The organism is Corallococcus sp. NCSPR001 (assembly GCF_017309135.1).
Taxonomy (GTDB): Bacteria; Myxococcota; Myxococcia; order Myxococcales; family Myxococcaceae; genus Corallococcus.
Genome location: NZ_JAFIMS010000002.1, coordinates 9,250,099 through 9,304,665 on the forward strand (window position 1 = coordinate 9,250,099; position 54,567 = coordinate 9,304,665).

The window sequence follows — 54,567 nt, forward strand, 5'->3', positions numbered from 1 at the left end:
CCACCGGGGCGCGGTGGCGCCCCGGGACGAAGCACGCCTATTCGCCCGTGGAGCACTTCCGCGGGCAGCTGGCGCCGATCAACTCACACCGGTCGATCTGCGCCTGCGTGGTGGCGTTCTGCAGGCACCGGCTCAGGTTCACGCTGCAGGCCTCCAGGCACGCCTCGACGGGATCCAGCGCCTGCTCCGTCTGCTGGAGGTCCGCGCCTTCCTCCGCGGCCGGGCCACCACAGCCCATCAGCAGCCCCACCGCCCACAGTCCGGCAACAATCGCAGCTCGCATGCGTCTCTCCTGGTTTGGGGGTTCAACAGCCCTTCCAGGATATCGCCGCCTTGAGCGCGAAGGGGACCGGCCTCACGCGGACGCGGGCGCCTGCTCCTCGTTGCGCATCCGGTTGGGACGGCGCTCGGGGACGGGGGCGACTCCGCCCACCCACTCCCAGTCCATGCCGTTCCATGACTGTTCACACCAGCGCAGGTCCGTGGCCAGCTCGCGCGCCTTGGTCCCGTGGGCGATGAGCGCCCAGCCCAGCCGGGACTGCTTGCACTCGCCGCTCTTGAACTTCAGCAGCCGGCGCTGGCCCTGGGCCTCGGCGCGCTCCGCCTCCCAGAGCGCCTGGTTGCGCAGGCCGTCGCCCTGCGCATCCACTCCGTTCCACTCACACCACGCCTGCACGTCCTTCAGTCGGACCAGCTTCGATCCCCGGGAGAGTTCCGTCACGGCCGCGACGAGAAGGTCGGGGGTGATGACACGCATGCGTTGGGGCCTCCGTTACAGAGCAGCGAAGGACTCCAACGTACAGCGTAGGAAATGGCGGAAGGCCTCAGCTCCTCCATGCGTTTGTCATGGTTCTGTCATGAAGCCGGACCATGACGCAGGCAGGCATGCGTCAGGGCTTCGGCGCGGGCCTGGCTGCCGGGGCGGGCGGTGTGGCTGCCTTGTTCTTGGAGTACGTGGTGATGCGGTTCGTCACCTCGCCCATCAGGTCGTTGGGGATGGGGACGGAGAGGTTGTACTGGGCGATCTTCCAGCCGGCCGCGTCCTTCACCAGCACGCCGCTGCCGCGCGCGGGGCCCAGGTTGGGCGTGTCCAGCGCCTCGTCGAACCAGGCGACCTGGCCATCCTTCGAGAAGAAGACATTGCGGGACACCGACTTGAAGGACCAGGCCTTGCCCTTGGAGAAGTAGGGCTTCGCCCACGCGCGGAACTGATCCACCGTCCAGCGCTCCTCACCGTCCGTGCCCATGAAGACCGCGTCCGGCGCGAAGAAGGAGAAGTAGCGCGGCTCGTTGGCCACCGCCGCCGCGCGGTGCCAGTCGTCCAGCACCGTGGCCACCGCGACCTTGGGGTCGGCCGGAGCCTGGGCCGCGGCCGGCGCCGCGACGGGGTTGGCGCCGAGCGCCAGCAACAACCAGGAGACGGATGCCATCGGGTTCACCTCGACGAAAGGGGGGTTCGCGGTATGAAGCGGCAGGCGTGCCCCCAGGTCAAGGCATGCGACACAAGGCGGTGGTGGCGTGGTGCTCGAAAGTTTCCAGGTGGGCACGGGGGATGTGCCCACGGTGATGTTGCACGGCTTCCTCGGGACGGGCCGCAACCTGCGCTCGCTGGCCGTCGCGTGGACGAAGGCAGACCCGCGCCGCCGCATCCTCCTGCCCGACCTCACCGGCCACGGCACGTCCCCGGCGCTGCATCCGGAAGCGGACCTGACCACGCTCGCGCGCGACGTGGTGGACACGCTCGACGCGCAGGGCTTCAAAGGCGCCGTGGACTGGGTGGGCCATTCGCTGGGCGGCCGCGTGTCCCTGGCCGCGAGCCTGGAGTCCTCCGAGCGCGTGCGCAGCGTGGCGATGCTCGACATCGCGCCCGGCCCCGTGCCGCTGAACCTGTCGGACAGCGGCTATGTCCTGGACATCCTCCTGAAGGCCCCGCCGCGCGCGGACAGCCGCAAGGACCTGCGCGCGAACCTCATGGGCAATGGCCTGTCGGAGGCGCTGTCGGACTGGCTCCTCATGAACCTCACGCCCGACGGTGACGGCGTGCGCTGGCGCTTCGACCGCGACGCGCTCCTCCAGCTCCACCGCCGCGTCAACGGCCAGGACCTGTGGCCCGCGGTGGAGCGCCCCGTGCACCCGCCCCTGCGCTGCATCCGCGGCGGGCGCAGCCGCTACGTGTCCGAGGAGAGCGCCCAACGCCTGGAGGACGCGGGCTGCCCCGTGGCCCTCCTCCCGGACGCCGGCCACTTCGTGCACGTGGATGGTCCCCAAGAAGTGCTCGCGTGGCTGATGGCCCCCTGATGGATACCCAGACCGTCCTGCTCGTCTTCATCGCGGTGGGGCTGGACGGCCTGGCGGGGCTCGCGGGCGGTGTGCTGTCCGAGCCCTGGCTGCAACGGCGGCTGCCCGCGCTGGTGGCCTTCGCCGCCGGCACGCTCTTGAGCGCGGTGTTCCTGGAGGTGCTGCCGGAGGCGGTGAAGTCCCAGGGCGACGCCGCCTTCGCGTGGGCCTTCGCCAGCTTCGTCGCGCTGGCGCTCCTGGAGTGGGGCCTGGGCCATCACCACCATGACGCGGAGGCCGCCGCGGGACATGCGCACGGCCAGCATTCGCACCGGGGCGCGCCCACGCTGCCGGGCGCGCTGCTCGTGTCGGATGCGCTGCACAACGTGGGGGATGGCGCGGCGGTCGCGGCGGCGTTCCTCGTGTCGCCGCAAGCGGGCTTCGCGACCGCGTTCGCCGTCATCGTCCACGAGCTGCCGCAGGAGGTGGGCGACTACGCGCTGCTGCGCGCCGCGGGGTGGACTCGCGCACGGTCGCTGCTCGCGCTGGGCGCGGTGCAGCTCACCGCCGCGGTGGGCGCGGCCGGCGTGCTCTTCGGCACGCGGTATCTGCCCTCGCTCCAGGGCACGGTGCTGGCCATCGCCGGGGGCTCTTTCCTCTACATCGGCGCGGTGGACCTGCTGCCGGAGCTGCACCGGGGCCCGGACTCGCGCCAGCGCGTGGTGGGCTTCCTGTGCGGGCTGCTGCTCATTGGCGGACTGCACTTCGCGGAAGCCTTCGCGGGAGGCCATGGCTGAAGGGCCGCCCCCCTGAGAGGATGGGGCCATGCAAGCAAAGACCGTGATTGTCACCGGTGCCTCCGCGGGCATCGGCGAGGCGCTGGCGGTGGCCCTGGCCGGCCGGGGCGCGAACGTGGCGCTGGCGGCGCGGGATGCCCAGGCGCTGGAACGCGTGAAGGCGAAGTGCGAGGCCGCGGGCGGCAAGGCGCTGGCGGTGCCCACCGACGTGGGCGACCCGGAGGCGTGCCGCCTGCTGGTGGAGCGCACGGTGGAGGCGTTCGGCGGCGTGGACGTGCTCGTCAACAACGCGGGCATCACCATGCACTCGCGCTTCGAGGACGTGAAGGACCTGGGCCTCTACGAGCGCCTCATGCGCATCAACTACCTGGGCGCGGTGCACTGCACCTTCCACGCGCTGCCGCATGTGAAGGCGCGCAAGGGACTGCTCGTCGCCGTGTCGTCGCTCACGGGCAAGACGGGCGTGCCCATGCGCACCGGCTACGCCGGCAGCAAGCACGCCATGCAGGGCTTCTTCGATTCGCTGCGCATCGAACTGTTGGGCACCGGCACGGACGTGCTCGTGGTGTCGCCGGGCTTCGTGGCCACGGACATCCGCGCGCACGCGCTGGGGCCGGAGGGCCGGCCCCTGGGGCAGAGCCCTCGCGACGAGGCGGGCCCCACCATGGACGTGGACACCTGCGTGGCCCTCATCCTGCGCGCCATGGAGCGCCGCGACCGGGAGCTGGTGATGACGCTCACCGGTCGCGTGGGCCAGGTGCTCAAGCTGGTGGCGCCCGCGCTGGTGGACAGGCTGGCCGCGCGCGCCATCCGCGGCAGGAAGGCCTGACGCTACTTCTCCAGCCGCGACACCATGCCCCACAGGCCGTCGAAGGTGGCGTTGCCCACCTGGTGCAGGCCGAAGCCCCAGAGGAAGGCGGTCATCCACGCGCCGGAGCCGCCCCACGTGGGCGCGAAGACGTCCAGCACCTGGAGCCCCAGCAGCACCGCGATGATGGACATCATCCCCAGCACCGCGAGCTCCACCTTCCACAGGTCTCGCGAGCGAGGCAGGGGAATCCAGTCCAGGTTCACCAGCACGTCGGTGCTCGCCTTCGTGGACGACGGCGGCAGCGGGGAGAGGTTCCCGGTGGCGGGCCCGCCGGGCAGCGGTGATGGCGGCGGCGGTGGCGACTCCACGGCCGGCTGCGAGAAGGGATCCAGCGTCACGGCGGAGGGAACCGACTCCAGGGCCAGCCGGCCGCCCATGGACACCGGGGGCGGCGGGAGCGTGACGTGGCGCGCGAAGTCCTCGCGGGCGGCGCGGTACTCCGCCGCGGCCAGGTTCGCTTCGCCCTTGTCCAGGTGCTCTCGCGCCGCCGCCAGCCGCGCGTCCGCCGCCGTGCGCCAGTCCGCCAGGGTGTTCAGGCCGCCACCGGACTGGGCCTGGAGCTGGGTCAACGCCTCCTCCAGGTTGTCCACCAGCTCGCGCAGGTACAGCGCGTGCGCGGACTGGTAGTAGAGGTAGGCCTCGTCCACGCTGGCGGACATGCGGGCTCGCGCCCGGGCCAGCTGTTCGCCCACGCGCAGGCGCAGCGCCGCCCACTCCTCCTGCGTGAAGCCGCCGGGCAGCTCCTTCCCGGTGAGGGCGTCCTCCAGGTCCGTCAGGAGGATTTCGAGGAACGCCTCGCGCGCGGTCTCCACCAGCCGGCGTGACGCCTCCAGGTCGGGCCCTGGCAGCTGCTGGCGCGCGCGCAGGACGTAGAGGGGCAGCTCGCCCTGGAGCCGGCGGCTCACGGGGTCATCCCCGCGCTGGGAGGACAGCGTCCGCGACTGCTGCTCCAGCTCCGTCAGCCGCGCCTCCAGCACCGCGCGGGCCACCGCCTCCAGATCGAGCGTGCGCAAGAGCTGCGCCTGTTCGCTGAAGTCCGCGGACGTGGCCTGATCATTCTGGAGCAGCGTCTCCACCGCCTTGAGCTTGCGCTCCGCGTCCAGCAGCGCCACGCCCTTGAGCCCCTCCAGCTGCCGCAGGAGCACGGACCAGAGGGAGAAGAGCTGGAGGCGCGCCTCGAAGAGGGCGAGCACGGAGTCCTGCACGACGAGCCCGCTCAGCGGCCGCTGGATGTCCGCGAGGAGCGCGTCCACCTGGCGGCGCAGCGACGCGGCCACGGCGGCCTCGCGCTCCAGCGGACGGGCGGGCACCAGGGACTGGAGCTTCTGGCGCGCGGCCTCCGCGCGGCTGCGCAGGTTCACGCGCGGGCGCACGCGCTGCACGTAGAAGCGCACCGCCGCGGACGTCACCACGCCCAGGAAGATGAGGAACGCGCCGAACATCGCGGGCGTCTTCACCCAGACGGTGAAGGCCTGCTCCACCGCCGCGCCCTCCGGCACGAGCAGCCGCACCGTGCCGGTGTACTCGCCGGACTCCGGCAGGTCATCCACGTCCAGGCTCAAGAGGCCGGTGCCGTAGGCGGGCACCTGGAGGACGCCTTGCTGTCCCGGGCCCTGCGGCTGGCCATCCGGTCCACGGAAGAACCACGTCGCGTCCTGCGCCTGCACGGGCGCGGCGCCGTCTCCCGAGCCGCCCGCCCTGCGGTCCAGTTGCACCACTGCCGCGGGCCCCACCGCGCCGCCCACGCCCGCGGTCTCCCGGAAGGTCAGCCGCACCGTGGCCTTGCCGGAGAACGGCCCCAGCGTCCAACCGCGCGCGGGCGCCACCGGATAGAACTGCACCGTGGGCGCCACCGCCACGCGCCGCACGACGAGCGGGGTGGACTCCCGCACGCCGTCGCCCAGGAGCACCACGCGGCCGTGGTAGTCGCCCGCCGCGGGCAGGTCCGCGGACAGCGTCACCGTCACCGGCTGACTCACGGAGATGGGCACCTCCGCCGCGCCCTCCGTCGGGCTCACGCGCACCGTCACCGGCACCTGCGTGCCGTCCGCCGCGAGCAGCGGATCCACCAGCACCGTCACCCGCGTGGCCGCCGCGCCCGCGTCGCGCGGTGCCTCCGGAGACACGTCCGTGGGCGTGGGCAGCAGGTCCACGCGCAGCACCGTCTCCAGGTGGGCGGTGGACGTGCGCAGGCGCACTTCGTTGTTGGAGGACAGGCCCGCGAGCCCGAAGCGCGGCGCCGCGCCCGCGAGCACGGGCAGCAGGCACAGCACGGTGCACATGACCTTCGCGGCCAGGGGGCTTCGAGCGGGAAGGCTCATGCGCGGGGACGATAGCAGCCCCCTCCTCCGCGCTCGCATGCGCGTCCACGCGCGCGGATCCATGGCGTCGTCACAGGGGTGTAGCAGCAGCGCTCGAAGGCTTCACTCCCAGCCCAGGCGGCGCAGCACGCTCCCGGACAGGCTCGAGCGGATGGTGTCCAGGGGGATGCCCTCGTCGTCCTCGGCGGACTCGTGGCCGGGGCGTGGGTCTCCGCTGTGGTGCAGCGCGACCAGCTCCAGGTCCGGCGTGAAGCACGGCGACCCGGACGAGCCCGGGTGCGTGTTGGTGCAGTAGGTGACTCGCGTCTGGGAGCGGTTGACCTTCTGGAACGTGTCCAGCGCCACCTGCATGGGCCGGCCCTTCGGGTGCTGCACCACGAGCGCCAGCGCGCCCGTCTCGAACGCCGTGGGTGAAGACGGGGCCAGCGGGATGAAGCCGCGCGGCCGGTCCCCTACCCGGTCCGCGCCGGGGGCGTCTTGAATCTGCAGGAAGGCGTAGTCCAGCTCGTCGCGCGTGGCCTCGCGCGGGCGCGGGTGCATCAGGTCCGCCGGGCTGTGCGGGCTCTGCGCCAGGCACGCCGTCACCGCGAACACCCGGCCGGGATGCACCGCGATGCGGTCCGGCAGCACCTTCAAGTCGAAGCGCACGCGCAGCGCCTCCAGCAGCCGGTGCTCGATGACGTGCGAGTTCGTCAGGACGATGTCCGGCGCCACCAGGAAGCCCGTGCCCAGCGCGCGGCCGCCCTCCAGCTCCACGCGGCACACGCGCCTGGACAGCGTGGTCAACCGGTCGCGCCAGACCTGCGGCGTCAGCGCCAGCCTGGACTGCTGGACGATGCGCATCAGGGCGCTGCCGGACACGCTGCGCTGCACGGAAGACAGGTAGCTCTGCAGGAAGCGGCGGATCCGCGGATGGCTCGGCGCCGCCGCGTGCGCGCCGCGCACCAGCACGTCCGTCCACCCCTCCGCCTCCGCGGTGCGCACGAGCGCCCGGGCCCGCGCCGCCCCCTCCCGTTCGACGGGGGGCACCAGGCTGCGGCCGCATTTCACCTCGACCATCCGGTGGAGCTCCTCCACCGAGGTGAACGCGCCCAGGAGGGCGTGGGTCAGTTCCTCCTGTTCGGAGCCTTCAAGCTCCATCCAATTCCTCGCTGCCGCGCGCAAATGCATCTCCGCCGTGCATCCTGAAGTGTACGCACGCGGGCAGCGATTGCACCGGGCGGGGGGCGCCCGGAGGGACGGGCCCCTGCCGCGCTTCCGGCGCGCATTCCACCTGCCCCGGAGGCCAGACGGAAGGGACCTGCACCGGCGCCGTGAGTGGAGAATGACCCCACGGCACCGGAGGGCGTCAGCGCACCGCCCAGGTGGTGGGCGGCAGCGACGCGGTGATGTCCGGCCGGCCAGGCACGCCCAGTCGCGCCGCGCCCGCCTGCAACGTCCCGGCGAGCGTGGGCAGCACGCGGAACTCCACCTGCACCGGCGCGCCCTGCTCCCTGGGAGAAAGGTCCAGGGACAACGCCCCATCCTGCACATCCCAGGAGGTCACCTGTCCGGACGCCACGAGCGCGGCGAGGCTCGCGGGGTCCACCTGCACGCCCGCGGGCAGCTCCTGCTGGAAGCGCAGCGGCAACGCGGACGGCGCACCCACCTGGACGCGCACGTTCGTCAGCTGTCCCACGCGCGCCTCCTTCGGCCCCGTCACGGCCAGTTGCAGGCCGCCCTTCAGCTCGCTCTTCCACGGCACCGCGGCGGACAGCGCCAGGGAGAAGCCCAGCCCCGGCACCGCGGGCTCCGCGCGCACGGTCCACGCGTGCGTGCCCGCCGAGCCCGGCGCGGCGGCCTCCAGCGCCAGCACCTCGCGCAGCGCCTTCGTGTCGTAGGTGCCCTCGGTGACGACCTGCCCGTCGCGCGCCACCGTCACGCGCACCTGGGCCGGCAACGGAGCCTTGAAGAGGGCCAGCGCCGCGCGCAGCCCCACGCGGTTGGCCTGCCCATCCCCCCAGCCCAGGCCCGGCGTGTAGTGCGCGAGCAGCCAGGCGCCCAGGTCCGCGAGCGGCGCCTTCGCATCACCCTGGAGGGCGAGCACCGCCATCGCCGTGGCCTCCGCCTCCGAAGGCAGCGCCCCATCCGCGCGCACCGTGTCCGGCTCCACCGGCAGCCACGCGGTGCCGTCCGCGCCGGACTTCAGAGCCTCGCGCACGCGGGTGCGCAGGGCGTCCGCCACGCTGCCCTCCGCGGCGCCCTCCGCCAGCAGCACCGCCGCCGTATAGCCATCCTTCACCTGCGGCAGGTAGCGCTCGAAGACGCCCGACGCGCGCACGGTGAAGGCCGACGCGCGCTGCCTGCCCTCCGGGGTGCCCTGCGCCGCGCGCACCGTGCGGGCGCAGTCCGCCGTCGCCACCAGCAGGCGCTGGAGCGTCCAGCCCTCACCGCCCTGGCAGGTGCCGTCCGGCCGCTGCGCCTGGGCCACCTGCGCCACCAACCGCTCGCCCAGCCGCGAGAGCACGGGGTTGTCCGGGTGGGCCAGCGCGCCCTCCGCGAGCCGCGTCGCCACCTCCACCGACGGCGCCCGCGCCGCGCGCAGCACCCGCTGCGTCGCCACCAACGACAGCGCCTTCAGCGCCGCGGGGTCCGCCGTCTCGCCCAGCGTCTTCAGGAGCTCCGGCGCCTGGCCCGCGAGCAGCAGCGCGTACGCGTCCCCCGCCACGTCCACCGGCCGGCGCTCCACCGCCGCCAGCTCCGCGCGCACCATGCCCAGCGCGCCCGGGTACACCTGCAGGCGCACGCGCTCGCTGCCGGTCTGCGCGTCCGCGGGGCCCACCAGGGACAGCGTGCGCGGCGCCGCCAGCGAACCGCCGCGCGTCTGGACCACGGGCTGGCCGGTGGCCCACACGTCGAAGTCGCGCACCACCGCGTCCGTGTCGCCCAGCGAGGCGCGCAGCGTCACCGGCCCCGCGCCTCCGGCCCTCACCGTCACGAACTCCACCACGCTGCCGCGCGCGGGCACCCGCACCGTGCGCGCGCCGGACTCCACCTGCGCGCCCTTCACGTCCACCTTGAGCGCGGCCTCCACGGCCTTGTCGGTGGTGTTCACCACCTGCACCGGCAGGCGCACCGTGTCGCCCGCGCGGAGGAAGGGCGGCAGCACCGGATCCACGTACGTGGGCAGCGTGCCCGCGAAGGACGTCACCGCCCCCGCCTGCGCGCCGGAGCGGGAGTGCGCGAGCGCCAGCACCCGCCACTGCGTCAGCCGGTCCGGCACGCGCACCGGCACCGTCGCCGCGCCGCTCGCGTCCGTCACCACCAGGGGCTCGAAGAGGAACGTCTCCGGGAACCACGCGCGGGTGGGCGCGGCGGCGGCGCCACCCTTGTCCTTGCTGACGCCCCCCTCCTCCATCTCCGGCTCCGGCGGCGCCGCCATCTCCATCACGGGCGCCGCCGCGGCCTTCGGAGGTGCGGCCCCGCCGCCTCCCCGCGAAACGATGGACTCGTCGTCGTAGGCGTTCGCCGACCCGAAGTTCTTCATCGCCTTGCGCTGCAAGCCGTCGATGCCTGGCGCCATGGTGACTTCCATGGACTCCCCCGAGAGCGCGGCGGCGGACTGCCCCAGGGTCTTGCGGACCGAGTCCCCCGTCACCACCGCGATCATCACTCCGCCCAGCACGAACCCCACCCCGAGGCCCACGGCCCCGGACATCCAAGAGCGCTGCTTCATGGCGCCTCCCGGGCGACCCACGCGCCCCAGTTCACGACGTCCTCCGGCAACCGCGTTCCATTCACCACCACCGCGCGCGGATCCGTGAGGGCCAGCAGGTCCTCCGGCAGCCGGGACAGCCGCAGCTTGCGGCCGAACGCATCCGTCACCTTCTGCCCGCGCTGCTCGCACGCGGCCAGCGACTCCGCCCACAGCCGCGCGAGCCCCGCGGGGTCCAACGTCTCACCCTCGGGCGCGGTCTCCTCCCACTTGCGCGTGCGCGCGTGCAGCTCCGTCAGCACCGCGTAGAAGGGCTCCGTCAGCTCCGCGTCCGGGGAGAAGGGGCTCGTGCTGCTCACCGACAGCGGCGTCTCCACGTCTTCCAGCGTGGGCACCGCCGTCACGCGCAAGAGCGCCGCCGCGGCCGCGTTCGCGCCCCGGATGCGGCCCATGGCCAGCGCCTGACCGTCCAGCACGCCGAAGGCGGGCGTGGCCACCGACGGCGCGGGCTTCAGCCCGTCCAGCGCGTCCGCGCCCGGCAGCGGCGCCAGTTGGGACAGCGTCTCGTCCACGCCGAAGAGGCCCACCGCCGCCTCGCCGTCCTTGCCGTCCACGCGCGTGTGGACCTGGAGGTGCGCCAGCTCCCCGGGCGCGTACGCGGGCTTGTCCGGAGACACCTCCACCGACAGCGACGCGCGGGGCGCCACGTACACGCGCGCGGTCGCCGCCACCCCCTCCACTTGCGCCCAGCCCTCGAAGTCCTGGGGCAGCGTGAAGCGGACGGAGCGCGTGGCCGGGTCCAGCTTCTCCTTGAGCCGCGTCGGCCCCGCCACCAGCTCCAGCGTCTTGGGCAGCTCGCCCGTGAAGCCGGGGCCGCGCAAGAGCTCCACCTTCACGGACTCACCGGCCTTCGCCAGCACCGGCGTCGCGCGCAGGCGCAGCGGCGGCAGGCGCGCGGGGCGCAGCACGACCTTCGTCTCCCCCATGTCCTGGCCGTCCCACTTCGCCTGGACCTTCAACTCGTAGCCCAGGAACGCGGTGGCCAGGGGCGGACGGGGCATGCCGTTGCCTCCGTAGTTCGGCTGCGCGGTGAAGCGCACCACGCCCATGGCCTCCGACGGCCTCCGTCCCGCCAGCAGCTCCGCCTGCGTCGAGGCCGGAACGCGGATGCGGCTCAGCCGCTCCTTCACGCACGCCAGCGCCGCCGCAGCGGCAGGGGGCGTGGCCTCGCTCGTGGGCTCCGCCACCCAGGACAGCGCCAGCTCCGGCTTGTCCGCCCACCGCCGCCACGTCAGCACGCCGGGCACCGCCACGGCGCGGTCCAGCGTGGAGGGCAGGCACGCGCGCGCATCCAGCGCGGCGACCGTCAGCCCCTCGCTCACGCCCCGCTCGTCTCCGAAGGCGACCTGCGTGTTCCAGCGGAGGGTCGGCAGGCCCGGGTCCTGGACCTGGAAGCGAAGCGGGAGCATCCGCTCCGCGCGCGCCGGCAGTCCCTTCGCGCGCAGCGCCGACACCATGCACGCCTCCAACCCCTCCTCCGCGCCGGCCACGTCCAGCACCTGCCCGGACGCACCCACCCGCACCGCGAACTCCGCCATGGCGGCGCCAGAGGCCGGAGAGACGAAGCGCGCGCAAGGGTGCAGCGAGGGCAGCAGCCGCTCCAGCGCGAGCTGGTCCTCCAGCGACGCCTGTCCTCCCTGCGCGCCCAGCAGGTCCTGCGACGACACGAGCGACACGGGCGGCGGACGCGGCTGCACGCGCACCGGCAGCGGCGGCACCACCACGTTCACCGCGGGGCCGGGGTCCAGTTGGAAGGCGGCCACGCCGTCCTCGTCCGCGACCGCGCTCACGCCCGGGTCGCGCGGGTCCCACGCGCGCGTCACCGTCACCTCCGCGCCCGGCAGCACCTGGCCCGACGCGGTGGTGGCGCGCAGGTAGACGCGGTTGCTGAAGCCCGCCACCAGCCCGTCCTCCAGCTCCGTCACGGAGGACACGGCCAGCGCGTCCTCGGACAAAAGGAGCGACACGCCGCCGCGCACCGGCTCGCCCGTGGGGTCCTTCGCCTCCAGGCTCGCGCTCAACGTGGCCTGGCCGCGCAGGTCCTGGGGCACGCGCGGCAGCGTCACGCGGAAGCGGCCGGCGGCATCCGTGCGTGCCTTCGCCGGCAGCCCGCCCTGGAGCCACTCCGTCGGCGGAGGCCATGCGCCCGCGTGGCTCCACGCCAGCGTCACGTCCGTGTCCGCCACCGGCGCGCCGGACGCGTACGACACCTGCCCCGTCACCTCCGGCGTGTCGTTGGCGCGCCAGAAGGGCCGGGGGCTTGCCGCCTCCATCCGCAGGCGCGGCAGCGTGAAGGGCTCCACCGTGAAGGCCGCGTCACCGGAGGCGCCGCCGCTCGTCCACGACACCGTCCACGTGCCCGTGGGCGCGCCCCGGTCCAGCGGGAAGTCCCCCGCCACCACGCCCCAGTTGCCCGCGGGCGCGCGCTCCTCCAGCACCACCTCGCCGGAGGGGTCCGTCACCTTCCACGTCCCCGGCCGTCCATCGAGCGGTGACAGGTCCTTCGCGCGCAGCGCCACCGCGCGGAAGCGCACCCGGTGCCCGGGCTCGTAGAGGGGCCGGTCCGTCAGCACGCGCACCCGCGCGGGCGCGTACAGGGGCAGCGCCGCGTCCACCGTGCCGGTGCCCAGCGGCGTGGTGACGCGCGCGCGCAGTTGATAGTCGCCATCCGGCACCGCGGGCAGCGTCACCGGCGCCGACAGGGAACCGCCGCTCTCGCGCTTCCAGCGCCCCTTGGCGTCCAGCGGCAGCGGCGTCTCCTTGCCGGCCGCGTCCACCAGGAACAGCGCCGCCGTGCCGCGGCCCACGAGGGACTCGAGCTCGCGGCCCTCCGCGTCCATCCCGTGCGCCTTCGCCCAGACCGTCACCCAGCGGGAGGTGCCTCGCGCGAGCCCGCTGACGGACACGCTCACCGTCTGGCGGAACTCGCCGTCCGGACACTGTGGCACCTCCACGCCCTGGAACATCCAGGCGGACAGACACCGCCCGGAAGACATGAAGGCCAGGCCTCCCCCCACGAACAACAGCCCGAGCCCCCCGGCCACCCATCGCCGGCGCTGGATGCCACCTGTCATGCGTTTTCTCCCCGTCTTTCCACTGTACGTCGGAAAGCGTAGAGCCGGTCCCCACCTCCCCCCGTTGACGTATCCGTGGGGTGGCTGGGCTAGGGTGGCGCGCCATGGCCGTGTCGAAGAACCGCCCCCCGCAGGATGCCCTGCCGCCCCGCCTGGATGCGCTGCTCGAAGCCTTGATGGACCGCGACTTCGCGACGCGGCTGCGCAAGGTCTACCAGGCGGCCGCCGTCGCCATCGACCGGCTGGGGCACCTGAGCATCGTGAAGTACGAGCCCACCACCGCCGAACCCGACGACGCCGCGGACCTGTCCCTCTGGGAGACGATGGCGCCCGCCATCGGCGAGACGCTGACGGACGTCAACAAGCTGGTGGCCGCCATCCGCGACGCCTTCCCGCCGCCCGCGCGTCCCGCCACGTCCCACGACGGAGGCTGGGCCCCGCCGCCCGCAAGCTCCGACGAGCGCCTGTCGCAAGAGGCGGAGGCCGTGCTGCACGCCAGCGCGGAGCGCCTGTCCAGGCGCTTGCAGGAGCTGGGCGTGCAGATGCGCCGGCCGGAGGTGGTGAGCGACCGCTGGACGCTGATGTCGGAGCTGGCCGCGTCGCGCGCGGACTTCCGCAACCGCATCGGCGACCTCGTGTACCTCACCGCCGCGGCCTTCGCGGACGTGCGCCGCGAGGACGTGGTGCCCGGCTACGCGAACCAGGTGGGCGCGCGCGTGGCCCTGCGCGGCGCCGCGGCGGATTTGCGCCGCTCCCTGCAGGGCCGGCTGGAGCGCGCCGCGAAGGCCACGGACGCGCAGCGGCCCGCGCTGGCGAGGCAGGCCGAGGAGAGCCTGGCCGCGTTCGTGTCCCTGCCCGCGTCGCTCGCGCTGAAGACGCCCACCAAGCGCGAAATCGTCGCGGCGCGAGGCCGGCTGCGCGAAGCGGGCGCGCGGCCCGAGTTGGGGCCGGACGTGCTGCCCGGGCTCGTGGAGCCCTTCCTCGCGCTGCTGGAGGAAGCGATGGAGGAGCTGACCCGCGCGTGGCTCACCGTGCACGACCGCGCGGTGTGGGCCGCGAGCGGGGTCCGGCTGGAGCAGGTGGAGATGCACCTGGAGCTGGGCTCTCCGGGCGCGGCGCGCGTCCTGGAGGAGGCGGTGGCGGCGGCGGGCGCGCTCTCGGGACGCTCGGCGCCCTTCGACGCGTTCCTGCGCAAGGGGCGTCAGGAGGCCTCGGCGGGGCTCAACGAGGCCGGCGCGCGCGACCTGCTCGCCCGCTTCCGCGAGCGGCTGGCCAGTCTGCCGTTCAGCTAGCGAGTCGCGCTTCGACAGGGCCCGAGTGCCTCCGGGCCCTGGAAGCGGACAAGCGGACGACTCTCCGCGGCCTCAGGGCTTCGCGGGCGTGGCCGGCGCGGGCAGCGCGGGGGCGTCCTTCTTCGGAGGCAGGATGCGCAGCTCCTCGAAGCGCTCCGCCAGCGTCTGCGGCGTCAGCTCCTCCTGCCACTGCTTGGGGTTGGTGTTCCACCCGAAGTCGGCCGGCACCTTGCCGCCGCCCTGGCTGGTGTAACCAATCATCTCCGGGAACTGCGCGGACCAACGGCCGCCCGGATCCGGCTCCTTGGTGACGTGCTGCCGGTTGGGGAGGATGAAGGGCTTGGGCTTGGGAGCATCACTCATGCAGCCAAGCCTCTCCGAAAGAGACCTCATTGGGTAGAGCCAAGCAGGGTTCCTGCCGCCTTCGCGCATGGTTCTTGGGAGGCAGCACGCTGGGCCCCAGCTCGAACACCGCCGCGAAGTAGCGCGCCTGCGACTCGCTGCCGTACCGGTAGCGCCGCACGCCCCCCGCGTGCGCCACCTCCACCCGCCAGCCCTTCCGGTCGCACATGACCTTCACTGTGTTCCCTGCACCCATCCCACGCCTCCCCCGTCCCGTTGCTGTCCGAGGGGGTTCGCCATGGAAATCCCGTGCCAGCGTCTACAAGGCGGCCCAGCGGGTTGCGGTGTCGGCGGGTGAGCAATCGGAGCTCGGCCGGTAACCTTTGCAGGCTGCCCCGAGGGGCCGTCTTCTGTGCCTGAAAGGTGGGGCAAGGCGCCATACCGGGTCCTCGCGGAGGGGAGCCGGTCTGCTTGTGTCGGGCAGATCCTGCGTTAACTCAATGGCATGACCCACTTCGAGACCCAGAGCGGAGAGCGGTTCGCGGACTTCGATCTTCCCGAGGGCTGCATGATGTGTGGCGGCGCGGTCTCCATCCGGGCCACGCCCGCCGGTGCCCACGGCTATTGCCCGCACTGCCATGTGCTGTCGCGTCCGCAGATGCGCGTGAAGCCCAACGGCGTCGAGCTCTCCTTCGAGACCACGGCGCTCGCCTGAGGGCGAAAACCTGAAACGACCCACTGACGCCCGTGTGCCGCACGGGCGTCAGTGCACCAGCGACAAGAGCAGCGGCGCGGTGGCGAACGACAGCGGAATGCCCACGCCCACCATCAGCACCGCCAGGTCCGCGTCCAGGTCGTGCTCGGCCGCGAGGATGGCCGCCGTCACCATGGGCGCCATGGCGATTTGAAGCACCGTGGCCTGCTTCACCACCAGCGCCAGCCCGGGCATGAGCATCAGCAGCCCCAGCACCGCCAGCGGCGCGAGCACCAGCTTGTAGGTCAGCCCCAGCGCGAGCGCCGGGACCCGTGGGCCCACTCCCTTCAGCCGCAGCTGGAAGCCCACGACGAACAGCGCCAGCGGCGTGAGCAGGTCACCCAGCCGCTGGAGCACGGACTCCAGCCAGTCCGGGAAGGGGAAGGGGCGCAAGAGCAGCGCCACCACCAGCGCCTGGAACGGGGTGAACCCCAGCACCTTGCGCAGGAGCGTGCGCACGGACAGCTCCGACCGGGCGCTGGCCTTCGCCGCCGTCAGCGTGGCGAGCGTCGCCAGCACCAGGAACGACCCCAGCTGGTCCGCCACCACCGCCACCGGCACGCCTTGGGGGCCCAGGAGCGCGGCGGCCATGGGCAGGCCCACGAAGGCCGTGTTGCCCAGCCCCGCGGTGAGGATGAGCGCCGCCACCGACTGACGCGACAGCCCCAGCCGGGGGCCGAGCAGGCGCATGAAGAGCACCGCTCCGGCGAAGAGCAGCCACGGCGCCGCGGCGGCCACCACCAGCCCGGGCGCGAACTCCAGCCGGTGCATGGCGCGCAGCACCAGCGCCGGCAGCGACACGTTGAGGAGGAAGACGTTGAACGCGGGCGCCGTCCCTTCCGGGAACCGGCCGCTGCGTCGCGCCAACACGCCCAGGACGAGGCACACCCCCAGAAGTCCAATGACCTGCCCCATGCCCGCCTTCGCGTCCCGCCTTCCTGGGTGTGGATTGGCGCGGCAACCTGGAGGAGCCCGGAAGCGATGTCCAGCGCCATGAAGGTGCGCCCGGGAAGTCGCGTTTCGCGCGCGGCTGGAATGCATGCGGCTCCAACCGCCCGCGCGGGCCAGAGGGCGCATGGAAACGGGCGGGGCCCGGGCGCATGCTGACGAGCGCCCCCGGTCAGTCTCACCTCCCCACGTCCGTCGGGCATCCCGCCATGAATCCCGTTGCCACGGTGTTGAGAGCGCTGGGCGGGGGTGGCCTGCCACGGACGTACTGGGTCCTGTGGGTGGGCACCTTCGTGAACCGGCTGGGGTCCTTCGTCGCGCCGTTCCTGGCGCTGTACCTCACGCGCGAGCGCGGCTTCAACGTGGAGCAGGCGGGCTTCATCGTGGCGCTCAACGGCGCGGGCGCGGTGCTGGCGGCGCCCCTGGGGGGCATGCTCGCGGACCGGGTGGGCCGGCGGCTGACGCTCGCGGGGGGCCTGTGGCTGGGGTCGGGGGCCATGCTGCTCATCGGCCACTCGGAGACGCCCGGGCGCATCGCGGTGGCGGCGTTCCTCCTGGGCATCCTGGGGGATTTGTACCGGCCGGCGGTGTCCGCGGCGGTGGCGGACCTGGTGGCGCCCCGGGACCGGGCGCGCGCGTACGGGTTGCTCTACTGGGTCATCAACCTGGGCTTCGCCATCGCGCTGCCGCTGGCGGGCCTGCTCGCGGGGCTGGGCTACCGGCTGCTCTTCATCGCGGACGCGGTGACCACGTTCCTCTACGGCTGCTGCGTCTGGGTGTTCGTGCCGGAGACGCGGCCCCCGGAGGCGCGGGCGGCGCACGCGTCCCACACCCCGCTGGGGGCGGTGCTGACGCCCTTCCGGGACAGCGTGTACCTGGCCTTCTGCCTGCCGGTGTTCGCGCTGGCCCTGCTCTTCCACCAGAGCTTCATGAGCCTGCCGCTGACGCTGACCCAGCAGGGCCTGACGCCCGCCCAGTACGGGCTGGTGATGTCCGTCAACGGCGTGCTCATTGTCGCGCTCCAGCCCTTCGTCGTGCGAGGCGTGGGCCGGGTGCGCCGCTCCACCGCGCTGGCCGTGGCGGGCGTGCTCACCGCCGTGGGCTTCGGGCTGCACGCGCTGCCGGCCACCGTGCCGCTCGCGATGGCGGCCGTGGCGGTGTGGACGCTGGGCGAAATCGTCCACTCACCGGTGGCGCCGTCGGTGGTGGCGGACCTGGCGCCGGCGGAGCTGCGCGGCAGCTACCAGGGCGCGTACCACATGATGTGGGGCCTGGCGTCCAGCGTCGCCCCCGCGCTGGGCGGCGCGATGCTGGGCCACGCGGGCGCCACCGCGCTGTGGGCGGGCTGCTTCTGCGTGGGCCTGGCCGCCGCCGCGTGGCACCTGACCATCGCGGGCGCGCGCAGGCGCCGGGTGGAGACGCTGCGGCTGGAGCGCCCGGAGATGAGCGCCAGCCTGGACTGAGCAAGGCGGCCCGCCCGACCCAGGAGCGGCGCGAGAGGCGGCCTGTTTCGCCGCGACCGCCATCGCGCCGCGAGGCGCGGGCAATGGGCTACTGCCCGACGCCCAGCAGGGCCTCGGGCCGGGTGAGGCCACGCGCGCGGGCCACGGGCTGGAGGATGTCCTGCGGCGGCGCGTCCGCGGTGAGCAGCAGCGCGCGCACGGCGGTCTCCACCACGTCCTCCGCGCCGGGGCGCACCATGCCGCGCCGTGCGTCCTCCACCCGCTTGCCGCGGTACAGGTCGAAGCGCTCCTTCACGTGCTTCGCCACGTCCGCCACGGCCTTGTCGCCCGCGTCCACGCGCAGCTCCAGCTCGTTGCGCAGCTGGACTGGGTCCGCGAGCACGCCGTAGCGGTCATAGCCCTTGTGCGCCAGGTCCTCGTGCAGCACCGCGTAGTCCTGCGTGTTGGGCGCGGGCACCTGCTGCGGCGTCAACAGGTCGCGCATCACCGACGTCACGGTGGCCGTCACGGTGAGCCGGTGCAGTTGCACGTCGTAGACGAAGTCCGAGTACATGGGCTCCTCCACGGTGATGGGCTCGCGGAAGACGGCGTCGCGGTTGCGCTGCACCTCGGAGCGCTGGGTCTCCGCCTTGTCCAGGGCCACCTGCACCGCCCCCTCCAGCACGCGCGCCGCCTTGGCCTTCATCGACATCAGGCCTTCATCCTGGGTGCACTGCCCGGAGCACCGCTCCGGGTCGCACTCGCTGGGCACCTTGCCCGGGCTCTTCGCGTCGCGAGCCTCCTCGCCACACTCCTGGATGGCCGCGCGGCACTCGCGCTTCTCCCGCTCGCGGCAGCGCTCGGCGGCGTCGCGCAGCGTGCCCAGCTCCACCTGGGCCTTGAGGTACTCGCGCAGCACTGCGGCCTGCTTGCGCTCCACGCCCTCCAGGGTGCGCTCCGCCTCCAGCAGCTTCTTCTCGTAGTCGCCGCGCTTGGGGTTGGGCACGGAGCGATTGCCCGCGAGGTAGCGCTGGCTTTTCTGGGACTCCTCCACCGCCTTGAGCGGCAGCACGCGCTCCAGGGACAGGTCCAGCTTCACGCCCACGCGGCCCGGGGGCGCCTCCGTCACGACCTTCAGGGGCAGCTTCGTGGGCAGCGCCGACGCCAGCCGTCCGGCGCTCAGCCGCTGGGCGACGTCGGGGGCCTGGGCGTTGTCCTCCACGGGGGTGGCGACCACCAGGAAGGCCACCTCGTCGCGCAGCCGCTGCCGCACGGACTCCGCGCGCTCGCGGGCGGCGGTGGCGCCCACGCGCTCCTGGTCCGCGCGCACGTAGGCCACGAGCGCGTTGCCCAGCTTGCCGGACTTCTCCAGCGTCTCCGCGCTGGCGAAGAAGCGCTTCGCCCACGCCACCTGCACGGCGTCCACGCCCTTGCGAGCGTTCACGTGGTCCGGCGACACGGCCAGCACCGCGTCCAGCTCCGCGCGGGCGTCCTGGAGCTTCTCCTCCTTGAGCAGCCCCAGGGCCACCTGGACGCGCGCCTCCAGCGTCTGGGCGAGCAGCGCGCGCGCCCCTTCATGGTCGGGGTTCAACTCCAGCACGCGCACCAGCAGCTTGGTGGCGGACGGCAGGTCCCCGGAGGAATGGGCGGCGCCGGCCTCCTGGTACACCTCCTCGCCCCACTCCCTGCGCACCGCGCGCAGCTTCACGGTGATTTCGGAGGCCTCCGGATCCGCGGCCAGGGCGCGCAGGTAGGCGGCCTCCGCTTCCGCCCAGTGGCGTTCCTTCACGGCGCCGTCGCCCTCGCGCACCGCGCGGGAGAAGGCGGAACAGCCGCTGAGCAGCACGAGCGACAACAGGGCCAGGGCGCTCAGCCAGCGGGAGGAATCGCGGGGGGGTCGGGCGGGGGAGCTCACGCGCCGCATTCTCGCGGGAAAGCGCTCCGGGCGTGAAGATTCCGACGGCCTGCCCGGCCGGTTGCTCCGCGTGAAGGCAGACATCCTGGGGGGACGGGCCAGGGACGCCCGACATCATTAGGCTGTTGTGCCTTTTGAATGTGTCGCACCCACACGGTCTTCTGCTGGCAGCGATGAGCCGGGGTGCAAGCGTTCAGTGTCCGGGTGAAGGACGGCCGGGAATGACGCGACGCACCAGTCAGTAGAGGGAATCAGCACCCACGAGGGGGGCTAGAGAGAACCCAATGCCTTGTCCACAGCCGCGTCCCACCAAGTTCCACCTCCCGCTGCGGGCCGATACCTTCTCCATCGAGGAGCACCGCAACGTCCACTGCCGCTTCTACGGCGGCTGCATCGACGTGGCGGTCCGTCAGGACTGGGAGAGCTTCACCTGCGCCAAGTGCCCCCTGTTCCAACAGGACAAGGCACCAGGCGCCAGTTCGTTTGCCTTCACGCAGCCCGCGAACTTCGGGCAGCCGTAGTCGTCCCTGTATCAAGGTCTGTGATTGAACCGGCCGGGCGTCCTGGACGCCCGGTCCCTGCGTTCCAGAAGGACCGGGCCCACCTTGTTAGGCGGCGAGGGGACAGCGGATGCAGGAGCGGCACGTCACATCCTGGTTGGAGCTGCAGGACCTGCTGTTCGCGGGCTCATGGAACGAGCCGCTGGGCCGGTTCCGCACGAGCTTCGTGTTCCGGGGCGTTCCGGACGCGACGCTGGATTTGACGGCGACGTTGAACCGCCAGGGGGCGTTCGTGCGGCAGGAGCGGGACCTGCTGCGGGCCTTCCGCAAGTACGCGCGGGGCGTGCCGGGCACGGAGCGGCTGACGTCCATCTGGGACTGGCTGGCGCTGGCGCAGCATCACGGGATGCCGACGCGGCTGTTGGATTGGACGTTCAGTCCCTACGTGGCGCTGCACTTCATGACGGAGCGCGTGGACCTGCTGGAGCACGACGGCGCGGTCTGGTGCGTGGACTATCACCAGACGAACCAGCAGTTGCCCCGGCCGCTGCGTGAGCAGTTGCGGTTGGAGGGGGCGGACGTGTTCACGGCGGAGATGCTGGCGACGGTGGCGGGGGACCTGGCGACGTTCGACGGGCTGGGAGAGAACCCGTTCGTGTTGTTCTTCGAGCCGCCGTCGCTGGATGCGCGCATCGTGAACCAGTTCGCGCTGTTCTCGGTGATGAACGGGCCGGGGCTGAGCCTGAACGAGTTCCTGGGACATCAGCACCAGGGCGTGCGCCGGCTGGTGGTGCCGGCGAAGCTCAAGTGGGAAATCAGGGACAAGCTCGACCAGGCGAACATCACCGAGCGGGTCCTCTTCCCCGGCCTGGACGGCCTCAGCCGCTGGCTGCGCCGCTACTACGCTCCGCGTCCCCGGTAGGAACCGGAGCCTGTGGCTCCGGCGCGGGCGGTGGGGCCTCCAGCGGAGGCGGCTGCGCATCCGGCGCAGGTGGAGGAGCCGCGAAGGAAGCGTCTCCCGCCGGAGGAGGGGCCTTCGCGAGCACCTCTCCCTGGGGAGTGACCGCATAGGCATCCCAGGCATCAAGCACCCGGATGCGTGGCCCTCCACACCGTCTGAAGTCCTGGTGTACCGCGACGAAATAGAGGCCCTGGGTGGCTCCGGTGAAGACAGCGACCGCCAGGCCCTGCTCCGGGCTGGAACAGCCCTGGAACAACGTGGGGTCGGGGTTCGTGCGGATGAACTCCCGTATCGCGCCAGCGGCGGCCACCGCGGCCCCGGCCTCCATGGGCTGTCCCACGAGCGTGGCGGACGTCTCGTCGGGCCACTCGATGGGCGTCGCCCACGCCTTCGGCTTCGCGGCACATCCCGCGAGCACCGCGATGCATCCTGCCGCCACAACCCTGCCCCTCATCGATGCTCCCTATTCACGCAGCAGCCGCAACGACCCATTCGTGCACCGGGGCACCGCCCCCAGGTGGCTCTGTGTCGGAGAGCAGGTGCCCAGGAGAATCCACATTCGCCGCCGTTCACTCCATTGTTCGACCTCGCCCGTGGGAAAATAGCGCAGGTAGACCCGGGAGCCGTCCATGCGCTCCGCGACCAGGGCGGAGGCCATCTCGATTGCCACGTTCTTGAAGAGGGCGGGCGCGGGATTGCCAGGGACGAGGCGAACCACCGCCATGGCCGTCAGCGGATCAATCGCATCCGTAGGCCAGGCCATGAGGTCCACCGACGAGGGAGGGCTGCCACACGGATGATTGTGGATGAACCCGACCACCCAGACCTGCGAGGCCGGGTTGTCCGCATCCTGGACCTGCTGAGGCGCGGAGCAGCGACTGTGGCTTCCGCGAACCGGCTCGGACACGCGCCAGGACAAGGCCTCTCGCCCGCCCGCGACATAGACGGTCGCGCAGTACTCCGTGGACAACCCCTGGATGGGCCGCAGCGTCGCGGGGTCGCACGTTCGAGCACCTGGACGCTTGAGGAAGGCGTCCGCCACATCCCGTATCAGGCCGATGGGGATGGAGTTGTCCCCTGCGGGCATCTCGACCGCGGGCACTTCCGCCCAGGGGCCGCGACCGGTCTTCGCGTCCGCGAACGAGGTGGGAGCAGGCGCCGAGGCAGCGCACCCCACCAGAAACCCCAGCCATGACAGCAGCGCGAATCGCACGGTGCGGCATCCTCGCATCCACGCGAGGAAAGCACCTCACGCTTTCACGCGTGCAGGGGCTCGCGACGTGATGCCGCGCGCTCCGCGTCCTCCCTGGCCCACCGCGCGTCGTCCTCGCGCGCGTTCTTGTGCGCGAGCAATCCCCCCACGATGACCCCACCTATCACCAGCATCATCACCAGGATTCCCACCACCAACGCGCCGACGATGAGCATCTGAACCACCTCCACCTCCAACGGTGCGTCGCGCCCGCCCCTCCCGCAGGCCCGGGCCGACACGCCCTGCGGGACCTTGTCTCCCTGTCCGCCCCTAACCCGCGTCCGCGACCCCGGGGCCCCCCGCCTGGCAATGGACAGACATGGGACGCACCTTTGCCAGAGAGCCGCGACACCCCACATGGAGGTGCGCCAATGCCAGACACCACCGGCATCCAACGCCCCAGCCCCCCAACCCCTCCCTGGAAGCCCAAGCCCCCGCCCGCCCCGCGCCCGGACGCCGCGCCCCCCGCGTCCGGAGGTGAGCGCCCGCCGCACGACGACTTCGACGACCCCATCGCGTCCTGGTAGGGAACCAGGGCATGAGCGTGCCCCGCCCCAACCCCCTGCTGTCGGATCGCGACGTGGACTTCCAGCTCTACGAGGCGCTGGACACCGCCGCCCTCTGCGCGCTACCCGCCTTCCAGGAGCACTCGCGCGACACCTTCGCGCTCCTGCTGGACAGCACCCGCCGCTTCGCCCGCGAGGTGCTCGCCCCCACCTACCGGCCCATGGACGCCGCCCCGCCCGTCTTCGAGCACGGCCGCGTGCGCGTCCACCCGGCCATGCGCTCGCTCTACGCCGGCATGGTCGACCTGGGCCTGCTCACCGCCACCCGCCCTCCCGACGTCGGCGGCCAGCAGCTCCCGCTCACCGTGCACGCCGTGGCCAGCGCCTACCTCATGGCCGCCAACCTCAGCGCCTATGGCTACCTGGGCCTCACGATTGGCGCCGCGCACCTGCTGGAGGTCTTCGGCACGCCCTTCCTGCGCGAGACCTTCATGGCCCGGCTGTACCGCGGCGAGTGGACCGGCACCATGGCCCTCACCGAGCCCCAGGCCGGCAGCAGCCTCGCGGACGTGAAGACGCGCGCCACGCCCGCGCCGGACGGCTCCTACCGGCTCCAGGGCTCGAAGATCTTCATCAGCGGCGGCGACCAGGACTTCACCGACAACGTCGTGCACCTCACCCTCGCCCGCATCGAGGGCGCGGAGGGCGGCACGCGCGGCGTGTCCCTCTTCGCCGTGCCCGCGAAGAGGCCCCAGGGGGACACCTTCGTCCCCAACGACGTCCAGGTGGCCGGCGTCATCCACAAGATTGGCTGGCGCGGCCTGCCCAGCCTCGTCCTCAACTTCGGCGAAGCCCAGGACTGTCACGGCTGGCTCGTGGGCCAGCCCGGACGCGGGCTCGCGTGCATGTTCCAGATGATGAACGAGGCGCGCATCATGGTGGGCCTCAACGGCGTCTCCACCGCCGCCGTCGCCTACCAGGAGTCGCTCGCCTACGCGCGAGAGCGCCCCCAGGGACGCCCCGCCGGCCTCCGCGACACCACGCGCGCCCAGTCCCCCATCATCGAGCACGCGGACGTGCGGCGCATGCTGCTGCGCCAGAAGGCCATCGTGGAGGGCGGCCTCGCGCTGCTGCTCACCACCTCCACGCAGGCGGACCTCTCCCACCACGCCCCGGATGAAGCCACGCGCAAGCGCGCGCAGTTGCTGTTGGACCTGCTCACGCCCATCGCCAAGACGTTCCCCGCGGAGAGGGGCTTCGAATCCAACGCGCTCGCGCTCCAGATCCACGGCGGCTACGGCTACTCCAGCGAGTACCTCCCGGAGGCGTGGCTGCGCGACCAGAAGCTCAACAGCATCCACGAGGGCACCACCGGCATCCAGGGCCTGGACCTGCTCGGCCGCAAGGCGGTGGCGGAGGGCGGCGCCGCGCTCCAGGCGCTCGACGAGGAGGTGCGCGCCACCACCGCCCGCGCCCGCGCGGCGGGCGTGGAGCCCGCGTGGAGCGAGGCCCTGGAGGACGCGCTCCAGCAGGCCGCGTCCCTCACGCTGGAGCTGGGCGCGCGCGGCATGGCGGGCGAAGTGGACGTGATGCTCCGCCACAGCACGGACTTCCTGGAGCTCTTCAGCGTGGTGGCCGTGGCGTGGCGCTGGCTCGCGCAGGCAGCCGCCGCGAAGGAGGGCCTCTCTCGCGCGCCCTCGCCGGAGGACACCGCCTTCTACGAGGGGAAGCTCGCCACCGCGCAGTACTGGTTCGCGGTGGAGGTGCCGCGCGTGCCGCTGCTCGCCCACCTGTGCCGCACGGGCGAGGACTCCTACGCGCGCATGCGCCCGGACTGGTTCTGACATGTCCGTCTCCTTCCACCTGTGCCAGCCCGGCGCGGGCGCGTCATGCGGCGCCTGCTGCGGCCTCTACAACTTCCGGGACCACTCGCGCGCGGCGCTGACCCGCAGGCTCACCACGCAGACGGAGCGGCTCTCCCGCACGCCCCACACGCCCGAGGCCTACGCCGAGGCCGCGCGAGAGCTCACCGCGAACCGGAACGCCCCCGCGCTCTTCCCCATCGTGCGGGTGTGTCCCCTGCTGGGCTTCCTGGACGCGGAGCACCAGCGCGTGGGCTGCCTGGGCCACCCGCTGGTGACGGGAGGCACGGACCTGCGCGACTGCGGCGTCTACCGCGCCACCATCTGTGAGACGTTCACCTGTCCGTCCTTCGGCTGGCTCACCGACGCCCAGGCGCGCCTGGTCCAGGCCGCGTGCGCGGACTGGTACCTGTACGGGCTCGTCATCACCGACGTGGAGTTCGTGCGCGGCTGCCTGAAGCTCCTCGAGTGGGAGCTGGGAGGCCCCGCGTCCCCGGACCGCCTGCGCGAGTGCCCCGAGTCGCTCGCCGCCGTGCGCCGCCTCTTCGCCCTGAAGGAGACGGCGCCCGGCCGCGACGGACAGGCCACCGTGTTCGGCCGCTTCATCCATGACGCGGAAGGTGAACCCACCCCGCGCTCGCTCGACTACGCGGCGCTGGGCACGCGCGCCGCCCCCGAGGACGACGTGGTGCTGTGCCTGGGCTACACGCCCTCGGACGCGGCGGAGCTGCTCGCCGCCAGGGCGCTGGTGCGCGAGCACGTGCGCGCCGTGGCCGCCACGTTCCCCGCATAGGCCTCCGCCATCCAGAAGCCAACACCCCGCCGCACGTTGGACGCTTGCAACGGCAGGGGGTCGTCCGCAGGTTCGCCTGCGGGAGGGTTGGCGGATGGGTGGACGTTGGATGTGGTTGGGGATGGTGGGGCTGTGCTCGCTCGCTTCCGGCTGTCAGCAGCATGACACCGTGGACGCGGTGCCAACGGCCCCGGCGACGATGCAGTCCCGGGACTCCGCGAGCGGCGGACTGCTGGTGCCGGCCACGCCCGCGCTGGCGCAAAACACGGTGGACGGCGACCGCGCCCCCAGCGGCGACGCGCTGCCCACGGCGAACGCGCGGGTGCCTCCAGACACGGCGCCGCCTCCGCCCGGTGCCCGGCCGCTGCCAGGCCCCCGCGTCAATGAACCCGCGCAGGGCACCACGGCGCGGGCTCCGGCCCGCCAGGACACCCAGGCGAACCCGAATGCCCCACAGGCGAATGCGCAGCAGCGGCCCCCGCAGGCCGCCCCGGCGAACGCGAACGCCCGGCGGCAGGCCCAGGCCACCCCGGACGGCGCGCCCGTAACGCAGGCGCCCGCCGAGGGCCGCGTGATGATTGGCGCCCAGGCCGTGCAGGCCAGTGACGACGAGTCCTGGTACGAGGGCGCGGCCAAGGCGGCGCAGGCGGCGGTGACGGACACCTCCGCCAACCGTCCGCTGGAGCAGGTCATCATCGCGTCCAGCACGGTGAGCGGCCGGGTGACGCGCGTGGGCAGGAACACCCTGCACGTGCGCGACGGTGAAGGCACCGTCTACGAGCTCCAGCTCGACCAGCGCAGCCGCGGCCTGCGCCAGGGCCAGCGCGTGCCCCTCAAGGAAATCCAGGAGGGCACCCCGGTGCGCGCCCAGTTCGTCCTCATGGGCGGCCGCACCGTCGCGCGCGACGTGCAGGTGCGGCGCTAGCCCGCTCGCTCCTTCCAACACCTGAAACGACGACACCCGGGAAGCCTTGAGGGCTCCCCGGGTGCCTGTCTTCGTCCCGCGCTCCCTTCACGCGAAGGGAGCCGGGATGGATGCGGATGCGACTACCAGCTCGCCTTGAGCGTCACGCCCGAGTAGGCGCTGTAGCCGCGGATCTTCACGTAGTACTTGCCCGCGGTCGCCTTGGTGATGGTGCACGTCTCCGCGTTGCCGGACTTGTAGGGACGGCAGTCGTAGGACGTGGTCGTCGGCGAGGAGCCGAACTTCACGTGCAGGTCGCCGTCACCCGTACCGCCGGAGGTGGCGATGGTGACCGTCTTGTTCGCCGGCACGTCCACGGTGATCCACTCGTTGGTGAACGAGCCGGAGGCGCCGGAGATGCCCGTCACCGGGACGTTGTTCTGCAGCACGTTGCCGCCGCTGCCACCGCCGGTGGTGTAGGAGCCCTTCAGCGACACGCCCGAGTACGTGGCGTAGGCGTTCAGCATCACGTAGTAGGTGCCCGCCTGGATGTTGGTGATGGTGCACGTCTCCGAGTTGCCACCGGCGTACGGACGGCAGTCGTAGGTGGACGCGTCCGGCACCGAGCCGAACTTCACGTACAGGTCCGCGTCACCCGTGCCACCGGAGATGGTGAACGTCAGGGCCGTGGCGCCCGAGGGGACCACCAGCGAGAAGTACTTGTTGTTGCCCGTGGAGTCGGCCACGGTCACCGCCGTGCCGTTGGTCAGCGGGGTGGAGGTCGGGGGCGTCACAGTGCCACCCACGCCCACCGCTTCCCAGGCGGCCTTCACCGCGTCCTGCGTGGCCTGGTCGTAGCCCAGGTCCGCGGCGGCCTGGATGGTCCAGGTCTTGGCCTGCGCGAACGTCGTGCCCGCCGTGTAGATGTCGGTGTTGGCCTTGTACCAGATGCGGCCGGCCTTCTCGACGCCGATGGCCGGCACGACGATGCTGCTGCGGCCGCGCGGGTGCGTGCCACCCTTGGAGAGCAGCGCGAACGCCAGGTTCGGCACGCCAGAGCTGTAGTGCACGTCCGTGCCGGACGTCACGTTGGCCGCCCAGTCCTTGGACGCGCCGTCCTTCGCCGGGTCGTCCATGTAGCGGAGCGCGTCGTTCGCCGTGCCCGGCGTCCAGACGTCCTCGCCCACCATCCAGATGTCCGCCGCGGTGCTCCACGTGCCGGAGGCCCAGCTCTCGCAGATGGCGCCGAACGTGTCGGACATCGCCTCGTTGAGGCCGCCGGACTGGCCGGAGTACGTGAGGTTGGACTCGTACTCCGTCACGGCGTGGGTCAGCTCGTGGACGGTGACGTCCGCGTCCTTGCCCAGCTCGATGGAGTTCACGCCGTCGCCGTCGCCGTACACCATCTGGGTGCCGTCCCAGTAGGCGTTCACGTAGTTGCGGCTGTAGTGCACCGTGCTGATGAGCGCCGTGCCCGCGTTGTTCAGCGAGTCGCGGTTGAACAGCGTCTTGTAGCAGTTGTAGGTGTAGCCCAGCATGTCGTAGTTCATGTCGACATGCGAGTCACCGGTGGCCGCGCCGCCCTCGCTGCGCTTGAGCGTGCCCGGGGTGCTGGTGCCGTTGTTCGCGCTGTAGACCTTGCGGTTGAGCGCGGAGTGGATCTGCGGGGCGCGCAGCACGACGGAGCCGTCCTGGGCGCTCACGTAGACGCGGTCGCGCAGCGGCATCAGGTCGTTCTCACCCGTCACCGTCACTTCGTACGCCAGGCGCAGCGCGCCTTCCTCGGTGCGCACGTACACCAGGCGGGGAGCACCCTGGGCCTCCAGGCCCGTGCCCACCGTCGCGCTCAGCGCGGCCTCGCGCGCGGAAGCGGCCGCGATGCGCGGCAGCGCCGACACGTTCAGGCCGTCGCGCGCGGAGCCGTTGGCGCGGAACACCGTGCCGTCCGGACGCACGTGCACCACCAGCTCACCGCCGACGACCTCCAGGCCGTTCTTCGTCTGCGTGAAGCGCAGGTGCTGGTTGCCCTGCTCGTCGGTGCTCGACTTGCGCAGCACCATGTCGTCCGCGTTCAGCCGGAACGCCGGGGCCACGCCCGCGATGGCCTGGCGGCTCGCGTCCAGCGTGTTCAGCGTCCACTCCACCCGGCCCAGCTCGCCCCGGATGCTGTCCGGGATGCCGTCCGCGTGCACGCCGAGCACCTGCGCGCCGTTGAGCGCGTTCAGCGTGCTCTGGATGTCCTCGCCCGACCGCCCCTGCTCAGGCGCCTGGGCCTCGTCACCCGTGGAACCCTGCGTACCGCACGCCGTCAGAGCCACGCCGAGCCAGGCCGCGCCAATCGTCTTCAACAGTCGATGAGCCAACGCGATACCTCCATGAAGAAACAGCGGGATGATACGTGACACACTTGAAATCATCAGAGCAACTACTTTTTGGCGAAAGTACGTTTAGCTACTTTCGCCAGCCCGTCCGACCAAGCAGAGAAAGCCTGAATTGCTGTTCTGTAAAATTTCAACGACTTTGCAGCTCTTCACCGGCTCTCCCGAGGGAACGGACCTGTCCCCGGGATGTCTCAAAAAATGTTTCATGAGACGGGCGGAAGGATGAATCAGGGGGCTGACATGACGCGGGGCGCCGGGCGCCGGTGGACTGGAGGGCTGTGCGTGGGGGTGCTGCTGGCGCTCACGGCCTGCGCGTCCCGCGCGCCGGTGGTGACGCAGGTGCCCGCGCCGCCCACGTTGTCGGTGGCGCAGGTGGCGCGACTGCTGCCCGCGAAGGTGAAGGGGGCGGAGCGCGAGGGCTGGGCGGGCGACGTGCTGGCGGCCCTGGACGCGGAGTCGATCCCCGCCGCGGCACCGGAGGTGTGTCAGGTGCTGGCCATCATCGAGCAGGAGTCCGGCTTCCAGGCGGACCCCGCGGTGCCGGGGCTGCCCAAGATGGTGCGTCAGAAGCTGGACGGCACGGCGGGACGGCTGGGTCCCCTGGGGCGGCGGCTCCTGGCGGACGTCCTGGCGGCGCAGCCGAAGGGGGCGAAGCGCACCTTCGGGGCGCGGCTGGACACCCTGCGCACGGAGCGGGACCTGGACCGGCTCTTCCGGGACATGCTGGCGTACTACGAAGAGGAGTACCCGGCGGCGTACGCGGCCGCGGACCTGGCCAGCTCGCTGTTCGGTCCGTCCTCGTTCGCGGGGCAGAACCCCGTCACCACCGCGGGCTCCATGCAGGTCAGCGTGCGCTACGCGGTGGAGAAGGCGGGCCCGGACGCGGATCCGGTGGCGGTGCGCGAGTCGCTCTACACGCGCGCGGGCGGCGTGCGCTACGGCACCGCCCGGCTCCTGGGCTTCGAGGCCGCGTACGACGCACCGCTCTACCGCTTCGCGGACTACAACAGCGGCGTCTACAGCTCGCGCAACGCGGCGCTCCAGGCCCAGGTCAGTCGGCTCACCGGGGTCGCCCTGGCGACCGACGGCGACCTCCAGTTGTATGACAAGGACGGTGAGCCGCGCGGCGAGGACAGCCAGAGCCTCAAGGCGCTGCTCCTCTTCCGTCAGCGCTACGCGCCGGACCTGAGCGAGCGCCGGGTGCGCCGGGACGTGAAGGAGGAGAAGACGGCGGACTTCGAGAAGACGGACACGTACCTGGCGGTGAAGCGCGTGTACGCGAACCGCACGGGCCAGGCGCCCGCCTACGCCCAACTGCCCCAGGTGACGCTCAAGAGCGTGAAGCTGAGCGGGCAGCGCTCCACCGCGTGGTTCGCGAAGTCGGTGGACGCCCGCTACCAGCAGTGCATGGCCCGCCACCGCCAGCCTGCGCGGTAGCGGGCCGCCACGCCGGGGCTACGGCGTGGTGAAGACGGCGCTGAACGTGTCCGCGGTGACGGTGGGCAGCAGCTCCGCGGTGACGTACGGGGCACGCGAGGGCTCGTAGTTCGGCGAGCCGTCCGCCGCCACGCGCACATAGTAGGTCGTCCCGGGCAGCAGCAGGCCCGGCGGCAGGCGGACCTGGGTCCGGTCGCCGGGCACGTAGAAGCGGAACGTCGGGTTGGCCACCGTGTAGGTGCCAATCAGCTGGATGACGGACACGGTGTAGTGCCGGGGCGTGCCCATGACGGGGGCCCGCCAGTCGATGACGGGCTGGTTGGAGCCCACGACGCGCGACACATAGGCATCCACGCCGTCGATGCGCAGGTCCCGCGGCGGCGAAAGGGAGGGCTGGAGGGGACCGGCGATGAGGCGGTCCAGCCGGTCGGTGACGAAGATGTTGCCGCTGGGGTAGTGGATCCGGCTCCCCACGGTGACGGACGTCGCGGACCGGAACGCATAGCCGGCGGTGCCCACCACGCCCCAGTTGGACGGATAGGGATTGCCGTAGGCGAGCCGGCTCGCGATGACGCCAGTCTCGCCGCGCGGCAGCCACATGTTGAAGAGCTCTCCCTGGTAGCCCACCCAGCCGTGCTGGTAGCCGAACGGCGCGGGCACCAGTGACAGCGAGGGATTGCTGAGGATGCCGCTGGGGTTCGCGTCCGAGCTCCAACGGGCGAACTCGCTCAGGCGCCATTCCATGGAGAACGGCGTCTGCGTCACGGGCGCCAACGTGGCCGTCAGCGGCAGCGAGGTGGTGCCGTCCGGCGTGAACGAGAACGACGGCAGGTGCGCGCTGCTCACCACGGACTGGTACGCCAGCGTCCCGCCGCTCGGCAGCGTGCCGGCCTGCACGGAGTTGAGCTGGTTCACGTAGATGCGGTCGCCCTTCGACGCATCCAGGACAGGCGCTCCGTAGCCGGTGCTGAAGCTCGCGGAGGCGTCCGGTTCGACGATGGACGTGTCACCGGTCTGGGCCTCCAGAAACATCGTGCTGTAGAGGTTCACGTCCGCGCTGATGAGCTGCACGGTGGTGCCCGGCTCGGAGATGGACGTGTAGTTCTGCCAGGGATCCAGGTTGAAGAGCTCCGCCGACACAGGGTTCCCGGTGACAGGCACATAGACGGCGTCCGGCCGGCCGATGCGGTTGACGCCCAGGTCGAAGTGGCGCTCGCGCGTCAGGAAGTAGTGCCGGTTCGAGCGCAGGAAGTACTCGCCGTCCGGAACGTTGTCGAAGCGCATGCCCCCGGCCACCGGCGTGCCGGTGTACCGGTCGAAGTCGACGCCGTTGGGGACCAATATCTCCAGGTCGCTGCCGGCCAGGTTCTGGGGAACGACCGTCACCCCGGCGGCGGAGTGGAACCGCGTGTCCGCCGTCACCAGCACGGACGTGCCCGTGTCCACCGGGCCGGTGCCCGCATCGGGCTCACCACAGCCCGGCGGCATGTCCTCGTTGATGATGACCGCCGTCCCCTCGCGGGGGTCCGTGGCGATTTCGGGAGGGTTCACCTCCTCGGAGGGAGGCACGGCATCCCCGCAGCCCAGCCAGGCCGCGCAGGTGGGGACGAGCAACAACGACAGACGTCGCAAGGACATGATGGGCCTTCGTGACAGGCAATGGCAATAACCGTCCGGTCCCGGCCCAAACCAGACGCTGCCTTCTATACGCGAAGCGTCTGATTTCCTGGCTATTTAATTTTTGGGGGATAATTCCGGTGGGCGCGATTCAAGGTTTGCGCCCACCTCCCTCTGCCTTTAACGGCCCGGCGCGGCCGGCGGGGCGAAGCGCTTGTCGGAGATCTTCATCTCCGTGACGGGACCGTACTTGCGGGCCACGTCGCGCAGGGCCTCCGCCTTGCCAATGAGGACGAACGTCAGGTCCTCCTGGGCGGGCAGGACGCGCTGGAGCACGGTGTGCACGCTGTCGCGGGTGGACGCGGACACAGCATCCGCGAACCCGTTCACGTCCTGTGCGTCCAGGCCGTAGAAGGCCAGCTCCGACAGCTTCATGGCCAGCTGCTCGCCGGTCTCCAGCGTCGGCGGGAACTGCCCCAGCACATAGGCCTTGGCGGAGGCCAGCATGGCGTCGTCCATGCCGTCCTGGCGGTAGCGCGCGAGCACGTCCAGTGCGAGGTCGATGGCACGGCCCGTGGAAGCCGTCTGGGTATAGGACGTGAGGACGACGGTGCCGGGCTGGAGGGCCAGGGCCAGCGAGGAGCGCGCACCGTAGGTGAGGCCGGTCTTCACGCGCAGCTCGGTGTTGAGCAGCGAGGTGAAGCGGCCGCCCAGCACGGTGTTGCCCAGCTCCGCCACGACGCGGTCCGGGTCGGTGCGGCGGATGCCGGTGTTGCCGATGGCGAAGTAGGTCTGGGTGGCGTCGGGCTTGTCCACCAGCAGCACGTGGCGGCCCTTCGTGGGCGCGGTGGTGGGCACCGAGGCGAGCGGCTGCGCCGCCGGGGCCCATCCGCCCAGCGCGGACTCCAGCTTCGCGGCGAGCTGCTTCGCGTCGAAGTCGCCCACGACGGAGAGGATGAGCCGGTCCCCGCCCAGGTTCGCCTTCGCCCAGCCGAGCACATCACTCCGGCTGATGCCCGGCAGCGACGCCTCACTGCCCACCGCGGATCCGCCGTACGGGTGCGAGGGGAAGTGGAAGGCATTGAAGTACACGCCGATGAGCGCGCGCGGGTCGCCGTCCTTGGCGGAGGCGATTTCGGAGACGCGCAGCGCGCGGGCCTTCTCCAGCTCCTGCGCGTCGAAGCGCGGGCGCACGAGCATGTCCGACAGCAGCTCCACCATCAGCGCGGTGTCGCGGGACTGGAAGCTGCCGTTGAGGACGAGCGCCTCGCGGGCGGGCACGACCTCCAGCTCGCCGCCCACGCCGTCCACGGCGTCGGCGAACTGCTGGGCGTTGCGGGAGCCCGCGCCCTTCTGGAGCAGCTCGGCGGTGAGCGCGGCCAGGCCCTCCTTGCCGGCGGGGTCGGTGACGGCGCCGCCCTTGAGCCACGCGCTGAAGGACACCAGCGGCAGCTCGTGCTTCTCCACGAGCAGCAACCGCACGCCGTTCTTCAGCGTGACGGAGGTCGTCTCCGGCAGCGTCACGCCCTTCGGGGACAGCGGGGCGGCGGGCGCGGGCGGGGCCGGGGCTTCCGGCGCGGAAGGAGGCGGCGTGGGCTCGGCGGCGGGAGCGGGCGCGGGCGTGGTCGCGCACGCGGAGGTGAACAGCAGCGCGGCGAGGGCGGAGCGCAGCGGGCGGGGACGGAAGGGAGCGTTCATCGCGCGGCCTCCTTGTGGGCCGGGGCGGCGGGAGCCGTGGTGGGGACGAGCCAGCCCACGGTGCGGTGGTCGGGGTTGAAGATGCGGGCGGCCAGCGCCTTCACGCCGTCGCGGGTGACCTGCTCGTAGCGCGAGGGCGCGTCGAACAGGGCCTTCCAGTCTCCCCGGAAGGTGGCGGCGTTGCCCAGCTCGCGGGCGCGGCCGCTGTTGGTCTCCAGCTTGCGCCAGAAGGTGGCCAGCGCCACGTTGCGCGCCTTGCGCAGCTCCGCGTCGGTGACGCCGTCCTTCACCACGCGGGCCAGCTCCGCGTTGAGCAGCGCCTCGGTCTTCGCCAGGTCGCCGCCCGGCGTCAGGTCCACGGAGAACCAGACGAGCGACGGGTCGAAGCCCCCGGCGGTGGTGCTCCGGACGCGGATGGCCACGCGAGCTTCGTCCACCAGCTTGCGGTGCAGTCGCGACGAGTCGCCGTACGTGAGGATGAGGCCCAGCAACTCCAGCGTCTCGATGTCCGGGTCGTTGGCGGCGAGGCCGTGGTAGGCGACCTGGAGCAGCGGGGACTGCGCCAGCTTCTTCACGACGATGCGGCGCTCGCCCTGCTGTTCGGGCTCCTTCGTGCGCACGGGCTCCGGCGCGGGCTGCGCGGGGATGGTGCCGAGCGTGGCCTCCACCTGCTCGAAGACGCGGTCCGGATCCAGGTCGCCCGCGAGGACGAGCGTGGCGTTGTTGGGGGCGTAGTAGGTCTTGAAGTAGGCCTGGAGGTCCTCCATGCGCCAGGACTCGATGTCGGACGGCCAGCCGATGACGGGGATCTGGTACGGGTGCGCGACGAAGGCGGTGGCCTGCAACTGCTCCTGGAGCGCGCCGTTGTTGTCATTGTCCACGCCCGAGCGGCGCTCGGAGTAGACGACGCCGCGCTCGGACTCGATGACCTTGGGGTCGAAGGAGAGCGACTGGAGCCGGTCCTGCTCCAGGTCGAGGATGAGGGGCAGCGCGGAGGCGGGGAACCAGTCCAGGTAGACGGTGACGTCCTCGGAGGTGAAGGCGTTGTTGGCGCCGCCGTTGGCCTCCATGACGCGGTCGAACTCACCGGGGCCGTACTTCTTCGCGCCGTTGAACATCATGTGCTCGAAGAAGTGGGACAGGCCGGTGATGCCGGGGCGCTCGTTGCGGCTGCCCACGCGGAACCAGTTGGCGAGCGCCACGTTGGGGATGTCGTGGTCCGGCCAGACGATGACGGTGAGCCCGTTCTTCAGCGTGCGGGCCTGGATGCCCGAGCCCAGCTTCGCGGCGGGGCCGGAGGCAGCGGCGGGCTTCGAGGAAGGCCCGGAGACGGCCTGGGCCCCGGCCTGGGGCGCACCCAGGAGGGCCAGACAGGCGAACCACGACAACGGTGGACGGAACATCCTTGCTCCTGGGGAGGGACCACGGCGGCGCCCGGGAACGGGCGAGGGCGCACCCTATTCCAGAAACGCCGCGTGGGAGTCCCCGAGGAGCGTCAGGCGCCCATCACCTGGCGCAGCACGGCCTGGAAGTAGTTCGTGCTGCCGATGTGGCCCGAGTGCAGTTTGGCGGACTGGTGGAGGCGCTGGGCGACGGCCTCGAACTCCGCCTGACTGACGTCGCGCAGGGACAGGTACAGGCGGGCGGCGGCGCGCAGGTAGGAGAAGAGCGGGTTCTTGTGGTGGCCGTCCGGCCGGCGCGCGAGGTGCCGGTAGAGCTGGGAGAACTCCTGGTCGACCTCCGCGTGGCGCGTGTCGCGGCAGAAGCCGGCGGCGGTGGCCTCGATGAGGAAGAAGAACGGCTCGTACTCGGGGAAGGGGGGCCGGGTGAAGTCCGGGGGCTGCTTGTTGCCGGTCCACAGCGCGGAGATGGGCTGCAGGCGCACGTGGGCGGTGACGTCACCGAAGCGCACGGGCACCTCGTCGCCCACGGGCTTCACCTGGCCCTGTTCGTCCCGTTCCACGGGGATGAACAGGCGCATGGGGTCCTCCACCTTCACGCCCGCCTTCTCCAGCTCCGCCACCACGTTCGCGTCCATTGCGTTGATGAACCTCCGGGACACCCATCTATCGCGTCACGCCCGGATGTGCACCCGGCGCGTCGGTCCTGGGTCGGGAGACCGCCTCTTCCAGCACGTCCCGGGCGGCATCGAAGACGCCATCGACGCGGTCGTAGGGCTCGGGGGCCCCCTCGGCGCGCTGCCGCAGCGGAGAACACAGGCTGCCGGTGAGCTTTGCCCGCTGGGAGGCCTTGAACAGGCCGGAGCCGCAGGACCAGGTCATCCGAACCTCGGCCGCCGTGGTCGACTGACAGCGCATGCCGTGCTCGGTGCGCGTCGCCGCGTCCACCAGCTTGCGCAGGAGCTGTTCACCCGCGGTCCGGTCCATGCGCTGGTCCACGAGGATGGCATCCGGGTAACCGTCCTGGCTCCCCCTCAAGTGCGCCCCCTCGGTCCGGACGCGCAGTTCCAGCGCACTCGTCGAACCTCCGAAGCATCCACGGCTCTCGAACTCAATCTGGAGCATGGCATCCGAGGTCGCCAGCAGACACGCGAGTGGATGCTCTGTTCCCGGATTCCGGCCTGTGGCCACGGTGAAGTCATGGGCCTCCCATCTCTCCGCGGGCGCCCAGGTCCACCCATCATCCTTCGAGCGAAGCAGCCGCCCGCCGTCGAGTTCCGCGAGCAGGATTCCGTTCTCAAGCAACACCAGCGTGTGAATTGACCTGCCTGAAGTATTGCCTTGGCGAAACCAGCTCTGGCCCGCGTCATGGGTGGCCACGACCTGGTCCCCTGACCATCCCAGCCAATGCCTTTCACTCCGTTGAATGGAACCATCCAGGCGCGTCAGCCTTCCCTGCCCTCGCATGAGCATCGGGCCTTCCCGAACGATTTGGCCTGAGACATAGGTGGTGAGCGTGCTCGATTGTGAAAGGACAGCCACCGTGTCGTGAGGGAAGGCCTGGGCCTTCCAGAAGGAAGGAATCCATTGTTCAACCGGCAGTTCCGGAGGCGTGAGGGTCAACACCTGTCGTCCATCCGGTGTGACGGAGACACGGAGGGCGTCCGGCGGACTGGGGAAGGGCCCCTGCCAGGTCCTGCCACCGTCCGTCGTCTTGTAGAGCCCGTTGGAGCCCAAGACCCAGGCCAGGTCTCGAGTGAGTCGCAGGACTCCATGCAGCTCCGGGGACGATGAATGGCCCCAGAAGAAGACAGAGGGTCGGAGCAGTTGGAAGGGAGGCGTCAGGGGCGTCCAGGTATCGCCGCCGTCCTCCGTGGCCCAGAGCGTGGAATTCGAGCCCATGGCCCATCCCTGGTCCGGACTGATGAAGGAGAGGTCCCTGCATCGGTCATCAGTGTTGAAGGGAGTAGCTGTGGATTCCCGCCAACTCGCGCCCTGATCATCGCTGCGCAGAAGCCGGCCCGTGGAGCCACATATCCAGGTCCTGTGACCGGCGCGCTCCAACGTGTAGAGCCATTGCTCATCCCACAGGGGGACCGAGCGCCACGTCCTACCGGCATCCGTGGTGCGGAGGACCCAGGGCCCAAGAGAGCCCGCCGCGATGCCTGTCTCCGGTGTGAACCAAGTCAGGAAGCGGATGGCGTTCGAGGACTTCTCTCCTCGTGCCGCGTTCAGCGCCCGGGAGAGAGCCGCGGCGCGCTGCCAGGACCTGCCTTCATCCGCGCTGCGGAAGGCTTCGATGCCGGGCGCATTGGAGACTGCATAAGGCCCCTCCCCAATCGCCCACCACTCCCCTCCGGGGCCAGGAGCGACGACATGAATCCGGGCATCGATGGCTTCAACGGTCAGGTCCGCGGACAGCGACGAAGAGGCAACACTCCGGGGCGCGGCACAGCCCAGCGACACGCCGCACACAGCCCAGACCACCCAGTGACTCGCGTGCATCGACACCCTCCTGGCCTGGAGTCAGTATTCGTCCGCGTGCGCGCAGGCGTTCCTCACCGTTCCATCATGATTTGCGCACGAACCACTTCGCGGACGACGTTCCCACCACGCCCTATCGCGAACTGGATGCCCGGCTGGACACACGCTCGTACTCCCCTCGCGGGACCCCATACCTGGAGTGCCGTTGACAGCGAGGTCGCGAAGTCCTCGAATGAAACACAGTCTCTCCAGAGGTGACACATGCAACGACGCATCTCTCAGACAGTCATTCTGTGTTTGGCGGTGGGCGGTCTCTTCACGGGGTGCGGCGGAGGCGGTCTGGAAGCGGTGAGCACCTCCGAGTGCTCCACGGGCATGAAGTGGACGGGCAGCGACAGCGGCAACGCCCTGATGCATCCCGGTGGCAACTGCATCCAATGTCATACAGACCGGGGCGAGGGGCCCAAGTTCGTGGTGGCGGGGACCGTCCAGGCCACCGCGCACGAGGCGGACGACTGCGCGGGCCTGGAGGGCGCCCAGGTCGTCATCACCGACGCCAATCAGAAGGCATACACCCTGACGGCCAACGCCTCCGGCAACTTCTTCCTCAAGGCCGAGGACGCGAAGGGCTTCGCGCTCCCCTACACCGCCCGCGTCACCCACGGTGGCGCCCAGTGGGCCATGAACACCCCGCAGGGCACCGGATCCTGCGGCTCCTGCCACACCGTGGCCGGCGCCAACGGCGCCCCCGGACGCATCAGCCCCCCGTAACGACGCTTCTAACGGGAAAGAAAAAGGGCGCCGGACCAGAGTCCGACGCCCTTCATGCTCTTCGAATCGGTGCGCTCAAGGGCGCAATCGAACCACCGATTCGCCAAGCCTCTTGGCGATATGGCCAATATTCCTGGTAGATTCATCGGGTGCTCGAAGAAGGTTCTCGGCTCTTTGGTACTCCGACCCGGACGGCGGTACTCGTGGCCATCCGTCTGCTCGAAGGGACCTATCCCAGTGAGCTGGCAGCGCTGCTCGGCGTCCGTCCGTTCACCATCCAGTCCATTCTGACATCGCTCGAAAGCGAAGCGATCATTGTCAGTCGGCTAATGGGGCGCACGCGTACGGTTTCCCTGAACCCCCGCTATTTCGCGCACGCGGAACTCAGCGCGCTGCTTTGGAAACTTGGCGAGAACGACACAGCTCTCCAGAGCAAGCTCGCCGCGCGACGGCGCCGTCCCCGCCGCGCTGGCAAACCGGGGCTCTTGTGATCAGCCCCACTTCGTCGCTCACCGATATCGCCTTCGCCGTGTGCACGGCGCTGGAGCGCAACGGATTCCAGGCAGTGCTCACGGGTGGAAGCGCGGCGACCTACTACGCGCCAGACGCATATCAATCTGGAGACCTCGACTTCGTCATTACAGTCAAGGGAACAGGAGGCGAAGCGGCGTTGGCTGCGCTTGGCTTCATCCGAAAAGGCGACTTCTACCGTCACCCACGCTCACACTTCCTTTTGGAGTTTCCGAGCGGCCCCCTGGCAGTGGGTGACGACCTGATTAGGAGCTGGAGCACGGCGCGTCGTGACGACGAGGTGCTGCACGTCCTGTCGCCGACCGACTCCTGCCGTGACCGACTCGCGTCCTTTCTCTTCTGGAACGACTTCAGCGGCCTGGAGCAGGCCCTTGCTGTCTTCCATGCCCGGAGCAAGGAAGTGGACCTGAACGTCATCGAGGACTGGTGCCGGCGCGAGCGTCACAGCCAGAAGTTCGGCCTGTTCGCGTCACGCATTGGCGCCGCGAAGTAAGCGCAAAAACAAAGGGCGCCGGACCGGAGTCCGACGCCCTTCAGATTCTTCGTACTGGTGTGCCCAAGGGCGGAATCGAACCACCGACACGGGGATTTTCAGTCCCCTGCTCTACCGACTGAGCTACTTGGGCGTACCGCGGACCGCGAGCGGCAGCGCCGATTTACGGTTCCTGGCTCGCGACGTCAACCTCTTTCCGCCAGGCCTCCTCCTCGCCCGACACTCAGGCCGCCAGCCGGGGCGCTTCGCCATCCCAGGACGTGCACCCCGCCGTCAGCCGCTGGCGCAGCTTCTGGCGCAGCCCCTGCTCGATCTGCCGGATGCGCACCGCCGTCACCCCGAAGCGCTTCGCCAGGAACTCCGCGCTCACCCCGTCCTCCACCAGCATCCGCTCCTTCACCAGCGCCCGCTCCCTCGCGTCCAGCTCCGGCCAGGCCGCCGCCACGCTCTGGCGCAGCTTCTCCGCCCAGGCCCCCCGGTCCGCCTGCTCCTCCGCCGAGTCCTCGTCCGACTCCAGCATGTCCAGCCGCGTCACGTCCCCCTCCAGGCCCAGGGGCGCGTTCAGGGACACGTCCTTCGCCAGCGCGTCCGTGCCCCGCACCACGTCCTCCTCCTTCTTGCCCAGCGCCTCGGCCAGCCGCTTCGTCACCTCCGGGTGGCCCTCGCCCCAGCGGGCCTCCAGCCGCGCCCGCTCGCGCCGGAGCTGGAAGACGATCCACGGCGCGCGGCCCCCCGCCACACTCCAGGTGCGGGACACGTAGGCCCGGATGCGCGCGCGGATCCACTGCTGCGCGTAGGCGCCGAACGGCACACCCCGCTCCTCGAACCGGCGCGCCGCCTCCACCAGGCCGACGTTGCCCTCCGCCATCAGCTCCTCCAACGACAAGCCCGTCCAGCGGTACTTCCAGGCCAGCCGGCGGACCAGCTCCAGGTGCCCCCGCACCCGCATCTCCACTTCCGCCGAGTCCACCTCGGTCGTCTCCACACCCTCCGCCGTGGACTCGAGCTCCTCGTAGATGGCATCCATGACGCGTACCTCCCCAATCAGTCCCCCGCGCACCCATCGCGCGGTGACGGACATAGAGATAAGCGGCGGCGACACTTAAAAAAATGAGCTAGTTTGGATGAAAACCTTCGGTTATTCCTAAGTCATGGCGTGGCTCAACTACCACCATCTCCTGTATTTCTGGACGGTTGCGCGGGCGGGCAGCATCGCCAAGGCGAGTGAAGAGCTGCACCTCGCCCAGCCCACCATCAGCGCTCAAATCAAGCTGCTGGAGGAGTCGCTGGGCCACCAGCTCTTCGAGCGCAAGGGCCGCAAGCTCGTCCTCTCCGACGTGGGCCGCACCGTCATGCGCTACGCGGACGAGATCTTCCGCCTGGGCAACGAACTGAAGAACGTCGTCTCCGGCCTGCCCACCGGCCAGCAGCTGCGCCTCAACGTGGGCGTGCTGGACGTCATCCCCAAGCTCGTGGCCGAGCAGCTGCTCAAGCCCGCGCTGGAGGCCGGGCCCTCGCTGCGCATCATCTGCCGTGAGAGCCCCCTGCCCCAATTGCTTGCACAGCTGGCGCTGCATGAGCTGGATGTGGTGCTCGCGGATGCGCCCGGCTCCGAGCCCGTCAGCGTCCGGTCCTTCAACCACCTGCTGGGCAAGTGCGGCGTGACGTTCTTCGCCGCCCAGCCGCTCGCGCACCTGCGCAAGGACTTCCCGCGCTCGCTCGACGGCGCTCCCATGCTGCTGCCGTCGGAGGAGTCGTCGGTGCGCCGCTCGCTGGACCTGTGGTTCGAGCGGCTCGGCATCCGACCGCTCATCGCCGGTGACTTCGACGACAGCGCGCTGCTCCAGGCCTTCGGGCAGAAGGGGCACGGCATCTTCGCCATGCCCTCCATCATCGACGCGGAGGTGCAGCGGCAGTTCAACGTCACCGCCATCGGGCACACCGACGAAATCGAGCAGTGCTTCTACGCCATCACCGTGGAGCGCCGCCTGCGCCACCCCGCCGTCGTCGCCATCGCCGAAGCCGCGCGCTCGCACATCTTCGGCGGCTGAAGCCGCGTCTCACCCATCCGCGCGGAACACCTCCGCGCCCGCCACCACCGTGGCCAGCACGCGCGCATCCACCAGCGCGAACGCGGGCCCCTCCAGCGGGTCCTCCGACAGCGCGACGAAGTCCGCGTCCAGGCCGGGCTTAAGCCTCCCGCGCCGCGCCTCCTCGAAGGACGCCCACGCTGGCCCCACCGTGAAGCCCTCCAGCGCCTCCGCCGCGCTCAGGCGCTCCTCCGGATACCAGCCGCCCTCCGGCCAGCCCTTCGCGTCCTGCCGCGTGCGCGCCGCGTAGAGCCCCGCGAGCACGTCCGGGTTCTCGATGGGGAAGTCGCTGCCCAGCGCCAGGTGCGCGCCCGCGTCCTTCAACGTGCGCCAGGCGTAGGCGCCCTTGAGCCGCTCAGGCCCCAGCCGCGTCTGGGCCCAGGGCATGTCGCTGGTGGCGTGCGTGGGCTGCACGCTGGCCACCAGGCCCGCCGCGCCCAACCTCCGGATGTCCTCCAGCCGCAGAATCTGTGCGTGCTCCACCCGGTGACGCAGGGCCTGCGTGCCCGTCCGCTCCGCGCCTCGCAGGAGGACGTCCACGACCAACGTATTAGCACGGTCTCCAATGGCGTGGATGCACACCTGGAAGCCCCGGGCCATGAAGGCCTGTGCGCGCGCTTCGAGCTCCTCGGGGGAGAGGAGCAGCAGGCCGCGCTGGCCAGGCTCGTCGCTGTAGTCCTCGTGCAGCGCCGCGCCCCGGCTCCCCAGCGCTCCATCCGCCAGGAACTTCACCGAGCGCATGGACAGGTGACGCCCCTGCCACGGGCCCTGCTCCAGATAGGCGTGCCGCTGTTCGCCCTGCCCCGCCGCCATCGAGTACACGCGCAGGGGCAAGGTCCCCGCGGCGTCCCACGCCTGCAACATGCGGAAGGCCTGCAGGTCCATGCCCGCGTCGTGCACGCCCGTGAGCCCGACTTGCGCGCACCGCTCCAGGGCGGCTCGCAGCCGGGTCTCCAGCTGCTCGCGCGTGGGCGCGGGGATGGCGGCCTCCACCACGTCCATCGCGTTGTCCACGAGGACGCCGGTGGGCTCGCCGTTCGCGTCCTTGAGGATGCGGCCTCCTGGCGGATCCGGCGTGTCCCGCGTGATGCCCGCGCGGCGCAGCGCCTCGCCGTTCACCCAGGCCGCGTGATGATCCACGCGCATGAGGAACACCGGCGTCGTCAGGAAGCGCGCATCCAGGTCCTCGCGGCCAGGGAACGCGGCGCCGGGCCACTCGTTCTGGTCCCACCCCTTGCCGAGCAACCAGTCCCCCTGGAAGCTCGACGCGGGCGCCTTCGCCAGACGCTGGACGACGTCCTCCACCGAGGGCGCCTTCTCCAGGCGCACCGTGGTCAGGCTCTTGCCCAGGCCATGGAGGTGCGCGTGCGCGTCCACCAGGCCGGGCACCACCGTGGCGCGGCCCAGGTCCACCTCACGCGCTTCAGGACCCGCGGCGGCGCGCGCTTCCGCGAGCGTCCCCACCGCGAGGACCCTTCCATCGCGCACCGCCAATGCTTCCGCGCGCGGACGCTCCGCATCGAGCGTCCACACGCGCTCCGCCCTGTAGACCGTCGTCTCCGCCGTCATGGCGCGGAAGACTACCCGCCGCCCTCGGGGAAGCCACCGTCCACGTCCGGCGCGTTGATGGGGCCCGCGGGGCCGGCCGGTTCATTGGGGACGTTCTGGATGGGCTCGCGGGCCGTGTCCGGCCCCTGGATGGGCCGCTGGTCCTCCGTCCCCGGGGGCTGGGTGGTCTTGCAAGCCACCGCTCCAACAGCGGACAGGCCCAGAGCAGCGATGAGCAGCACGGCACGGCGCATGAATCCTCCTGGGAGAAAATCGAGAGGCCGACCCTAGGGAGGTGCGTCCTCCTCCAGCAACGCGCATCCCCTGCAACGTCCAGGACTGGATGCACAAGCGAGGCGCCGGACACCTCCTGCCCGCCTGCCCTCCGGGCCCCCGGCTTCGAAATCCGGTCATCCGAACGTCCGATGCACACCGTTGTCCGAGTGCGTGTGCGCGAGGGGCGCGCAGCCGGGGGCGGACATGCGGGACCACGTCGACAGGATGAGCTGGCGCCGTCACGTCCTCTGGGGCTGGCTCCTGGCGCTCCTCTGCGTGGGCTTCACCGCTCCGGCGGCTCCTGACGCACCCTCCCTGGTCGCGCGGTGCGAGCTGGAGGGCGTGGTCGACTCCGGCTCGGGCGAGTACCTCACGGACTGCGTGAAGCGCGCGGAGGACGCGGGAGCCTCGGCGCTGCTCGTGCGGCTGGACACTCCGGGCGGTTCGTTGGAGGCCACCCGCTCCGTGGTGCGCGCGTTCCTGGGCTCGCGCGTGCCCGTGCTCGTGTGGGTGGGGCCTTCCGGTTCGCGCGCGGGCAGCGCGGGCGTGTTCATCTCGCTCGCGTCGAACGTGACCGCCATGGCCCCGGGGACGAACATCGGCGCGGCGCACCCCGTGGGGCTCGGCGGTGAAGACGTGGAGCAGGCGGGGGGCGAGGAACTCGCCCGCAAGGTGGAGAACGACACGGTCGCCTTCGCGGAGGGCCTCGCCCGGCAGCGAGGCCGCAATCCGGAGTGGGCCGCGTCCGCCGTGCGCGACAGCGCCAGCGTCCCCGCGGACCGCGCCGTGGAGCTCCGCGTGGTGGAGCTCGTCGCTCCCACCGAGGCCGCGTTCCTGTCCGCCGTCGATGGCCGCCGCGTGGAGGTGGCGGGCGGGAACACCGTGACGCTCGCCACCCGCGACGCCCACGTGGAGTCGCTGGAGCCGGGGCTGTCACAGCGGGTGGTGCATGCGCTCGCGCAGCCGTCGCTGATCTATCTGCTGTTGCTCGTGGCGGCGCTGGGCCTGGTGGTGGAGCTGTCCCATCCGGGCGCGGTGGCGCCGGGGGTCATTGGCGGCGTGGCGCTGGTGCTGGCGTTGATGGCTTCGGCGACGCTGCCGGTGCGCTCGGGCGCGCTGGTGCTGATGCTCCTGGGCGTGGGGCTCATCCTCGCGGAGCTGTTCGTCACCAGCGGCCTCTTGGGCGCGGCGGGCGCGGGGCTGTTGATATTGGGCGGCGTGTTCCTGGTGGACCGCTTCGAACCCGGCTGGTTCGTGGAGCCGTCCTTCCGCATGTCGTGGGGCGTGATGTTGCCCACGGCGCTCGTGTTCGCGGGGAGCGCGGCCTTCGTCGCGTACCGCAGCGCCCAGACGCGCAAGCTGCCGCAGCGGGGCGGCGACGCGGGGCTCGTGGGCGAGGCCGGCACGGCGCTGGCCCCCGTGACGCCTTCGGGCGGCGAGGTGTTCGTCCATGGCGAGCGCTGGCGCGCCGTCTCCTTCACTCCCATCCGCGAGGGCGCCCAGGTCGTGGTGCGTGCCGTGGAGGGACTCACCCTCACCGTCGCGGAGCAGATGCCATGAACGAGCTGGTCGGAGCGCTGGGGTGGATCCTCCCCCTGGCCCTGTTGTTTCTCCTCTTCGTCTCCGGCGTGCGCATCGTCACCGAGTACCAGAACGGTGTCGTCTTCCGGCTGGGCCGCTACGTGGGCCTCAAGCGCGCGGGCTTCCGCTGGCTCATCCCCTTCATCGAGCGGATGGTCATCATCGACCTGCGCACCGTGGCGCGCGACGTGCCCCCGCAGGACGTCATCACCAAGGACAACGTCAGCGTGAAGGTCAATGCCGTCGTCTACTTCCGCGTCATCCAGGCGGACAAGGCCGTGCTCCAGGTGGAGGACTACCTCTACGCCACCAGCCAGATTGCGCAGACCACGCTGCGCGCCATCCTGGGCCAGGTGGAGCTGGACGACCTGTTGTCCCAGCGCGAGCGCATCAACCATGAATTGCAGCAGGTGCTGGATGCGCGCACCGACCCGTGGGGCGTGAAGGTCTCCAACGTGGAGGTGAAGCACATCGACCTGCCGCTGGAGATGCAGCGGGCCATCGCCCGGCAGGCGGAAGCAGAGCGCGAGCGCCGCGCGAAGATCATCGCCGCGGAGGGCGAACACCAGGCCGCGGAGAAGCTCTCCCTGGCCGCGGACGTGCTCAGCCGCAACCCCGCCACGCTCCAGCTGCGCTACCTGCAGACGCTGGTGGAGATCACCGGCGGCGGCAACCACACCATCCTGCCCATCCCCCTGGAGATACTGCGCGCGTTCGGCGCCATGCCCTCGCGGTCCCGTCCATCCGAAGAAGCCCGCGAGGAGGAGGACGAGGACGCGTCCCACGGCCTGTCTTGAAACGCCCGCGGCGGAAACGACGAAGGTCCACCCGCGCGCGAGGCACGGATGGACCTGTCGGGTGAGACGCAGCGGCGGGATTACAGCTCGCCGCAGGCTTCAATCTTCACGGGCTCGCGCGTCGCGCCGGACTGGCTGCCCACGCCTTCAATCTTCTTCACCACGTCCATGCCCTCGACGACATGGCCGAAGACGACGTGCTTGCCGTCGAGCCACGAGGCGCGAGCCGTGGTGATGAAGAACTGCGAGCAGTTGGTGTTGGGGCCGGCGTTCGCCATGGAGAGGATGCCCGGGCCCGTGTGCCCGAGCTCGAAGTTCTCGTCCTCGAACTTCTCACCGTAGACGGACTCGCCGCCGGTGCCGTTGCCCCGCGTGAAGTCGCCGCCCTGGCACATGAAGTCCGGGATGACGCGGTGGAAGAGCGATCCCTTGTAGTGCAGCGGCTTGCCACTCCGGCCCGTGCCCTTCTCACCCGTGCACAGGGCCCGGAAGTTCTCGGCGGTCTTGGGGACGATATCCCTGAACAGCTCCATCACGATACGGCCAGCGGGCTGGCCCCCAATCGACATGTCGAAGTAGACCTTTGGGTTTGTCATGTTCACGTGCTCCACGGTGAGGGGTTCGAACGGAAGTTCGGAGCCCCCCTGCCGCGGCGCGCCCGTGCTGAACGTGCCACCCGGCCCTCCCCAGAAGACACGTCCCCCGGAACGACGAAGGTCCACCCGCGCACGAGGCACGGATGGACCTGTCGGGTGAGACGCAGCGGCGGGATTACAGCTGGCCGCTGTCCTCGATCTTCACGGGCTTGCTCGTCGCGCCGGACTGGCTGCCCACGCTTTCAATCTTCTTCACCACGTCCATGCCCTCGACGACCTTGCCGAAGACGACGTGCTTGCCGTCGAGCCACGAGGTGGTGGCCGTGGTGAGGAAGAACTGCGAGCCGTTGCTGTTGGGGCCGGCGTTCGCCATGGAGAGGACGCCCGGGCCCGTGTGCCGGTGCTTGAAGTTCTCGTCCGCGAACTTCTCACCGTAGATGGACTCACCGCCGTAGCCATTGCCGAGCGTGATGTCGCCGCCCTGGCACATGAAGTTCGGGATGACGCGGTGGAAGGGCGTGCCCTTGAAGTGCAGCGGCTTGCCGCTCTTGCCCATGCCCTTCTCACCCGTGCACAGGGCGCGGAAGTTGTCGGCGGTCTTGGGAACGTCGTCGGAGAACAGCTCCATCACGATGCGGCCGGCGGGCTGGCCACCAATCGACATGTCGAAGAAGACCTTGGCGTTTGCCATGTTCACGTGCTCCACGGTGAGGGTTGGGCGGGACGTACCAGACCCGCGCGTCTCGGAGGCACCCGCTAGCACCTTCGCGTGCGCTGCGGAACAAATTCAGGCCTCCGGTGGGCCGCCCGGTTGCCCGTCGCGGAACAGCTCCGCGCGCAGCAGGTACAGGAGCGACGTCACCACGAAGGACAAGAGCGCCGCGTAGGTGAAGCCAATGGCCCGGGCGAGGATGGCGTGGCGGCGGTCCATGATGGCCACCGCCTCGCGCAGGAGTGAGCGGCGCGCGTGGCCCTCCGGCAGCGTGCGCCACTCCCGGACCCTGTCCCGCATGCGCGCGGTGATGCGCGAAATCTGGTGGTCCAGGCCGTCCACGCCGACGTTCATGCCCCCTTCTGTCCCACCGCCCGCCTGGCCGCCACCCCTGGCATCCCGACACCATCGCTGACGAATCGCCACCAATTTCTTGACAGTCGAACTGTCACAACCTACTGTCAGGTTCGTGAGCACGCCCAAGACACAGACGGAGTGGAAGCTGGCCGCGCTGGCGGAGGAGGTGGGGGTCTCGCCTCGCACCGTCCGCTACTACGTCCAACGGGGCCTGTTGCCGGCGCCGCCCTTCAAGGGGCCGGACACGGTCTACGGAGAGGAGCACCGGACGCGGCTCAAGGCCATCCGGGTGCTCCAGGCCCGGTTCCTGCCGCTGGACGCCATCCAGGCGGAGCTCTCGCGGTTGTCGCCGGAGGAGCTGCGCCGGCTGGCGGAGACGCCGGTGGGCCCGGGGACGCCGCCAGTGCCGGAGGACGTCCCCCGGATGCCGCCGAAGCGGCCGGGAAAAGACCCGACGGTGGAGGTGGCGCGTTACCAGCGCTGGCTCCTGGCGCCGGGGTTGGAATTGCACGTGTCGGAGCAGGCGGAAGCGAAGGTCCGGGCGCTGGCGGAGCGGGTGCGCGCCCTCATCGAGGAGTCCCAGGAAGGAACGCCGTCATGAACGAGCAGGCGAAGTGTGGGCTGTTCACGCGTGAGGGGGCCCAGGTGCCCCTGCAGGGAGTGGAAGTCTCCGGTGAGCTGCTCGGGGGACACGCGCGGGTGCGCGTGACGCAGCGCTACCGCAACGACGAGAAGAAGCCGGTGGAGGCCGTCTACACCTTCCCCCTGCCCTCCGACGCGACGCTCAGCGCCTTCTCCATGACGTGCGCGGGCCGCCGCGTGGCCGGCGTGGTGAAGGAGCGCGAGGCGGCCTTCCGCGCCTACGACGACGCCATCACCGAAGGCCACGGCGCGGCGCTGCTGGACCAGGAGCGCGCCAACGTCTTCACCGCGCAGGTGGGCAACCTGCTGCCGGGCGAGGAGACGCGGGTGGAGGTGGAGTTCCTGCAGACGCTCACCGCGGAGGAGGGCAGCGTGCGCTGGATGCTGCCCACGCTGGTGGCGCCCCGGTACATCCCCGGCGCGGTGCACGGCGACCGCACCGGCCACGGCAGCGCGGCCCCCACGACGCGGGTGCCGGACGCGGACCGCATCACCCCGCCCACGGGCTCCGTGGACTACGGGCTGCGCATGGACCTGCTCATCGACGTGGGCCGTGACGTGGTGGTGGAGAGCCCGTCCCACCGCATCACCGTCGCGAAGGACGGCACGCGCACGCGGGTGGGCCTGCAGCGCGATTCACACCTCAAGAACTTCGCGGGCAACGAGGTGGCGCTGGACCGGGACGTGGTGCTCACCATGCGCAACGCCAACCCGGACGTGATGCTCACGCCCGTGGTGACGCACCGCAACGCGGAAGGTCCGGGCACGTTCGCGCTCACGGTGGTGCCGGACCTCTTGAACCTGGCGACGACGCCGCCCCGGCAGGAGGTGGTGTTCGTGGTGGACACGTCCGGCTCCATGGCCGGCGACAGCCTGCCCCAGGCCCAGGCCGCGCTCCGGCTGTGCCTGCGCCACCTGCGTGAAGGCGACCGCTTCAACGTCATCGCGTTCGAGAACTCCTTCCGCTCCTTCTCCGCGCAGACGGTGCCGTTCACCCAGCGCACGCTGGAGCAGGCGGACGCGTGGGTCGCGGGGCTGAAGGCCTACGGCGGCACGGAGCTGCTGGAGCCCATGGTCACCGCGATGAAGGCGGCGCCGGACGGCGTGGTGGTGCTGCTGACGGACGGCCAGGTGGGCAACGAGAGCGAAATCCTCGACGCGGTGCTCGCGGCGCGCGGGTCGGGGCGGGTGTTCTCGTTCGGCATCGGGACGAACGTGAGCGACGCGCTCCTGCGCGACCTGGCGCGGCGCACGGATGGCGCGGTGGAGTTCATCCACCCGGGAGAGCGCATCGACGAGAAGGTGGTGGCGCAGTTCTCGCGGGCGCTCGCGCCGCGCGTCACCGACCTGGAGGTGCGCTTCGACGGCGTGGAGGCCAGCGAACTGGCCCCGTCCACGCTGCCGCCGCTGGTGGACGGCACGCCGTGGACGCTCTTCGGGCGCTATGCGCAGGCGGGCACGGGCAGCGTGACGCTGAAGGGCAGGTCGGGCCGGGAGCCGTTCTCCCTCACGGTGCGGTTGGACCTGCCCGCGCGGTCGGACCGGCCGGTGGTGGAGAAGTTGTGGGCCGCCGAGCGCATCCGGGGCTGGATGGACGCGGGGCTGGTGGGCCGGCGCGCGGAGGCAATGAAGGAGCGCATCGTGCGGCTCGCCGTCGAGCACCAGCTGGCCACGCAGTACACGTCCTTCGTGGTGGTGGAGGAGCGCCAGGGCGACCGCCGCGCGTCCGGCACGCCGGAGACGCGCGTGGTGCCGGTGAACGCGCCCGCGGGCTGGAGCATGTTCAACCAGGCCGCGCGGGACATGGATGACGACGTGCCGGAGGGCGCGCTCGCGCCGGAGCAGTCGCGCGTGATGAAGCGCAAGGCCTCGAAGTCGATGCCCGCGCCCGCGGCGGCGCCGGGAGGGCTCGGCCGCTCGCGGGGCGGCGCGGTGCCCCCGCCGCCTCCGAGCATGGCCGCCCCCGCCCCCGCCCCCGCGCGCGACCTGGGGCCGGAGCCCACCACCGGGTCCTCCTTCCAGGCGGAGTCCGCGGATGGCGCCGGGCCCATGGGTGGCAGGGCCGCGCCCATGGAGCGCAGGGAGCAGGAGGCCGCGAAGAAGGACAAGGGCGGCTTCTTCGACCGGCTGATGTCCGCGGCGATGCCGTCCAAGGCCTCTCGCGTCCTGGAGACCGCCCCGGAGCTGGAGCGCGTCGTCCAGGGCAAGGCGGAGGTGCTCTACGAGCAGGAGGAGGTCCTGCCGCTGTCCGTGGCGGACGCGCCCATGGCCACCGAGGACGTGGGCGGCCTCCTGGGCCAGCAGCTCGCGAACGGGCTGTGGGCCGGCACGGGCGAAGGGCCGGAGCCGGTGCGCCAGGCCCGCGCCACCGCGCGGGTGCTGATGGTGCTCCTGCGCGAGGGCATCACCAGCAGCCACCCGCTGCACGGCGCGCAGGTGAAGAAGGCCGTGGACGCGCTGCTCGCGCTGGCCTCGCAGCTGGGCCAGGCGCCGGACGTGGCGGAGCTGGCGCTGGGCGTGGCGTGGCTGGTGGCGGCGGGACCGCGCACGCGGGGCCGCATCGAGCAGGCCGCGAAGCCGCTTCCGGGCCTGGACGGACGGCTGGGGGACACGGCCGCGCTCCGTCAGCACCTGGAGACGCTGGCGACGCGGTAGGCCGCCGCGTGGCGTCACCCGGGCCCCGTGCCTCCTTTCCGGGAGGACCGGGGTCCCGGGCCTCCCGTCTTTTCGCGGGGGTCGACTAGGGTGGGCGCCCGCATGCTCCTCGCGCCCTTCGTCCTGGCCGTCCTCGTCGCAGCGCAGCCCGGTCCTTCGTCACGGGAAGCCGCGGCACCTCCCGCCGTCACGTCTCCAGACACCGTGTCCGCGCCGCCGCTCGTGGCGAGCGAGGAGTCCTGCGCCGCCGAGTCCGACTACGCGGCGGGCTTCGACGCGCTGGTGCGCGGACAGGATGCCCAGGCGCTGGAGCAGCTGGAGCGCGTGATGCAGGTGTGCCCCGGACATCCGTTCGCGCCGGAGCTGGCGCGGCTGGCGCGGACGCGGCTGGAGCCGGGCGCGCGGCTGGCCCAGGACACGTTGGCGCGGCCGGTGGTGGCGGAGACCGAGACGTCCGTGGAGGGACCGTCGAAGGGAGCCCGGGCGTCGCTGACCGTCGTGCAGACGCTGCACGGCATCACCCAGGGCATCCTGCTGTGCGAAATCTCCAACTGTCAGGACGGGCGCGCGTACGTGGCGGTGTCGCTGCTGGGCGGCGGCGCGGGGGCGGCGATTTCGCTGCTCGCCACCCGGAGCGGGCTGACGCAGGGCCAGGCGGCGGCCATCAACTCCGGCACGGTCTGGGGCTTCGGGTATGGCCTGGCGTCCATCGGCTCGTTCGACCTGGACGGGGACAACTCCACCGGGGCGGTGATGGTGGGGGCGCTGGGCTTCACGGGGCTGGGCATCCTGGTGGCGGAGTTCGCGCGGCCCACCGCCGGGCAGGTGTCGCTGGCGAACTCCGGCGGCCTGTGGGCGGGCGTGGTGGCGGGGCTGCTGCTGGGCACGCAGAGCAACGGCGACACGCGCGCGTTCTTCGGCATCGAGCAGGGCGTGGTGGGCGCGGGCCTCATCACCTTCGCGCTGGTGTCGCGCCACCTGGACATCTCTCGGGGCCGGGTGCTGCTCATCGACGCGGGCGGCATCCTGGGCGGACTGGTGGGCTTGAGCGCGATGTTCCTGGCGCTGGACAGCGACCACGGGGACGCCCTGCTGGTGGGCACCGCCGTGGGCGTGCTGGCCGGCCTGGGGACCGCGACGTTCCTCACGCGGGACTTCGATGCACCCGATGACGTCCCGGCCGTGTCCGTCATCCCGGCGACGATGGGACGCCACGGCGGCTTGGGGCTGGCGGTGATGGGCCAGTTCTAGCCCTAAGCTGCCCGCTTCGCCCCGCCGCTTCCGGAGCCGCCCATGTCCGTCGAGTCCCAGGCACTGACCCTCTTGCGTGACGAGCACACGCTGCGCGTGCGGCAGGTGAAGGAGTGGGGCGAAATCCTCACCGGCTTCGAGGGCCGCAACCGCTACGAGGTGGTGGGCGACGACGGACGCCCGCTCTTCTTCGCGGGCGAGGTGGGCAGCGGGCTGGGCCTGTTCCTGCTGCGCGGCTTCCTCAAGGCGAAGCGGCCCTTCACGATGGAGCTCAAGTCCGAGCGCGGGGAGACGCTCCTGCGGCTGCGCCGCCCGTGGCGCTTCTGGCTGTCCCGACTGGAGGTGGAGGACGGCGAGGGGCGGCACCTGGGCGCCATCCAGCAGCGCTTCCGCTTCTTCACCCGCGCCTACGACGTGCTCGGGCCCCATGACGAGGAGCTGGCCCACCTGAGCGGGCCGTTCTTCCGGCCCTGGACGTTCAACGTGGAGCAGCAGGGCCGCGAGGTGGGGACCATCGCGAAGAAGTGGAGCGGGTTCGGCAAGGAGATGTTCACGGACGCCGACAACTTCGGCGTCCGGTTCAACGGCCTGCACGACCCGCACGTGCGGACGCTGGTGGTGGCCGCGACGTTCCTCATCGACTTCGTGCACTTCGAGGACCGCCGCGGCGGCAACGACTGACGGCTAGGAGTGCCGGCGCAGCGCGGGCTCGCGCGCGCGGCCCTCCTCGTCGCGAGGGAGTCCGTCGAACGAAGGCACACCGGCGGGCGTGCCGGGGCGCCAACGCTGGACCTCGCGCACCATGAAGAACGCGGCGGCGGACAGCACACCCAGGTCGTCCAGCCAGCCCACCACGGGGATGAAGTCCGGAATCGCGTCCACGGGCGACACGAAGTACAGGACGGCCAGCAGCCCGGCCAGCTTGCGCCACGTCGCCACCTGGGGGTCGCGCACGTAGCTGAAGAAGCGGGTTCCCATTCCTCGAAGGCCTGCGATGTTCATACCTCTCCCTACGCATGGGGGACGCGGGTGATTGCACCATTCGTGCCGGAAGCTTGCACGCCGGGTGCCCTAGCGGGCGAGCCCGGATGTCTCCTCCAGCACGTCCGCGCGGCCTGAGACCTCCAGGCGGGCACGGCCGCCCTCGCGAAACGGAGCCGAGGAGGAGGCGCGCACCACCAGCGCCGTGCCCGCGCAGGACACGGTGAAGTCCACGTGCGCGCCCCGGAAGGCGCGCTCCAGGATTTCCGCGCGCAGGGCGCCGCCCACCGCGACGCCGTCCGTGTCGGGCACGAGCCGCAGCGCCTCCGGGCGCAGGGAGAGCATCACCTCGCCGCGCGCGTCGGTGCTCAGCGGCAGGTTGCCCAGCGCCGTGCGCGCGACGCGGCCGAAGGCGGAGCCGGGCAGCAGGTTGGTGCCGCCCAGGAAGTACGCGGCGAACGCGCTGCGCGGCGCTTCGTAGACGGACTCGGGCGCGCCCTGCTGCTCCACCGTGCCCGCGCGCAGCAGCACCAGCCGGTCCGCGAAGGCCAGCGCGTCCCCCACGTCGTGCGTGGCGAAGAGCACGGCGGTGCCTCGCGCCTTGAGCACGCGGCGCCACTCTCCGAGGATGTTGGCGCGCAGGCCGGCGTCCATGCCGGCGAAGGGCTCATCCAGCACCAGCAGCTTCGTCCCGGAGGCCAGCGCGCGCGCCAGCAGCACGCGCTGCCGCTGTCCCCGGGAGAGCGTTCCGCAGGCGCGCGCCTCCAGGTCTTCCAACTGGAACATCGCCAGCAACCCGCGCGCGTGCGCCAGGCCTTCACCCCTGGGCTGCACGCCCATCACCACGTCGCGCACGGTGAGGCCGGATTCGAGCTCCGCGTCGTGGAGGACACGGCGCAGGGGGCGCTGCTCCGGAGGCACGAACACGTCCGGCCCGGCGACCACGCGGCCATCGAGCGTGACGGTGCCGGAGGTCGGCTGCTCTAGGCCCGCCACTAGCCGCAGCAGCGCCGTCTTCCCGGAGCCGGAGGTGCCCATCAGCGCCACCGCGTCCCCTGGCTCCAGCGCCAGCGACACGTCCCGCACCGCGGGGGCGGCGGCACCGGGGAACTTCAGGGTGAGGGCATCGAGCGAGAGGAAGGCCATGACGGCGGGCACACTACGGTGCGGCACCGGCCGGGCCAAGCACCGGACCCCGTCCGGCCCGGTCCCAACCGGTCCGACTGTCCGACAGGTTCATCCGGCGCGCTCCCCGGAGGGGAATCCCAGCGAGCGCTCCCCACCGCGAGGCTAGGCTCCCGCCGCGTCCTTCCCCTCTTCCGGGAGTCCCCATGTCGCGCCTGCTCGTCGCTTGTGCCGTCCTGCTGGGAACCGCGTCCTTCGCCCAGGCCCCCGCGGCTCCGCCTCCGCAGCCCAAGGCCACGGCCCCCGCCGCTCCGGAGAAGCCCAATCCCATCAAGGCCTCCGCGGAGCGCACCCAGGCCGCGCTCGCGCAGCTGCCCAAGGCGAAGCCCGAGGACGTGAAGTCCCAGGACGCCATCCTCAAGGCCCTCTACGACGTCATCAGCGGGCCGGCGGGCGCGCCTCGCGACTGGCAGCGCTTCCGCTCCCTCTTCTATCCGGGCGCCCAGCTCATCCCGCTGGCCAGGCCTCCGGGCGCGACCACGCTGGCGGCCCGCCCCATCACCCCGGAGGACTACGTGA

The 54,567-nt window shown here is 71.4% G+C and carries 52 protein-coding genes and 1 tRNA gene (1 of these 53 only partly in view); 24 read left to right on the top strand and 29 right to left on the bottom strand.

The features are described 5' to 3' along the window. Positions 1-37: 37 nt before the first annotated feature. The 3 genes from JYJ93_RS39235 to JYJ93_RS39245 all read right to left on the bottom strand — a co-directional run bounded on the left by JYJ93_RS39235 (position 38) and on the right by JYJ93_RS39245 (position 1,430). The gene (locus JYJ93_RS39235; RefSeq protein WP_206799938.1) at positions 38-283 is read right to left on the bottom strand and encodes a hypothetical protein; all 246 of its coding nucleotides are present in this window, start codon (positions 281-283) and stop codon (positions 38-40) included. 72 nt (positions 284-355) lie between these two features. Further along, on the bottom strand, positions 356-757 hold the full coding sequence (locus JYJ93_RS39240) for a hypothetical protein (RefSeq protein WP_206799939.1): 402 nt from the start codon (positions 755-757) through the stop codon (positions 356-358). Positions 758-890: 133 nt separating this feature from the next. Next, positions 891-1,430, bottom strand: coding sequence for a nuclear transport factor 2 family protein (locus JYJ93_RS39245; protein ID WP_206799940.1), 540 nt, complete (start codon positions 1,428-1,430; stop codon positions 891-893). A gap of 88 nt (positions 1,431-1,518) precedes the next feature. Here JYJ93_RS39245 and JYJ93_RS39250 point away from each other — a divergent pair, with 88 nt between their 5' ends. Genes JYJ93_RS39250 through JYJ93_RS39260 form a run of 3 tightly spaced genes read left to right on the top strand, consistent with a single transcriptional unit; the run spans position 1,519 to position 3,903 of the window. Next, the gene (locus JYJ93_RS39250; RefSeq protein WP_206799941.1) at positions 1,519-2,298 is read left to right on the top strand and encodes an alpha/beta hydrolase; all 780 of its coding nucleotides are present in this window, start codon (positions 1,519-1,521) and stop codon (positions 2,296-2,298) included. Beyond that, positions 2,280-3,074: a ZIP family metal transporter gene (locus tag JYJ93_RS39255; RefSeq protein ID WP_206799942.1), complete on the top strand. Its 795-nt coding sequence runs from the start codon at positions 2,280-2,282 to the stop codon at positions 3,072-3,074. The genes JYJ93_RS39250 and JYJ93_RS39255 overlap by 19 nt, the downstream gene beginning before the upstream one ends. A gap of 28 nt (positions 3,075-3,102) precedes the next feature. Continuing rightward, positions 3,103-3,903: an SDR family oxidoreductase gene (locus JYJ93_RS39260; protein ID WP_206799943.1), complete on the top strand. Its 801-nt coding sequence runs from the start codon at positions 3,103-3,105 to the stop codon at positions 3,901-3,903. Positions 3,904-3,905: 2 nt separating this feature from the next. Here the strand turns inward: JYJ93_RS39260 and JYJ93_RS39265 are convergent, their stop codons facing one another. From JYJ93_RS39265 to JYJ93_RS39280, 4 genes are all read right to left on the bottom strand, one after another. Beyond that, positions 3,906-6,266, bottom strand: a complete 2,361-nt coding sequence (locus tag JYJ93_RS39265) for a hypothetical protein (protein ID WP_206799945.1) — start codon at positions 6,264-6,266, stop codon at positions 3,906-3,908. A gap of 102 nt (positions 6,267-6,368) precedes the next feature. Further along, positions 6,369-7,406, bottom strand: coding sequence for a trypsin-like peptidase domain-containing protein (locus JYJ93_RS39270; protein WP_206799947.1), 1,038 nt, complete (start codon positions 7,404-7,406; stop codon positions 6,369-6,371). Positions 7,407-7,614: 208 nt separating this feature from the next. Continuing rightward, a complete protein-coding gene (locus JYJ93_RS39275) occupies positions 7,615-9,981 on the bottom strand; it encodes an alpha-2-macroglobulin family protein (RefSeq protein ID WP_206799948.1) in 2,367 nt (788 codons plus the stop codon). Continuing rightward, the gene (locus tag JYJ93_RS39280) at positions 9,978-13,094 is read right to left on the bottom strand and encodes an MG2 domain-containing protein (protein WP_206799949.1); all 3,117 of its coding nucleotides are present in this window, start codon (positions 13,092-13,094) and stop codon (positions 9,978-9,980) included. The genes JYJ93_RS39275 and JYJ93_RS39280 overlap by 4 nt, the downstream gene beginning before the upstream one ends. A gap of 104 nt (positions 13,095-13,198) precedes the next feature. Between JYJ93_RS39280 and JYJ93_RS39285 the strand changes: the two genes are divergently transcribed. Next, a complete protein-coding gene (locus tag JYJ93_RS39285; RefSeq protein ID WP_206799950.1) occupies positions 13,199-14,386 on the top strand; it encodes a hypothetical protein in 1,188 nt (395 codons plus the stop codon). A gap of 72 nt (positions 14,387-14,458) precedes the next feature. On the opposite strand, the gene JYJ93_RS39290 is transcribed toward JYJ93_RS39285, so the two are convergent. Both JYJ93_RS39290 and JYJ93_RS39295 read right to left on the bottom strand, forming a co-directional pair. After that, the gene (locus JYJ93_RS39290; RefSeq protein ID WP_120578238.1) at positions 14,459-14,749 is read right to left on the bottom strand and encodes a hypothetical protein; all 291 of its coding nucleotides are present in this window, start codon (positions 14,747-14,749) and stop codon (positions 14,459-14,461) included. Then, positions 14,742-14,984, bottom strand: a complete 243-nt coding sequence (locus JYJ93_RS39295) for a hypothetical protein (RefSeq protein WP_206799951.1) — start codon at positions 14,982-14,984, stop codon at positions 14,742-14,744. The genes JYJ93_RS39290 and JYJ93_RS39295 overlap by 8 nt, the downstream gene beginning before the upstream one ends. Positions 14,985-15,233: 249 nt before the next feature. Between JYJ93_RS39295 and JYJ93_RS39300 the strand changes: the two genes are divergently transcribed. Further along, complete coding sequence (locus JYJ93_RS39300; protein WP_120550221.1) at positions 15,234-15,443, top strand: hypothetical protein; 210 nt, start codon at positions 15,234-15,236, stop codon at positions 15,441-15,443. 48 nt (positions 15,444-15,491) lie between these two features. Here the strand turns inward: JYJ93_RS39300 and JYJ93_RS39305 are convergent, their stop codons facing one another. After that, positions 15,492-16,397, bottom strand: a complete 906-nt coding sequence (locus tag JYJ93_RS39305) for an AEC family transporter (protein WP_206799952.1) — start codon at positions 16,395-16,397, stop codon at positions 15,492-15,494. A gap of 242 nt (positions 16,398-16,639) precedes the next feature. On the opposite strand from JYJ93_RS39305, the gene JYJ93_RS39310 reads away from it, so the two are divergent. Continuing rightward, the gene (locus JYJ93_RS39310) at positions 16,640-17,893 is read left to right on the top strand and encodes an MFS transporter (RefSeq protein ID WP_206799953.1); all 1,254 of its coding nucleotides are present in this window, start codon (positions 16,640-16,642) and stop codon (positions 17,891-17,893) included. Between the two features lie 88 nt (positions 17,894-17,981). Here the strand turns inward: JYJ93_RS39310 and traC are convergent, their stop codons facing one another. Beyond that, positions 17,982-19,796, bottom strand: a complete 1,815-nt coding sequence (gene traC / locus JYJ93_RS39315; RefSeq protein ID WP_206799954.1) for an outer membrane exchange accessory lipoprotein TraC — start codon at positions 19,794-19,796, stop codon at positions 17,982-17,984. A 275-nt stretch (positions 19,797-20,071) separates the two neighbouring features. Between traC and JYJ93_RS39320 the strand changes: the two genes are divergently transcribed. Beyond that, positions 20,072-20,308, top strand: a complete 237-nt coding sequence (locus JYJ93_RS39320) for a hypothetical protein (protein WP_014393541.1) — start codon at positions 20,072-20,074, stop codon at positions 20,306-20,308. 109 nt (positions 20,309-20,417) lie between these two features. Beyond that, the gene (locus JYJ93_RS39325) at positions 20,418-21,209 is read left to right on the top strand and encodes an FRG domain-containing protein (protein WP_206799955.1); all 792 of its coding nucleotides are present in this window, start codon (positions 20,418-20,420) and stop codon (positions 21,207-21,209) included. Here JYJ93_RS39325 and JYJ93_RS39330 read toward each other — a convergent pair. The 3 genes from JYJ93_RS39330 to JYJ93_RS39340 are packed head-to-tail and all read right to left on the bottom strand — an operon-like array spanning position 21,166 to position 22,676. Then, positions 21,166-21,702 carry a hypothetical protein gene (locus JYJ93_RS39330; protein WP_206799956.1) on the bottom strand — a complete coding sequence of 179 codons (537 nt, stop codon included), beginning with the start codon at positions 21,700-21,702 and terminating at the stop codon, positions 21,166-21,168. The genes JYJ93_RS39325 and JYJ93_RS39330 overlap by 44 nt on opposite strands. 9 nt (positions 21,703-21,711) lie before the next feature. Further along, positions 21,712-22,461, bottom strand: a complete 750-nt coding sequence (locus JYJ93_RS39335) for a hypothetical protein (protein ID WP_269012961.1) — start codon at positions 22,459-22,461, stop codon at positions 21,712-21,714. Between the two features lie 44 nt (positions 22,462-22,505). Beyond that, positions 22,506-22,676, bottom strand: coding sequence for a hypothetical protein (locus tag JYJ93_RS39340; protein WP_206799958.1), 171 nt, complete (start codon positions 22,674-22,676; stop codon positions 22,506-22,508). Between the two features lie 195 nt (positions 22,677-22,871). Here JYJ93_RS39340 and JYJ93_RS39345 point away from each other — a divergent pair, with 195 nt between their 5' ends. The 4 genes from JYJ93_RS39345 to JYJ93_RS39360 all read left to right on the top strand — a co-directional run bounded on the left by JYJ93_RS39345 (position 22,872) and on the right by JYJ93_RS39360 (position 26,586). Continuing rightward, positions 22,872-23,027: a hypothetical protein gene (locus JYJ93_RS39345; RefSeq protein ID WP_206799959.1), complete on the top strand. Its 156-nt coding sequence runs from the start codon at positions 22,872-22,874 to the stop codon at positions 23,025-23,027. A gap of 11 nt (positions 23,028-23,038) precedes the next feature. Next, on the top strand, positions 23,039-24,850 hold the full coding sequence (locus JYJ93_RS39350; RefSeq protein WP_206799960.1) for an acyl-CoA dehydrogenase: 1,812 nt from the start codon (positions 23,039-23,041) through the stop codon (positions 24,848-24,850). Position 24,851: 1 nt separating this feature from the next. Continuing rightward, positions 24,852-25,661 carry a hypothetical protein gene (locus JYJ93_RS39355; protein WP_206799961.1) on the top strand — a complete coding sequence of 270 codons (810 nt, stop codon included), beginning with the start codon at positions 24,852-24,854 and terminating at the stop codon, positions 25,659-25,661. 94 nt (positions 25,662-25,755) lie between these two features. Further along, positions 25,756-26,586: a hypothetical protein gene (locus tag JYJ93_RS39360; RefSeq protein ID WP_242544105.1), complete on the top strand. Its 831-nt coding sequence runs from the start codon at positions 25,756-25,758 to the stop codon at positions 26,584-26,586. Between the two features lie 122 nt (positions 26,587-26,708). Here JYJ93_RS39360 and JYJ93_RS39365 read toward each other — a convergent pair whose 3' ends face one another. Then, the gene (locus JYJ93_RS39365) at positions 26,709-28,928 is read right to left on the bottom strand and encodes a M4 family metallopeptidase (RefSeq protein ID WP_206799962.1); all 2,220 of its coding nucleotides are present in this window, start codon (positions 28,926-28,928) and stop codon (positions 26,709-26,711) included. A 258-nt stretch (positions 28,929-29,186) separates the two neighbouring features. Here JYJ93_RS39365 and JYJ93_RS39370 point away from each other — a divergent pair, with 258 nt between their 5' ends. Beyond that, the gene (locus tag JYJ93_RS39370) at positions 29,187-30,383 is read left to right on the top strand and encodes a DUF1615 domain-containing protein (protein ID WP_206799963.1); all 1,197 of its coding nucleotides are present in this window, start codon (positions 29,187-29,189) and stop codon (positions 30,381-30,383) included. Positions 30,384-30,401: 18 nt separating this feature from the next. Here JYJ93_RS39370 and JYJ93_RS39375 read toward each other — a convergent pair whose 3' ends face one another. The 5 genes from JYJ93_RS39375 to JYJ93_RS39395 form a co-directional block, all read right to left on the bottom strand. Beyond that, positions 30,402-32,021, bottom strand: coding sequence for a fibronectin type III domain-containing protein (locus JYJ93_RS39375; RefSeq protein WP_206799964.1), 1,620 nt, complete (start codon positions 32,019-32,021; stop codon positions 30,402-30,404). A gap of 159 nt (positions 32,022-32,180) precedes the next feature. Then, positions 32,181-33,698 (bottom strand): pitrilysin family protein, encoded by a 1,518-nt coding sequence (locus JYJ93_RS39380; RefSeq protein ID WP_242544106.1) that lies wholly within the window; start codon positions 33,696-33,698, stop codon positions 32,181-32,183. Then, positions 33,695-35,101 (bottom strand): pitrilysin family protein, encoded by a 1,407-nt coding sequence (locus JYJ93_RS39385; RefSeq protein WP_206799965.1) that lies wholly within the window; start codon positions 35,099-35,101, stop codon positions 33,695-33,697. Before JYJ93_RS39385 ends, JYJ93_RS39380 begins: the two co-directional genes overlap by 4 nt. Positions 35,102-35,193: 92 nt before the next feature. After that, positions 35,194-35,736 carry a hypothetical protein gene (locus tag JYJ93_RS39390; RefSeq protein ID WP_206799966.1) on the bottom strand — a complete coding sequence of 181 codons (543 nt, stop codon included), beginning with the start codon at positions 35,734-35,736 and terminating at the stop codon, positions 35,194-35,196. A gap of 28 nt (positions 35,737-35,764) precedes the next feature. Further along, a complete protein-coding gene (locus tag JYJ93_RS39395; protein WP_206799968.1) occupies positions 35,765-37,603 on the bottom strand; it encodes a hypothetical protein in 1,839 nt (612 codons plus the stop codon). 327 nt (positions 37,604-37,930) lie between these two features. Here JYJ93_RS39395 and JYJ93_RS39400 point away from each other — a divergent pair, with 327 nt between their 5' ends. The 3 genes from JYJ93_RS39400 to JYJ93_RS39410 all read left to right on the top strand — a co-directional run bounded on the left by JYJ93_RS39400 (position 37,931) and on the right by JYJ93_RS39410 (position 39,377). Beyond that, on the top strand, positions 37,931-38,353 hold the full coding sequence (locus tag JYJ93_RS39400; protein ID WP_206799970.1) for a hypothetical protein: 423 nt from the start codon (positions 37,931-37,933) through the stop codon (positions 38,351-38,353). Between the two features lie 203 nt (positions 38,354-38,556). After that, positions 38,557-38,844 (top strand): hypothetical protein, encoded by a 288-nt coding sequence (locus tag JYJ93_RS39405; protein WP_206799972.1) that lies wholly within the window; start codon positions 38,557-38,559, stop codon positions 38,842-38,844. Continuing rightward, positions 38,841-39,377, top strand: a complete 537-nt coding sequence (locus JYJ93_RS39410; protein WP_206799975.1) for a hypothetical protein — start codon at positions 38,841-38,843, stop codon at positions 39,375-39,377. Before JYJ93_RS39405 ends, JYJ93_RS39410 begins: the two co-directional genes overlap by 4 nt. 60 nt (positions 39,378-39,437) lie before the next feature. Here the strand turns inward: JYJ93_RS39410 and JYJ93_RS39415 are convergent. Together JYJ93_RS39415 and JYJ93_RS39420 are read right to left on the bottom strand one after the other, a co-directional pair. After that, positions 39,438-39,510, bottom strand: a tRNA-Phe gene (locus JYJ93_RS39415). Between the two features lie 90 nt (positions 39,511-39,600). Further along, complete coding sequence (locus tag JYJ93_RS39420; protein ID WP_206799976.1) at positions 39,601-40,404, bottom strand: sigma-70 family RNA polymerase sigma factor; 804 nt, start codon at positions 40,402-40,404, stop codon at positions 39,601-39,603. Between the two features lie 124 nt (positions 40,405-40,528). On the opposite strand from JYJ93_RS39420, the gene nhaR reads away from it, so the two are divergent. Next, positions 40,529-41,428: a transcriptional activator NhaR gene (gene nhaR, locus JYJ93_RS39425; protein WP_120551277.1), complete on the top strand. Its 900-nt coding sequence runs from the start codon at positions 40,529-40,531 to the stop codon at positions 41,426-41,428. Between the two features lie 9 nt (positions 41,429-41,437). Here nhaR and JYJ93_RS39430 read toward each other — a convergent pair whose 3' ends face one another. Beyond that, positions 41,438-43,036: an amidohydrolase gene (locus tag JYJ93_RS39430; RefSeq protein WP_206799978.1), complete on the bottom strand. Its 1,599-nt coding sequence runs from the start codon at positions 43,034-43,036 to the stop codon at positions 41,438-41,440. Between the two features lie 11 nt (positions 43,037-43,047). Continuing rightward, the gene (locus JYJ93_RS39435; RefSeq protein WP_206799980.1) at positions 43,048-43,269 is read right to left on the bottom strand and encodes a hypothetical protein; all 222 of its coding nucleotides are present in this window, start codon (positions 43,267-43,269) and stop codon (positions 43,048-43,050) included. A gap of 247 nt (positions 43,270-43,516) precedes the next feature. Between JYJ93_RS39435 and JYJ93_RS39440 the strand changes: the two genes are divergently transcribed. Continuing rightward, the gene (locus JYJ93_RS39440; RefSeq protein WP_242544107.1) at positions 43,517-44,851 is read left to right on the top strand and encodes a nodulation protein NfeD; all 1,335 of its coding nucleotides are present in this window, start codon (positions 43,517-43,519) and stop codon (positions 44,849-44,851) included. Then, positions 44,848-45,669: a slipin family protein gene (locus JYJ93_RS39445; protein ID WP_206799982.1), complete on the top strand. Its 822-nt coding sequence runs from the start codon at positions 44,848-44,850 to the stop codon at positions 45,667-45,669. The genes JYJ93_RS39440 and JYJ93_RS39445 overlap by 4 nt, the downstream gene beginning before the upstream one ends. Positions 45,670-45,749: 80 nt before the next feature. Here the strand turns inward: JYJ93_RS39445 and JYJ93_RS39450 are convergent, their stop codons facing one another. The 3 genes from JYJ93_RS39450 to JYJ93_RS39460 form a co-directional block, all read right to left on the bottom strand. Further along, positions 45,750-46,265 carry a peptidylprolyl isomerase gene (locus tag JYJ93_RS39450; protein WP_206799983.1) on the bottom strand — a complete coding sequence of 172 codons (516 nt, stop codon included), beginning with the start codon at positions 46,263-46,265 and terminating at the stop codon, positions 45,750-45,752. 175 nt (positions 46,266-46,440) lie between these two features. Continuing rightward, positions 46,441-46,956 (bottom strand): peptidylprolyl isomerase, encoded by a 516-nt coding sequence (locus JYJ93_RS39455; RefSeq protein WP_206799984.1) that lies wholly within the window; start codon positions 46,954-46,956, stop codon positions 46,441-46,443. A gap of 96 nt (positions 46,957-47,052) precedes the next feature. Then, positions 47,053-47,331 carry a DUF2721 domain-containing protein gene (locus JYJ93_RS39460; protein ID WP_242544108.1) on the bottom strand — a complete coding sequence of 93 codons (279 nt, stop codon included), beginning with the start codon at positions 47,329-47,331 and terminating at the stop codon, positions 47,053-47,055. Between the two features lie 115 nt (positions 47,332-47,446). Here JYJ93_RS39460 and JYJ93_RS39465 point away from each other — a divergent pair, with 115 nt between their 5' ends. The 4 genes from JYJ93_RS39465 to JYJ93_RS39480 all read left to right on the top strand — a co-directional run bounded on the left by JYJ93_RS39465 (position 47,447) and on the right by JYJ93_RS39480 (position 52,563). After that, a complete protein-coding gene (locus JYJ93_RS39465) occupies positions 47,447-47,935 on the top strand; it encodes a helix-turn-helix domain-containing protein (RefSeq protein ID WP_206799985.1) in 489 nt (162 codons plus the stop codon). Further along, entirely contained in the window at positions 47,932-50,631 is a 2,700-nt protein-coding gene (locus tag JYJ93_RS39470; protein WP_206799986.1) for a VIT domain-containing protein, read from the top strand. Before JYJ93_RS39465 ends, JYJ93_RS39470 begins: the two co-directional genes overlap by 4 nt. A gap of 102 nt (positions 50,632-50,733) precedes the next feature. After that, the gene (locus tag JYJ93_RS39475) at positions 50,734-51,882 is read left to right on the top strand and encodes a hypothetical protein (RefSeq protein WP_206799987.1); all 1,149 of its coding nucleotides are present in this window, start codon (positions 50,734-50,736) and stop codon (positions 51,880-51,882) included. A 42-nt stretch (positions 51,883-51,924) separates the two neighbouring features. Continuing rightward, positions 51,925-52,563: a phospholipid scramblase-related protein gene (locus JYJ93_RS39480; RefSeq protein WP_206799988.1), complete on the top strand. Its 639-nt coding sequence runs from the start codon at positions 51,925-51,927 to the stop codon at positions 52,561-52,563. A gap of 3 nt (positions 52,564-52,566) precedes the next feature. On the opposite strand, the gene JYJ93_RS39485 is transcribed toward JYJ93_RS39480, so the two are convergent. Together JYJ93_RS39485 and JYJ93_RS39490 are read right to left on the bottom strand one after the other, a co-directional pair. Then, a complete protein-coding gene (locus JYJ93_RS39485) occupies positions 52,567-52,860 on the bottom strand; it encodes a YkvA family protein (RefSeq protein WP_242544110.1) in 294 nt (97 codons plus the stop codon). A gap of 93 nt (positions 52,861-52,953) precedes the next feature. After that, positions 52,954-54,009, bottom strand: coding sequence for an ABC transporter ATP-binding protein (locus JYJ93_RS39490; protein WP_206799993.1), 1,056 nt, complete (start codon positions 54,007-54,009; stop codon positions 52,954-52,956). A 185-nt stretch (positions 54,010-54,194) separates the two neighbouring features. Between JYJ93_RS39490 and JYJ93_RS39495 the strand changes: the two genes are divergently transcribed. After that, positions 54,195-54,567 carry the 5' portion of a nuclear transport factor 2 family protein gene (locus JYJ93_RS39495; protein ID WP_206799995.1) on the top strand. The gene runs 257 nt beyond the window's last position, so only the first 373 of its 630 coding nucleotides appear in the window; its start codon is at positions 54,195-54,197; its stop codon lies beyond the right edge, outside the window.

What these genes read in the sequence shown, in the direction of transcription:
- JYJ93_RS39235 (WP_206799938.1), bottom strand. Translation starts at nt 283, where the DNA reads ATGCGAGCTGCGATTGTTGCCGGACTGTGGGCGGTGGGGCTGCTGATG.
- JYJ93_RS39240 (WP_206799939.1), bottom strand. Translation starts at nt 757, where the DNA reads ATGCGTGTCATCACCCCCGACCTTCTCGTCGCGGCCGTGACGGAACTC.
- JYJ93_RS39245 (WP_206799940.1), bottom strand. Translation starts at nt 1,430, where the DNA reads ATGGCATCCGTCTCCTGGTTGTTGCTGGCGCTCGGCGCCAACCCCGTC.
- JYJ93_RS39260 (WP_206799943.1), top strand. Translation starts at nt 3,103, where the DNA reads ATGCAAGCAAAGACCGTGATTGTCACCGGTGCCTCCGCGGGCATCGGC.
- JYJ93_RS39265 (WP_206799945.1), bottom strand. Translation starts at nt 6,266, where the DNA reads ATGAGCCTTCCCGCTCGAAGCCCCCTGGCCGCGAAGGTCATGTGCACC.
- JYJ93_RS39270 (WP_206799947.1), bottom strand. Translation starts at nt 7,406, where the DNA reads ATGGAGCTTGAAGGCTCCGAACAGGAGGAACTGACCCACGCCCTCCTG.
- JYJ93_RS39275 (WP_206799948.1), bottom strand. Translation starts at nt 9,981, where the DNA reads ATGAAGCAGCGCTCTTGGATGTCCGGGGCCGTGGGCCTCGGGGTGGGG.
- JYJ93_RS39280 (WP_206799949.1), bottom strand. Translation starts at nt 13,094, where the DNA reads ATGACAGGTGGCATCCAGCGCCGGCGATGGGTGGCCGGGGGGCTCGGG.
- JYJ93_RS39285 (WP_206799950.1), top strand. Translation starts at nt 13,199, where the DNA reads ATGGCCGTGTCGAAGAACCGCCCCCCGCAGGATGCCCTGCCGCCCCGC.
- JYJ93_RS39290 (WP_120578238.1), bottom strand. Translation starts at nt 14,749, where the DNA reads ATGAGTGATGCTCCCAAGCCCAAGCCCTTCATCCTCCCCAACCGGCAG.
- JYJ93_RS39295 (WP_206799951.1), bottom strand. Translation starts at nt 14,984, where the DNA reads ATGGGTGCAGGGAACACAGTGAAGGTCATGTGCGACCGGAAGGGCTGG.
- JYJ93_RS39300 (WP_120550221.1), top strand. Translation starts at nt 15,234, where the DNA reads ATGACCCACTTCGAGACCCAGAGCGGAGAGCGGTTCGCGGACTTCGAT.
- JYJ93_RS39305 (WP_206799952.1), bottom strand. Translation starts at nt 16,397, where the DNA reads ATGGGGCAGGTCATTGGACTTCTGGGGGTGTGCCTCGTCCTGGGCGTG.
- JYJ93_RS39310 (WP_206799953.1), top strand. Translation starts at nt 16,640, where the DNA reads ATGAATCCCGTTGCCACGGTGTTGAGAGCGCTGGGCGGGGGTGGCCTG.
- traC (WP_206799954.1), bottom strand. Translation starts at nt 19,796, where the DNA reads ATGCGGCGCGTGAGCTCCCCCGCCCGACCCCCCCGCGATTCCTCCCGC.
- JYJ93_RS39320 (WP_014393541.1), top strand. Translation starts at nt 20,072, where the DNA reads ATGCCTTGTCCACAGCCGCGTCCCACCAAGTTCCACCTCCCGCTGCGG.
- JYJ93_RS39325 (WP_206799955.1), top strand. Translation starts at nt 20,418, where the DNA reads ATGCAGGAGCGGCACGTCACATCCTGGTTGGAGCTGCAGGACCTGCTG.
- JYJ93_RS39330 (WP_206799956.1), bottom strand. Translation starts at nt 21,702, where the DNA reads ATGAGGGGCAGGGTTGTGGCGGCAGGATGCATCGCGGTGCTCGCGGGA.
- JYJ93_RS39340 (WP_206799958.1), bottom strand. Translation starts at nt 22,676, where the DNA reads ATGCTCATCGTCGGCGCGTTGGTGGTGGGAATCCTGGTGATGATGCTG.
- JYJ93_RS39345 (WP_206799959.1), top strand. Translation starts at nt 22,872, where the DNA reads ATGCCAGACACCACCGGCATCCAACGCCCCAGCCCCCCAACCCCTCCC.
- JYJ93_RS39350 (WP_206799960.1), top strand. Translation starts at nt 23,039, where the DNA reads ATGAGCGTGCCCCGCCCCAACCCCCTGCTGTCGGATCGCGACGTGGAC.
- JYJ93_RS39355 (WP_206799961.1), top strand. Translation starts at nt 24,852, where the DNA reads ATGTCCGTCTCCTTCCACCTGTGCCAGCCCGGCGCGGGCGCGTCATGC.
- JYJ93_RS39360 (WP_242544105.1), top strand. Translation starts at nt 25,756, where the DNA reads ATGGGTGGACGTTGGATGTGGTTGGGGATGGTGGGGCTGTGCTCGCTC.
- JYJ93_RS39370 (WP_206799963.1), top strand. Translation starts at nt 29,187, where the DNA reads ATGACGCGGGGCGCCGGGCGCCGGTGGACTGGAGGGCTGTGCGTGGGG.
- JYJ93_RS39375 (WP_206799964.1), bottom strand. Translation starts at nt 32,021, where the DNA reads ATGTCCTTGCGACGTCTGTCGTTGTTGCTCGTCCCCACCTGCGCGGCC.
- JYJ93_RS39380 (WP_242544106.1), bottom strand. Translation starts at nt 33,698, where the DNA reads ATGAACGCTCCCTTCCGTCCCCGCCCGCTGCGCTCCGCCCTCGCCGCG.
- JYJ93_RS39385 (WP_206799965.1), bottom strand. Translation starts at nt 35,101, where the DNA reads ATGTTCCGTCCACCGTTGTCGTGGTTCGCCTGTCTGGCCCTCCTGGGT.
- JYJ93_RS39390 (WP_206799966.1), bottom strand. Translation starts at nt 35,736, where the DNA reads ATGGACGCGAACGTGGTGGCGGAGCTGGAGAAGGCGGGCGTGAAGGTG.
- JYJ93_RS39395 (WP_206799968.1), bottom strand. Translation starts at nt 37,603, where the DNA reads ATGCACGCGAGTCACTGGGTGGTCTGGGCTGTGTGCGGCGTGTCGCTG.
- JYJ93_RS39420 (WP_206799976.1), bottom strand. Translation starts at nt 40,404, where the DNA reads ATGGATGCCATCTACGAGGAGCTCGAGTCCACGGCGGAGGGTGTGGAG.
- nhaR (WP_120551277.1), top strand. Translation starts at nt 40,529, where the DNA reads ATGGCGTGGCTCAACTACCACCATCTCCTGTATTTCTGGACGGTTGCG.
- JYJ93_RS39430 (WP_206799978.1), bottom strand. Translation starts at nt 43,036, where the DNA reads ATGACGGCGGAGACGACGGTCTACAGGGCGGAGCGCGTGTGGACGCTC.
- JYJ93_RS39435 (WP_206799980.1), bottom strand. Translation starts at nt 43,269, where the DNA reads ATGCGCCGTGCCGTGCTGCTCATCGCTGCTCTGGGCCTGTCCGCTGTT.
- JYJ93_RS39440 (WP_242544107.1), top strand. Translation starts at nt 43,517, where the DNA reads ATGAGCTGGCGCCGTCACGTCCTCTGGGGCTGGCTCCTGGCGCTCCTC.
- JYJ93_RS39445 (WP_206799982.1), top strand. Translation starts at nt 44,848, where the DNA reads ATGAACGAGCTGGTCGGAGCGCTGGGGTGGATCCTCCCCCTGGCCCTG.
- JYJ93_RS39450 (WP_206799983.1), bottom strand. Translation starts at nt 46,265, where the DNA reads ATGACAAACCCAAAGGTCTACTTCGACATGTCGATTGGGGGCCAGCCC.
- JYJ93_RS39455 (WP_206799984.1), bottom strand. Translation starts at nt 46,956, where the DNA reads ATGGCAAACGCCAAGGTCTTCTTCGACATGTCGATTGGTGGCCAGCCC.
- JYJ93_RS39460 (WP_242544108.1), bottom strand. Translation starts at nt 47,331, where the DNA reads ATGAACGTCGGCGTGGACGGCCTGGACCACCAGATTTCGCGCATCACC.
- JYJ93_RS39470 (WP_206799986.1), top strand. Translation starts at nt 47,932, where the DNA reads ATGAACGAGCAGGCGAAGTGTGGGCTGTTCACGCGTGAGGGGGCCCAG.
- JYJ93_RS39475 (WP_206799987.1), top strand. Translation starts at nt 50,734, where the DNA reads ATGCTCCTCGCGCCCTTCGTCCTGGCCGTCCTCGTCGCAGCGCAGCCC.
- JYJ93_RS39480 (WP_206799988.1), top strand. Translation starts at nt 51,925, where the DNA reads ATGTCCGTCGAGTCCCAGGCACTGACCCTCTTGCGTGACGAGCACACG.
- JYJ93_RS39485 (WP_242544110.1), bottom strand. Translation starts at nt 52,860, where the DNA reads ATGGGAACCCGCTTCTTCAGCTACGTGCGCGACCCCCAGGTGGCGACG.
- JYJ93_RS39490 (WP_206799993.1), bottom strand. Translation starts at nt 54,009, where the DNA reads ATGGCCTTCCTCTCGCTCGATGCCCTCACCCTGAAGTTCCCCGGTGCC.